Below are 53,338 nucleotides of genomic sequence, written 5' to 3' on the forward strand. Positions count from 1 at the left end.
GGGCGCAATCATCGACCCCTCATGCGGAGGTAACCCAATCCAACTCAACCAACAAAACATCACTGAGCTGTTTAAAGTGGCGATCTGACAGGCTTGCCGAACCCATCCCTCACCTCTCATACTGGTCGGAGGTGAGGGAGATTTTCATGACGAAAGAGATTGTTCTGATCCACGGTGCTTTTGCCGGACCGTGGTGTATGCAGGATTATGCGGGCTTCTTTCGTGCACGTGGCTGGACGGTGCATACGCCCGCGCTACGCTACCATGGTGGCGACCCCAAGGCAGATCCCGATCCCGGCCTCACCGACACGAGCGTCATGGATTATGCCGATGACATCGCAGACTTCGTGCAGGGGTTGGAGAGCAAACCTGTTCTTCTGGGCCATGCTATCGCCGGGGTAGTCGCGCAGAAGGTGGCGTCTCGCGGGCTGGCCAGCGCCGTTGTCCTGATCAACCCGAACGCGGCCTGGGGCACATTGCCCGAAACCGACGACGAACGCGCCGTGCCGCGGGCGCTGATGGAGGGTGGGGCGTTCTGGAAACAGCCCATGCGGGTCGATTTCGACCTGATGGCCCCCTTTGCGCTCAACAAGATGCCCGAGGCGCAGCAGCATGAGGTGTATGACCAGCTTGGCCCCGAAAGCGGGCGGGTTATGTTTGAGATGTTCTTTTGGATGTTCGATGACCACCACGCGATGAAGGTGGACATCGACAAGGTCGATTGCCCGGTGCTGATCGTTTCAGGCACCGAGGACCGGGCCGTGAACCCCAACACCTGCCGTGCTCTGGCGAAGCTTTACGGAGACCGTGCGACTTTCCTGCCTGTCGACAACCACGCGCATTTTCTGTTCATGGAGCCGGGATGGGAAAGGCCAGCCGAACAGATTGCCAACTGGTTGGATCGGAATGTTGGGTAGGATGGGGTTTCACCCCATCGCTCCCATTCCGCTTTGATGGGTTGGAAACCCATCCTACGTCAGTTGTTGGTTTGAAACGTGCTCTGCGGTTTCCAGACCAGAGAGCCATCGTCATTGCGATGACACCGCAGCAGCCGTTCCTCGCGCGTGCTGATGGTTGAGGTTACGGTGTTGTCACCGGTCAGCAGGATGAACGCGTCTGGCGAATAGGCCATCCCGCCATAGTAGCAAAACCGCGTCTCGGCCCCGTCTGGAATGGGCGATGCAGTGCTGAGCATCTGCTGCGCGGGGGCCGCCGAAGCCAGCAGGGTCAGGGCCAGCCCGAGGGTTAGTGTTTTCATGTCGTCCTCCCGTTCGAAAAATTGTTCGTGGTCTAATTGGGTCTTGGACGCTCGGAACCTCAAATGTCGTTCTTTGATGACGGATTGAGGGTAAGTGTGAACGGGATCAAAGAGTTAGGCAAGCGGTGTGTTTGGGGGGTGGCTGTTGCCACGCGTCAACTATGAATTTTGGCCAGCATAAACCACTCCATTTAAATGGGTCAATTCAGTTACATGAAACCTGGTGTCGTTAGCCAGTTTTGAGGCGGACGTATCTACTTCTTGATCGTATATTCAAATCGAATTGAGTTTATCAGCAGATTTACATCCGAAGAGTCCGTTTGCTTGTGGATCATTTGATGGCACGTTGGACAAAGAACCAAGAAATCATCTGGTATTCTATATCTACGGCTTTCACCTTCAGCCAAGCCGCTAATTGGCTTCGCGTGATGTACGTCTATCGGAGTGTTCTGTAGTGGACCGTCAAAGCCAAAGTGTATTTTAGGATCCATACCGCATGCTTCACAAACAGTACCCCTCGCTTGAAGGACGGTCTTCCTAATATTCGGCGCCCGTTCTATGCGACGTGAAAGAAAGTATTTGCGGGTTTCTGTTATGTCTGTTGTTCCCGCTTCTTCCATCATGGTGTCTGTGGGAGTAGTACCACCGCGATCTACAAGTGCATTATAGGCAGACAGCATTCTATCTAAGTCTTTGTAGAACTGATCGGAATCGATTTGAGTTGCTGAATAGGTGCGCCCAAACGAATGGCCAGATTCATACCCAAGCGGTAGGGACTCTGAGGAGCCTAAATCAATTGGTTCCACCGAGAACAGCTTGGCAAATTCTGGCACCCTTTCCGCCAAGCCAATTGCTCTTCGGCGCAGAACTTGACGACCTTTGCGCTCGCCAAACTCGTTGTATACTTCCGTTGTCCCTTGGTTCACCGACAGCACAATTTCTTCTGATTGTGCGTTAATCAGGTAAACTACGTAAAAACCTCTTGTGGCGCTCTCAGTAACTAGTGGGTCAAAAAAAGCCAACCAAGGTACAGCTGCCCAGTTGCCTGCACCAACGCTAGATTTGACCTTTAACGCGTAAGGTAGAAATATTAAGTGTTTCTTGGCTTCTATTGATACGTCGTGTCGAACAAAATTCCCAAAATCGCTGCCGGTAAAAGATTTGGCTCGTTCAAAAACGAACTCCCTCGCCATTCTGGCGAGCATTTGGTGAAGCATTATTTCTCCTAGACATCCAACTCCTCCACAAACCGCGCGTTCTCTTGAATGTATTGGAACCGCAGTTCGGGTTTTTTGCCCATCAGGCGCTCGACCAAGTCGCCGGTCTCGCCGGGTTCATCCTCGTCGATGGTGACCCGGATTAATTTCCGGGATTTCGGATCCATTGTGGTCTCTTTCAGGTCCTTGGCGTCCATTTCGCCCAGACCCTTGAAGCGCGAGACGTCGATCTTGCCCTTGCCGCCCAGACCTTTCTCAAGCCATTCGTCGCGCTCGGCCTCGTCCAGGCAGTAAACGCGCTTGGCGCCTTGGGTCAGGCGGTAGAGGGGCGGGCAGGCCAGATAGAGGTGGCCCGCGTCGATCATCGGGCGCATCTGCGTGAAGAAGAACGTCATCAGCAGCGATGCGATATGTGCCCCGTCCACATCCGCGTCGGTCATTATGATGATCTTGTCATAGCGCAGGTCGTCGACGTTGAACTTGGTGCCAAGGCCCACACCCAGCGCCTGCGTCAGGTCGTTGATCTCGGCATTGGTGCCCAGCTTGGAACTGGCCGCGCCCAGCACGTTCAGGATTTTACCGCGCAAGGGCAGCAGGGCCTGCGTTTTGCGGTCCCGGCCCATTTTGGCGGACCCGCCCGCCGAGTCGCCCTCGACAATGAATAATTCCGTGCCGTCGCGTGTTGAACTAGAACAGTCCACCAACTTGCCGGGGAGACGAAGTTTCTTAGTGGCGGACTTGCGTTGTGTTTCCTTCTCGGCCCGTCGGCGCAGGCGTTCTTCGGCCCTCAGGATGAGGAAGTCGAGGATCGCCCCGGCGGATTTCGTATCAGCCGCCAGCCAGTTGTCGAAATGGTCGCGGACGGAGTATTCGACCAGCCGCTGCGCCTCGACCGTGGCCAGACGGTCTTTGGTTTGGCCGACGAATTCCGGTTCCGAGATAAAGCAGGACACCAGCGCGCAGCCGCCGGTGATCAGGTCGTCACGGGTGATCTGACCTGCTTTCTTGTTATTGATCAGCTCGCCATAGGCCTTGATCCCCTTGAGGACCGCAGCCCAGAAACCGGCGACATGTGTGCCGCCTTCGGGGGTTGGGACGGTGTTACAGTAGGACTGGATGAACCCGTCGCGCGAAGGTGTCCAATTGATCGCCCATTCGACTTTGCCGGGGGTGCCGAACTTCTCGTTAAAGTCCACGGTGCCGGCAAAGGGCTGCTCGGCATAGGTCGACGAGCCGTTCATCGTCTCCTTCAGGTAATCCGACAGACCGCCGGGGAAGTGAAAGGTCGCCTCGGTCGGGGTTTCCCCGTCATCGATGGCGGATTTCCAGCGAATCTCAACGCCTGAGAACAGGTAAGCCTTGGAGCGTATGGATTTGAACAGGCGCGCGGGTTTGAACTTGTGATGGCCGAAGATGTCGGCGTCGGCGTGGAACGTGACGGTTGTACCGCGCCGGTTGGGCGCTGCGCCTACTTTTTCCACCGGACCTAGAGGGATACCGCGCGAGAAGCGTTGTTCGAATAGCTGTTTGTCGCGTGCCACCTGCACGACCATCGAATCCGACAGGGCATTCACCACCGATGCACCTACACCGTGCAGACCGCCCGAAGTCTGATACGCCTTGCCCGAGAATTTACCGCCTGCGTGCAGGGTACAGAGGATCACTTCAAGTGCCGACTTGTCGGGGAACTTGGGATGCGGGTCGATCGGAATGCCGCGCCCGTTGTCACGAACGGTCAGGGCGTAATCGGCGTGCAGTTCGACCTCGATCCGGTTAGCGTGGCCTGCGACTGCCTCATCCATCGAGTTGTCGAGGATTTCGGCCACCATGTGGTGCAATGCGCGCTCATCGGTGCCGCCAATATACATGCCGGGGCGTTTGCGCACCGGTTCCAGCCCTTCGAGCACCTCGATGGACGAGGCGTCATAGGTGGAGGTCGCTTCTGGCGTCAACAGATCGTCGGGCATGGGTGCTGCTCTTGTTTTTGAGTTTCCCCCATTATGGCAGGTGATGTGGTCCGGGGGAAGAGGGACGCGAGGTGTTGTATCCGGTTTGTCGGGGTCACCGGAACCGGAGCGAATTTCAGCGCTGTATTGCAACGCGTTTACAATGACAGACTACAATGACAGCCAGAGAGTTTTGTCTTTAAAGCCACCTCGAACAAGAGAACTTTTCTCAAGCACATCCGAATATTCGTCATCCCAATCACTGAACCGGTCATTTGTGACGATAGCAGCGCCGAGATCCCGCGCTACCTGAAGGACCAGCGGGTCGGCAGGAGTACCCTTCGGCGCAACCATCACGTGGCTGCATGGCAATCCAAGCAAAGCCGCAAGGGAACTGTCGTTCATATAGCGATCTGAGATTTTGTATCCTACATTGGCATCAAAGACGACGCCCGGTGTCCGCCCCTTTGTCTTCAACTCGTCGACAACCTCGCGCACTGTGGCGATATTAGGAACACCGCCTTTCCAGTGCAAAACATTTGATCCATCGACGACAGCCCAGTTTTTCGAAGTTTTGAGCCGGCGTAGCCTTTTTCCGAACAGCAGTAGCAAACTTGCCAATGCGCACGGTCCTGTCAGCAATAACCAATCTGAGAACGCTGGATAGAACATAGCTATAGCAGAGCCAAAACAAGACAGGGCAAAAATACAGATGAGTGGGCGCACAGTTGAAAAGTCTTTGGTCAGAAAGTTGTTTCAATAGGGACGTAGCAGACAGTAAGGGTAGCTGCCCAGCATATATCAGTTATGCAAAACAGATTGTTATTAAACCGCGAGCTTTCCAAGGTCTCGTCATGTTTCGAAATCCCGTTTAGGCTTTGTTCCGGAAGCAGAAATTAGGGGAGCAGAAGAATTGAGTTGGATCAGAACCATTCCATTCGAAGAGGCTACGGGAAAGCTGAGGAAGCTTTATGACCGGGTCACCGGGCCGGACAACAATGTAGACAACATCATGATGGCGCACAGCCTGCGGCCGCATTCGATGGAAGCCCATATGGCAGTCTACAAGAACGTGTTGCACCATTCGGCCAACAAGGTGCCAAAATGGTTTCTTGAAGTGTTGGGCGTGTGGGTCAGCTCTCTGAACCGGTGCGGGTATTGCGTAGAACATCACTTTTCCGGATTGCAGCGGTTGCTGCAGGATGAGGTGCGCGGCAATGCGATCCGTGCGGCGATTGAGGCGCGTGATCCGGCCTCGGCCCCGCTGGACGCGGCACAGGTCGAAGCGATGAGATATGCGCGCAAGCTGACCGAGGCACCCGGTGATCTGACCGAGGCGGACGTGATCGCTCTGCGAGAGGCGGGGTGGGAAGATGGCGAGATTCTTGAGATCAATCAGGTGTGTTCGTATTTCTCCTATGCGAACAGAACCGTTTTGGGTTTGGGGTGTTCGACTGACGGAGACGTTTTGGGCTTGTCGCCGAACAACTCGGACAATCCTGATGATTGGGGACATCGGTAAGTGCGGGGCTGGCCGCTCCCCCCTATGTATTTTGGGGTCATGTAAAGAACGGGCATAGGCCTGTTCTTTGACGCCCCGATAAAACCTATGTCAATTTGACACCAATCAAAGCGCGCCGTGTGACAATCGGCTAAGCATCTCCTCGACAGTGAAACCGAGGAGATCATGTATGGATGCGGCACCCCAGATCAAACAAAAATCATCGCAGATCAATGCTGTAACTGACCTGAAGGCGGATGCTTCGGCACCAACATCCGAGAAAATCCGGCAAGCTTTTGAGAGCGGCAAGTACCCCTATGGCCGCAAGATGGCACGCAAGGATTACGAGGCGCAAAAGGCCGAGCTGCAGGCAGAGTTGTTGAAGGTTCAATTGTGGGCGCAGGAGACCGGGCAGCGGTTTGTGCTGTTGTTCGAGGGCCGCGACGCCGCCGGCAAGGGTGGGACCATCAAGCGGTTCATGGAGCATCTGAACCCGCGTCAGGCGCGTGTGGTCGCATTGAACAAGCCGACGGATGAGGAGAAGGGGCAGTGGTATTACCAACGCTATGTGCAGCAGCTGCCCACCGTGGGCGAGATGGTGTTTTATGATCGGTCCTGGTACAACCGTGCGGGCGTCGAGCGGGTGATGGGCTTCTGCTCACCCAATGAGTATCTGGAATTCATGCGGCAGACGCCCGAGTTGGAGCGGATGCTGGTGCGCTCGGGCATTCAACTTTATAAGTACTGGTTCTCGGTCACGCAGGAAGAGCAGCAGCGGCGCTTTGGGAGTCGTGAAACTGATCCGTTGAAGCAATGGAAACTGTCACCGATTGACAAGGCTAGCCTGAGCAAATGGGATGATTATACCGAGGCGAAAGAGGCGATGTTCTTCTACACCGACACCGCTGATGCGCCCTGGACGATTGTCAAATCCAACGACAAGAAACGCGCGCGTCTGAACTGCATGCGGCATTTCCTGTCGACGCTGGACTACCCGGACAAAGACCTCAGGATCGTTGGTGAGCCTGATCCGTTGATAGTTGGGCAGGCGCATCACGTAATTCATAACTCGGACCATATTCTGGGGACAGCGCTGCATCCTGACGCGAAGATCGGCTGAAAATCGATAAACTGTAAAGCCGTTGCACCAAAGGTGATGGCTTGCGTCGCTTTGTTCTCGTTAGTCTCATTATGAAATAAGTTTGTTCCGCTCTTGTCTCGGGCAGCGCGCAAGCCTAAGGCTGGCGGAATGAACAAGGTGATGACATATCCCGGCCATTTGCGCGCAATCGCGGTGCTGGGCCTGCCATTGATTGGCGGGCATCTGGCACAGTATGCGATTGGTTTGACCGATACAGTCATGCTGGGCTGGTACGGGGTCGAGGCGTTGGCTGCCGTGACGCTGGCCAACAGCTATTACTTCGTCCTGTTCCTGTTTGGTGCCGGGTTTGGGTGGGCCGTAATGCCAATGGTGGCGACCGCTGCCGCCGAGGAGAATGAGACCAGCATTCGCCGCTCCACTCGCATGGGTCTGTGGCTATCACTGATCTATGCGACGGTGATGATGCCCCTTTTGTGGTGGTCCCATCCGATCCTGATTGCTTTGAAGCAAGAGCCGCAAGTCGCTGAAACTGCGTCAGTATACCTGCGAGTCGCGGGGTGGGGCTTGTTCCCGGCGCTGTTGGTGATGGTCCTGAAGTCCTATTTGGCCGCGCTTGAGCGGACGCAGATTGTGCTGTGGATCACGATTGTTGCAGCTGTGGTCAATGGCGTGACCAACTATGCGCTGATCTTCGGAAACTGGGGCGCGCCCGAACTTGGGGTGATTGGTGCGGCTATCGCGTCAGTGGTGACGCAGATCGTATCATTGGTGGCGGTCGTGATCTATGCGGTGCGTGCGTTGCCGGAACACAGCTTGTTTCAGCGGTTTTGGCGTCCGGATTGGGAGATGTTCATGAGCGTGCTGCGTTTGGGCGTTCCCATCGGTCTGACGACACTGGCGGAGGTGTCGTTGTTCGCGATCTCTGCTGTCATGATGGGCTGGTTGGGTCCAGTGCCGCTGGCAGCTCACGGGATTGCGTTAAACCTCGCCTCGGCGACGTTCATGGTTCATTTGGGCCTGTCTAATGTGGCGACTATTCGGGCGGGCAACGCGTTGGGTCGACGGGATCGGGCGCATCTTGAGAAAGGCGCGATTACGGTGACCGGGATGTCGTTGATCGTGTCGGTCTTGACGATTGTTCTATTCCTGACATGCGCTGAGCCCCTGATCTCGCTGTTTATGGAGGCCGATGATCCGCAGCGGCCACAGATTCTGCTAATCGGCACTGGCCTGCTGGCGATGGCTGCTTTGTTCCAGCTGGTCGATGGGGCGCAGGTCATCGCACTAGGCCTGTTGCGAGGTTTGCAGGATGCAAAAATACCGATGGTGATGGCCGCACTCAGCTATTGGGTGATCGGTATCCCCGCTTCGTACTATTTCGGCTTTGTTCAAGGTATGGAGGGGATCGGAGTCTGGCTCGGCCTCGTGATTGGCCTCGCTTGTGCTGCTGTATTGCTGATGGCGCGCTTCTGGCTAAGGTCGGTGCGCGATGTAGGAGAAGTTCCCGCCTAGGGGATCATTCTTTGCTCATCCGGTCGGATTTCTTTCGAACAAGTACCGACCGCAAGTCGTGCATTGCCATCAGCAATGGGTCGGTCACGTCCTCTAATTGCGCATCCGTTGCTTTAGACTGAGCCCATTGCGTGGTCAGATTCAGGTAGTCAACCGCACGGTGTATATCATCCACATCGCGGCGGGATAGCAGGGCTTTGCGCTCTTCCATCCAGCGCGCGATTTCATCGTTGTCGGCGTCGCTTAGTACACGCTGGCCCTGCGGTTTGACCTCGCCATTGCGGATGTTGATGACCGCGATCTGTTCCATCTCGATCCGGCGATGGCGATTTTCCGTGTCGATCCTGAACACCGCTGCCCCATTTTCGCGCACGCGGAAATAGTATTCAGGCAGGGCTTTGGACATAACAAACTCCGGTATCAGGTGAGCGCGGCGCAAAAACGTTGGATGCGTGTGCAGGCTTCAGTCAGGGCTTCATCAGAGGTCGCATAGCTGACGCGGAAATTGGGCGACAGACCAAAAGCTGCGCCAAACACAACCGCCACGTCGGCCTCTTCCAGCAGGGCGATTGCGAAGGTTTCGTCCGAATCTATCACAGTGCCCGCGGGTGTGGTTTTCCCGATCAAGCCTGCGATTGATGGATAGACGTAGAACGCGCCTTCGGGTGTCGGGCACGAGATACCGTCGATTTGGCTGAGCATGTCGACGACCAGATCGCGACGGCGTTTGAAGATCTCATTATTCGGCGCAAGGAATGCTTGAGTTCCATTCAGAGCCTCGACTGCTGCCCATTGGCTGACCGAACTGGGATTCGAAGTTGATTGAGATTGCACCTTGCGCATCGCGGCGATCAACTCGACCGGGCCTGCCGCATAGCCAATACGCCAACCGGTCATGGCATAGGCTTTGGAGACGCCATTGCAGGTCAGCGTCCGATCATAAAGTCTCGGTTCCACCTGTGCGGGCGTGCAGAACTCGAACCCGTCATAGGCCAGGTGCTCATACATATCATCGGTCATCACCCAAACATGCGGATGCCGCATCAGGACATCTGTCAGTTCTTTCAGTTCAGCCCGGCTATAGCCCGCTCCGGTGGGATTCGAGGGTGAGTTGAAGATGAACCATTTCGTTTTAGGTGTGATTGCGGCTTCCAGTTGATCCGCTGTCAGTTTGAAATTGGTCTGCAGCGAAGTTTCGACGATCACTGGTGTGCCACCGGCCAGTAACACCATGTCCGGGTAGCTGACCCAATAGGGCGCGGGGATGAGGACCTCATCGCCCTCGTTCAGCGTAGCCATCAGCGCGTTGTAAAGCGTCTGCTTACCCCCGGTCCCGACCGAGACCTGAGCGGGCGTATAGTCCAATCCGTGGTCACGCTTCATCTTGGCGCAAACCGCCTGTTTTAGCTCGGGGATGCCGTCCGGAGCAGTGTATTTGGTCTTGCCCGCAGCGATGGCGGCCACGGCGGCGTCCTTGATGTTCTGCGGCGTGTCGAAATCGGGCTCGCCTGCGCTCAGCCCGATCACATCGCGCCCGGCGGCCTTCAGCTCGGCTGCTTTGGACGTCATCGCGATGGTGGGCGAGGGTTTTACGCGTGACAGTGTCGCAGACAGGAAACTCATGGTCGGCCTCGGTTTGTATGTTCAGCCCGACTGTCATAGGGTGCGCCGAAATAACGATCAAGCCAATTGAGTTTTACCCTTTGGAGACCCCGATGAACGACGAAACAGACTGGTTCGGACCGGACACCGCAACCTTCGGGGATCGCGTTGCTGGCGCACGCGAAGCCGCAGGCATGACGCAGACCCAATTGGCCCGCAGGCTTGGTGTCAAAAAAGCCACGATCACTTCGTGGGAAGATGATTTGTCCGAACCCCGCGCGAACAAGCTGTCGATGATGGCGGGGCTACTGAATGTCTCGATCATGTGGCTTCTGACGGGCGAGGGCGACGGCATGGACGAAACAAGCCTGCATGGCGATACGGACTCGGAATTGCGCGATCTTGTTGCAGAGCTCCGCACGATCCGAGGTGAGATGCGAGCCAACTCCGAGCGTCTGGCTCGCGTCGAAAAAGCGCTGCGTCTGAAATTGGAACGCAATCAATGACAGAGCCGCGCGAGACCCGGATCAAGCGCATGAAAATGCGTTCGATGCGGCGGGGCATCAAAGAGATGGATTTGATCCTGACGGCATATGCCGATCGCAACCTGTCTTCGATGGACGAGGCGGGATTGGACACATACGATGCCTTGCTGCATGAAAATGATCAGGACCTTTATCAATGGGTCACTGGTCAGGCCAGCCCGCCGGAACCGCTGGCCGAATTGATCGCGGATATCGCGCAAACCTTTCAAAAATAAGCAATCATCAGGCTTAACCGATTTTTCGGGAATTCGCGTCATGTTTTCAGAAACAGCGCGATGAATCGGAGGATTGAATGAGTATGGAGTTACAGGTCACCGCGCCCGGGACCAAGGGGTTCATGACGAGCTATCTTGAGGCGTTGGCACTGGTCGAGCGTCTGCATCGCTTGCTTCTGGACGTCATCAAGGATGAATTCGAGCGTGTCGGCGTACTTGAGATCAACGCGGTGCAGGCCCTGCTGTTGTTCAACATAGGCGACCACGAAGTAACCGCCGGAGAGTTGAAGAGCCGTGGTTACTATCAAGGCAGCAATGTCAGCTACAATCTTAAGAAACTGGTCGAGATGGGTTATATGCACCATCAACGATGCGAGATTGACCGCCGCTCGGTACGGGTACGCCTGACGCCGCGCGGGCGTGAGATTCGCGATATCGTATCAGACCTGTTCGCCCGCCATGCCGAAGGGCTGCAAAACCGCGGCGTGATCGGGACCGATGGGATTGAAGAGATCACCGGTTCACTGCGTCGGGTCGAACGATATTGGACCGATCAGATTCGGTATATCTACTGAAAGCTTTGATGGCTGAGTTTGGGACAGCGACAGACCCTCAAGCTCACGGATCAGTTTACGCGTCATCGCATCTTCATAGGCTTCGAAGCCAAGGGCGACTTCGACGAAAGCATCGGGGCCTCGGATGACCCACGCGTGGTAATAAGCAGATAGCTCCCCAATCTCTACCTGGCGGGTGTCTCCTGGATTGGGGTCGTCGATACCGATTACAAGGGCATTGATTGTAATATCAGTGTTTTGCAGAGCGGCTTTTATATCCCGTGGGTGATGTCCGAGATTGTGTTTGCCATCACCGGACAGATCCAGTGTTCGCCGCCAGCAATCGCTTTGGCTCTCCAACATCTCAGCACCGTACAACATGGCCGACCCGACCGCCGTTCCCTGCGGCGCTGATGAGCGTGTTGTGCTTTCTAAATGTTGCTGAATTCGACGCAGATCAGTAGTCGAGCGAACATCTGTCCAACCAAGCAAGAGGCGTTGGTGGCCAGGTTCGCTCCATTCGTAGATAGCGATCCGTACAAAGGTAGACGGGTTTGAAAGGATCAGTTGAACCACCTCGGGATGGCGCAACGCGGCCGCAAGGCCACTAAGTTGCAACCTGTACTCACGACTGTCGACCGAACCAGAGACATCCATTCCCAACGCCAAAGCCTGTCGACATTGCGCTGAAAGCGGGTTGGCCAGCAGGCAAAGAAGTGTCGCACACAGGCGGATCATTTCGCATTATCCGGTTGCAACGCACTAAGTTCCAATCCTTTCAATTCCCGTTCCAGTTTGCGACGCATGGCACGCTCAAAATCTTCGAACCCGGCGGCGATCTCAAGAAAAGCACCGGGTCCGTGTAGTACATTTTTCTGAAAGAACGGGATCAAGTCGATTTCTCCTTCGAAATCAGCTGCATTGATCACCAGACCATTCACGGTCGTGTTGTCGAACGGAAAGTGCTTGTAGGCGATCTGTGGCCCGTAGCCATCGTTATTCTTGCCATCGCCCGAGATATCAATGGTTTGGAACAGACAATTCGGGGCGCTCGCCAGCAGGGTTGCCCCATACGCCAGCGCGTGACCCATTGCAGTTGGAAACTCGTCTTCCGATCGCTTCGATGTGCCGATCCGATGCGCGGCGGAGATCAAATTGGCCCGAGTATCAATTATCGTCCAATCCAAAAGCAATGTCTGGTTGAAACTGCCGGACCATTCATAGACGGCTAATGCAACCGGTTGAGGTGAAAGGAAGAAAGCCTCCTGCACCTCGGGCGCAATCAATGCGTTGGCCAGCCCCTGTCGTTGCAGCGCATCCTCAGTCGCGTCCACCGAGGTCGAGATATCCATGGCCAGCGCCAGCGCCAGGCGGCAGGTCTCGGCCCAAAGGGGGCTGCCCGCGACAGCCAGCCCCAATGCTCCCAGCCAGCGGATCACCAGTGGCCGGTGCTTTCCATGCTAGACCAAGGCTCTGCCGGGGCTAACGCTTCACCATTTTGCAGCAACTCGATCGAGACATTGTCGGGCGAGCGAACGAACGCCATACGCCCGTCGCGTGGCGGGCGGTTGATCACGACGCCATTGTCCTGAAGATGCTGGCAGGTCTCGTAAATGTTGTCGACGCCATAGGCGAGGTGCCCGAAATGGCGGCTGTCGCTTGGCAGTGCGTCGTCGCCATCCCAGTTGTATGTAAGTTCAATGGGCGCGTCCTCTTGTCCCGGTGGGGCGAGGAATACCAGTGTGAACCGCGCAGCCTCGCTTTCATAACGACGCGTTTCCTTCAGGCCCAATAGTTCATAAAACGCTATGGATTTCTCAAGATCCTTCACGCGGACCATGGTGTGGAGATATGTCAGCCCCATCGCGACTTTCCTTGCATTGGTTGTGATGCCAAGCACCTTAGCGCGCCTTCATCCCATGTCGAGGGGCTGGCCGGACACAATTCCGATTTAGCGCAATGCGCCGCACATATCGCGGTTCCGATGGCAAGCTTGCCGATATATAGTGGTCGGCGACTCATTGCTGGAAAGGATAATTTCATGCCTCTGTCTGCCGACCAACTGGCCGAGATCGAAGCTCAGCGCGCACAGTCGAGCCCGACCCGCCGCGTCGTTGCCGAAGGTATGGAAGATCATCTGTACACGGCGCATCAGGTTCTGGATCACGGGTTTGTCCGCGTTATCGACTATATGGGCGACGATGCTGCGATCTGTCAGGCCGCGCGTGTTTCCTACGGCAAAGGCACCAAGTCGGTGCAAAATGATGAAGGCCTGATCCGCTATCTGATGCGCCACTGGCATTCGACCCCGTTTGAAATGTGCGAGATCAAGTTGCACGTCAAACTGCCCGTATTCGTAGCCCGCCAGTGGATCCGCCACCGCACGGCGAATGTGAACGAATATTCGGCGCGGTATTCGATCCTGGATCGAGAGTTCTATATCCCGGCACCCGAACATGTCGCCGCGCAATCCGAGGTTAACAATCAGGGCCGTGGGGACACATTGCAAGGCGAAGAGGCCGCGCGTGTGTTGGAGATTCTGAAAGCGGACAGTGCGCGCTGCTATGACAACTACGAGGCGATGATCGGTCAGGACGGCCAGCAAGGGCTTGCGCGTGAACTGGCGAGGATGAACCTTCCAGCCAACATTTATACGCAATGGTATTGGAAGGTGGACTTGCACAACTTGTTCCACTTCTTGCGTCTGCGTGCCGACCCGCACGCGCAGTACGAAATCCGCGTTTACGCAGATACCATGTGCAAGATTGTCGCCGACTGGGTACCGTTTGCCTACCGCGCGTTTGAGGACTACCGCCTTGGTGCAGTCAACCTCTCGGCGCAGATGGTGACCTGCTTGCGTCGGATGCTCAGCGGTGAAGATGTCACTCAGGAAAACTCAGGCATGACCGCACGGGAATGGCGTGAGTTTGAGGCTGTTATCCGAGAGGGTTGATTCAACAGAAAACTGAGCACGTCCCAAGGTGGGCGCGTTCACTAGGGTTTGCGGTTAACGGCCTGAAATTGGCCGTCAACCTTCTTTTATCTTTCCCGCCGGGGCGGGCTGTGCCTTACAGCGGCTTCAAATCAGCAGCCATTTGGCGGCCGTCACGTCCGTCCTGCAACTCGTACGAGACTTTCTGATTGTCAGCGAGTCCGGTCAGACCGGATCGTTCTACGGCCGAGATATGAACAAACACATCTTTGCCCCCTTCGTCGGGCGCAATAAAACCATAGCCTTTGGTTGTATTAAACCATTTCACGGTGCCGGTTGGCATTTCCCGTGTCTCCTTCTACTTACAAGTTGTCCCACAAATTGGTGGGGGCCTTGGCTGGCAAAACCGCCACACGTCACTGTTCGCCCTCACGATACAGCCCGGGTCGCGTGTTTCGCCTTTTTCAACATTACACGGTGAAGTAAAAAATCAAGAATAACTGGGGCAGCCTGATGGGTTTGTCTAAATTTGCAGCGATTACAGGATTAGTTAGATAATGCAGCTATATGGGTTAAAAACTTGCGATACGTGCCGTAAGGCATTGAAACTGCTTCCAGATGCGGTTTTCGTTGATGTCCGCGCGCAAGGGGTTCCCGAAAATGTGCTGTCCGAGGCGTACGAGACTTTCGGCAAAGCCTTGCTCAATACGCGATCAACAACCTGGCGGGGATTGGATGATGACACACGCAATCGACCGGTGCTCGCGCTGTTGGCTGATCATCCGACCCTGATGAAACGCCCATTGATAGTATCCAATGGTCAGATGTATCTGGGCTGGACGCCTGAAACCCGTCAGGCCCTTGGTGTTGCCTGAAGAACTGCTTATGTGACACGGGCAACAAGCGGAGACCTGTGAATGCGAAACGCTGCCATGATTTTAGGCGTCATTGCCGGGCTGATCGGGATGATCGTCGGCTTTTTTGGCTACGGCTTTGTGGAACTGATCGACCAGTTTGGTGAGATCGAAGGCATTGCCGAGCAGGTAGAGAACCCCGAGTTGATCCAGACGGCTTCGATCGTGGCGCCTTTGTTGGCAATCGTTGGCGGGGCGATGGCCCATTCGCGGGCTCTGATTGCAGGCATTTTGCTGCTGATTTCTGCCGCTGGGATGTACTACGCCTTTGGCTTCGGTGTTTTCACCATGTTCCCGATTGCCTTTGCAGGCGCAGCAGGGTTGCTCGGGCTCGCCGCAGGAAAACCGGACGAGCCCAAGGCACATTTCTAGGTCACTTCAGGCGTAATAACCGATCCAGAGACAGCGGACCCGCGCCGTTGATCACAATCACCAGCAGCAGGAATGTCCACATCACGCGCTGATCCATCAACGTAATTGCGTTGTCGAATAAGCTACCGAGTTTGACGCCATGTCCGGTGACATCGGTCAGTGTTTGAACCCAGACAAATCCGATCATGCCAAGCGCGGCAAGGCGCGTCAGCAGGCCGACCAGCAAAAGCACAGGCAGGACAAATTCGGCCACTGTGCCAAAGAAGATGACGACCCGCTGGAAAAAGGTCATCTGAGTCACATCATACAGCACCGCCTCTGCAGCTTTGGGAAAGATCTGGCCGAAGGCTCCGGCCGATGGCGAAAAGATCGAGCCGTCGATTTTCAGCGTGGCCGAGTTCCAGTAGTAGACGAACAACACGGCGATAAAGACCACCCGAGCCAGGGTTGGTGTCAGCCAACCGGACGCGTGATCCGCTTTTTCCATCGCATTATTGTAAGTTGAGATCAGGGCAGTCATGTGTCCAGCCTTTCGATAGTCACAGAAGTTATTGCACCGCCCTGCAAAAGCAGTGCCAGAGTGGTTCCAATATCAAATTCGGGTGTTTCGGCCATGGTGGATTCAAATGCCTCACCGATGGATTTGCCATCCTGAATCAGCGCGATCCATGCCGCACCACCCGGTAGCAATGGGTGTGGGGCAGGGTCGTATTCGGGACGCATGATCAAAACATCCTGAGCGCCCGCCTCAGGTTTCGGCGCGCCTTCTTCGGTGTTAAATAGCCAGATCGAATGTACGGGCCAGCTTGAACGCAACACCTGCACCGACGGCGCGAGGGTCAGTTTGGCTTGCATCAAATCTTCCGGTGGCAAGCTGAGCGCTTCGGCATCTATGGGTTGTCGATCAGCGGCGTGGTAAGCCCTACGCAGCGCCAGTTCCAGACGGGCAACATCCGGCAGGTAGCCCAGATGCGACAACTGCTCCATTCCTTCCAGAAATTTTGGGAATTCCTCGCCATAAAACATCATCAGGGGTGAGGACGGCGGGTGCTGGCGCAAGAATATTCCAGCCAGCCCGTCCATATTCTGGGGGCCCAGCAGTTTTGTGATCACCGGGAAGGCCTGATGCATCGCCTCGGTCAGCGAGACGGCGACGTTGTTGCGATAGACGCTGAAGCGACGACCGGCGGGCTGCGCCTCGGCGTCCAGCAACCCATCGGGAATGGGCTTGTTGGCATCTAGCAGTGCCATGTGGAATGTCGTTTGCGACACGCTCATGCGGGCACGCGATCCAGCGCTTTTTGCGCGCGCTCGGCTTCGGCCCGTAACACTGGCCAGTCCGGCACATCGGTGTCCCATTCAATCAACAGGGGTTTGGGGCCGGATTTGTCCAGAACGTAGTCCAGCAGCGCCCAGACCGGGTCCACCACTTCGCGCCCGTGGCTGTCGATCAGCAAGGGATGCCCATGATCGTCTTCGTCTTCGTCATGCCCGCCCAGGTGAATCTCACCGACTTGGTCTAGCGGGTAGGCATCAATATAGCCCTGCGGTGAGAAATCCAGATTGGTGGCTGAAACAAAGACGTTGTTCACGTCCAGCAGCAACCCACATCCGGTGCGCCGGGTGATTTCTCGCAAGAAATCAGGTTCGGACCATGTGCTTTCCTCGAAAGCCAAATAGCTTGAGGGGTTCTCTAACAGCATTTGCCGCCCGACAATCTCTTGCACCTCATCAATATGGTCGCAAACACGGTCCAGAGTCGCATCAGTATAGGGCAGAGGAAGTAGATCGTTCAGGAAGTGGCTGTCATGGGTTGACCATGCCAAATGCTCCGAAAAGCTGGCCGGGTTCAACCAGCCGACAAGATGCTTCAGGCGGTCCAGGTGATCTGGGTCAAGTGGCGTTTCGCCGCCGATCGACAGCCCGACACCATGCACTGAAATGGGGAATTGTTCGGACAGGTGACGCAGTTGTGCCAGAGGTCTGCCACCATCGCCCATATAGTTTTCGGCATGAATCTCTAGCCACGCCACAGGCTTGGCCTGTTCAAGAATCTGCGAGAAATGCTGTGGTTTGTAACCAACGCCCGGTGCTGCAGGCAGCCGGTTCGATCTGCGCGCATTGTCCAACATTTGCAAATCCCCTGATCACGTGGAAAGGGCGGGCGATCCTGCCCGCCCTTTCTGGTTCATTCGGAAAAGCCTTATGCAGGCAGGTCACGCTCCAGCGGCTCAAGCGAACCTTTGCGATCTGCACCGTCTGCTGTTTTAGGCAGCTCGATGTCGGCGCAAGTGCCTGCGTCAACCAGGGTCCATGCGTTGCCCTGATAGTCGACGGTCGAAGTGCCCGCGCAAGTTGTGCCGGGGCCGGCTGCACAGTCGTTCTGACCCGCCAGAGAAACGCCATAGCACTTTTCTTTGGCTTGGGCTGTTGCGGTTGTGGCCGCGCCGGAAACGGCTGCAGCAACTGCGCTTGCGATAACCAGTGTTTTTGCAGTGTTCGACATCTTGGTAATCCTTGTTAATGACTGCGTATGTCTGCTTGTGACAACGACAAGATAATGGTTCAGGGGCAGCAGTTGAATTCACGAGCCCGTGTCTCACAACCCCGTCAAAGGTCGTCATGCACCCTTGAACGTTAACAAATTGTTTTTGAATTGAAAAATGATATTTGTTTCAATCCGGCCCAAAATAACGGGCCGGATTTCTAGCGGTTTGCTGCCGAATGTTACAGCAGATCGGGGGGCGTTGCAGCCACGCTCAACTCATTTGTTACAGCCTCAAGCGATTGGACCTGCGTCTGTTTTTCGCCAAGGCGACGGACACTGACCGTGCGATCTTCGACTTCACGGTGACCAACGGCCAGAATGATCGGCACTTTGCCGACCGAATGTTCGCGGACTTTATAGTTGATCTTCTCGTTGCGAATATCCGCCTCGGCGCGGATGCCTGCTGCGCGAAGGGTGCTGACCACTTCGGCCACATACTCATCGGCCTCGGAGGTGATCGAGGCCACAACGACCTGGCGCGGGGCCAGCCAGAACGGCAGCTTGCCCGCGTGTTCTTCGATCAGAATGCCGATGAAACGTTCAAACGAGCCCAAGGTCGCGCGGTGCAACATAACTGGGCGGTGTTTGCCACCATCAGCGCCGATATACGTGGCGTCCAGTCGCTCGGGCAGAACAAAGTCCACCTGATGCGTGCCGCATTGCCAATCCCGCCCGATCGCATCGGTCAGAACAAACTCGAGTTTCGGGCCGTAGAATGCCCCTTCACCCGGGTTGAGTTCCGGCTCGATCCCAGCCGCGCGGGTTGCGCTGAGCAGGGCGGCTTCAGCCTTGTCCCAAACTTCGTCCGATCCTGAGCGTTTTTCCGGCCGGTCCGAGAATTTGACCGAGAAGTTCTCAAACCCGAGGTCTTTGTAGATACCGGACAGGAACCGAATGAACTCAGCGGTTTCGGATTCGATCTGGTCTTCGGTGCAGAAGATATGGCCATCATCCTGGGTAAAGCCACGCACGCGCATGATGCCGTGCAGCGCGCCCGAAGGTTCGTACCGGTTACACGATCCGAACTCGGCCATGCGCAGAGGAAGGTCGCGATAGGATTTGAGACCCTGATTGAAAATCTGCACGTGGCAGGGGCAGTTCATCGGTTTCAGGGCGTTGACCGCCTTTTCCCGTGCATGTTCCTCGTCCACTTCGACGATGAACATGTTCTCTTGGTATTTGTCCCAATGACCCGAGGCTACCCACAGCTTGCGGTCGACGACCTGAGGGGTGTTGACCTCAACATAGCCACCTTTGCGCTGTTGCCGACGCATGTAATCTTGCAGAAGAGTGTAGATGGTCCAGCCATTAGGGTGCCAGAAAATCTGCCCTGGGGCCTCTTCCTGCATGTGGAACAAATCCATCTCGCGACCCAGCTTGCGGTGGTCGCGCTTGGCGGCTTCTTCCAACATGTGCAGATGAGCCTTAAGCTTTTCCTTGCCGGTGAAGGCTACGCCGTAGATGCGCTGTAGCATTGCGCGGTCGCTGTCGCCGCGCCAATAAGCCCCGGCGATTGACATCAGCTTGAACGCGTCGCCTGGCAGTTGACCGGTGTGCTGCAAGTGCGGGCCACGGCAGAGATCCTGCCAGTGACCGTGCCAATACATGCGCAGTGGTTCATCACCCGGGATGGATTCGATCAGCTCAACTTTATAGGGCTCATTATTGGCCTTGTAGAACTCGATCGCGCGATCGCGATCCCAGACCTCGGTGGTCACCGGGTCACGCTTGTTGATGATCTCTTTCATCTTTTTCTCGATGAGGCCGAGATCTTCGGGCGTAAACGGTTCCTCACGGTCAAAGTCATAGTACCAGCCGTTTTCGATGACGGGGCCAATGGTGACCTTGGTTGCGGGCCAAATCTCTTGCACGGCGCGGGCCATGACATGCGCCAGATCGTGTCGGATCAGCTCATTGGCTTGCGCCTCGTCCTTCATGGTGTGAATAGCGATTTGCGCGTCGGCTTCGATTGGCCATTGCAGGTCCCAATGCTGTCCATTCACCGTGGCAGAAATGGCTTTCTTCGCCAGCGAGGTCGAGATGTCGGCGGCGACCTGTGCGGGCGTAACACCTGCTTCATAGGATCGGGAATTGCCATCGGGAAAGGTAAGGGAGACTGACTGTGAGTCCAGGGCCATATCGGCTCTCCTCGTCGGTTTGGCGCCCACTGAACGCCCGGTTGCGGGTTATGTATGCTCGGCTCATGTGGCAGGTGGGGACACAGGTGTCAAGGGCAGGAGCGAGGGGCCAGCCCCTCGCACTCCCCGAGGTATTTTTAGCCAGATGAAGAAGGATCGGGCAATTGCAGAGAGGTGCGTGACATGCATGATGGGCGGACAAGCAAAGAGGGTAGCATGGCAGAGGCAGAATTTCTGGAAACCGCGCAGGGACGACGTCTGGCGTATCACAAGAGTGATGGGCGCGGGCCGACCATCGTTTTTCTAGGTGGCTTGAAATCAGATATGGAGGGCACCAAGGCGGTGCATCTGGAAGCGTGGGCGCGCGCGCGCGGGCAGGGGTTCCTTCGGTTTGACTATTCGGGGCACGGTGAAAGCTCGGGCGCCTTTACTGACGGGTGTATCGGGGACTGGCACGAGGATACGCTGGCTGCAGTTTCTCGGTTAACTGATGGTCCGCTGGTTGTTGTGGGATCGTCGATGGGCGGGTGGCAAGCGCTGTTGCTGGCGCGTGTCATGCCCGAGCGGATCGCAGGTATGGTGACAATTGCGGCGGCCCCAGATTTTACCGAGGACGGGTATTGGGCGTCGTTTTCGGACCAGCAAAAATCTGAACTAGAGACGGTTGGACATGTAGAACTGCCATCGGACTACATGGAGCCCTACGTCATCACCAAGCGGATGATTGAGGATGGGCGGCAGCGGTTGGTTTTGCGCGCTTCGCTTGATCTGCCTTTCCCTGTGCGTCTCCTGCAGGGGACAGCAGATACGGCCGTCTCGACCGATACGGCAGTGCGCCTGCTGGATCATGCCACTGGTCCGGACATGCAACTGCTGCTGGTCAAAGATGCGGATCACAGGTTCTCGGATGAGCGATGCCTCGGGCTGATTGAGCAGGCTCTGCGAGAAGTCCTGGAAGGCACCTGATGCATCGCCTGGGCTGGGTTTTGGGGCGGGTGCTGGTGGGTTTGACGCTGGTTGGTGTGTTGATCTACGCCTTTGGCCCGCGCGAGCCAGTGGACCTGCATCCGCGTTTCGATCCGCGCAAATTTGGCGAGGGCGTTCAGGTTTACTTTGAAAGCATCGAATCCGCCTATGATGACATCGTGCCAGGTGTTGAAAAGCGCGTGGTCTGGCAGGATGGTTTTGTCGAACAGCGGACAGCTTATGCAGTGCTCTACATTCATGGGTTTTCCGCCACGTCCGAGGAGATCAGGCCAGTACCTGATCGCGTTGCGGACGCGTTGGGTGCCAACCTTGTCTACACAAGGCTTCAGGGGCATGGCCGCGATGGGGACGCAATGGCCGAAGGTACAGCGTCGGGCTGGATGCAGGATACCGCCGAGGCGTTGGCTGCCGCCCGGGCCGTTGGTGAGCAAGTCATTGTGATCGCAACTTCGACGGGGGCGACATTGGCCGCCGCGGCTGCGATGGACACGGAACTGAGCACTGATGTGGCTGCATTGGTTTTGGTGTCGCCGAACTTTGGCGTAAACTCGGCTGGTTCCTGGGTGCCATCCTTGCCGTGGGCCCGGCATTGGCTGCCGCCATTGATGGGACAGGACCGGGATGTCTCAAGCACTGATCCCGAGAAGAACATCTTTTGGACAACTGTTTATCCATGGGAGGCGGTCGTGCCGATGTTTGCCCTTGTGGATGCGGTCAATGCGCTGGACTTCTCGGGCGCGCGGGTTCCGGCGCTGTTCTGGTTTTCTGATGATGATCAGGTGGTGCGTCCGGAAAAAATGCATGAGGCGGCCAAGGCCTGGGGTGGTCAGGCGATGGTTTCATTGGTGACAATGGGGCCCGGGGATGATCCGGCCTCACACGTGGTCGCGGGGCGTCTGATGTCACCGGGTCAGACCGACGCGGCGGTCGCGGGCATATTGGAGTGGCTGTCAGAGCAGGGGATTCAGAGGCAAGGCGGTGGCTGAATATGCGTAGACCGGGCAGTATGTGGAGCCTTGAGACCTTGGGTCGCGTGCGACTATCCCGGCATTTTTTCATGCGTGATTTCCTATATTCCGAGATCGGGAACTTTCACGCATTGCAAAATATTCCCGACAACCCTGATCTTGCGATCGAGACCGGGCGCGCGTTTTGCGAGACCCTGCTGGATCCGCTGGAAGAAACCTTTGGTCGTATCGCGGTGCGCTCGGGCTATCGCTCGCGATCTCTGAACCGGTTCGGGAACGAGAACAGGTTGAACTGTGCCCGCAATGACAACCCGTTGGAGTGCCACATTTGGGATTGGGGCGAAGGTGACGCACGTGTAGCAGGGGCGTCGGTGGTAATTCCGTGGTTTGCAGACCGTTATGCGCAGGGGCGCGATTGGCGCGATCTGGCTTGGTGGATGCACGACCATCTGGATTATTCCGAGATTTGGTTTTTTCCCAAATTATGCGCGTTTAATCTGGTTTGGCGGCCCAAGCCTGTACGGCGGATCGACAGCTATATCACCCCGCGCGGCTGCTTGTTGCGGGCCGGGGCGGAGCCAGATGAACCGCTGGGCCAAAGGCAGGAACGCTATGCGGATTTCCCACCGTTTCGGTCGATCAGCTATCCGTGAAGTTTTGCTTGCCCGCCGTTGGCAAACCTCTCATCCTGTAACAAAACAATAACAACGAGCGGAGGGCACCGAGGTGATCGAGCCGTTGGTTTTGCTACCCGGATTGATGTGCGATGCACGGTTGTTTCAGGCGCAGATCACCGCGCTGTCGCGTGAACGTGCAGTTATGGTCGCACCGATCACCGGCGGTGAACGGTTCGAAGAGATCGCGTCGGGCTTGCTGGATCAACTGCCGCACCGGTTTGCTTTGTGCGGGTTTGGTCTGGGTGGTGGCGCCGCGCTTGAGATCGTGCGGCGCGCACCTGAGAGGGTGACACGACTGGCCTTGCTGGCGACGGATGCGCAGGCCGACACACCTCATATCGCGGCGAGTCGCGAAGACCTGATCGTTGGCGCGCAGGCGGGGAGGTTGGACGAAGTGATGCGCAAGCTGATCGGCTCGGACATGTTGGCTCCCGGTCCGCAACGCATCCCGATTTTGAACGAAGTGTTGCGGATGGCCGAGGAATTGGGCTCGAATGTGTTTGTACGTCAGATAAGAACCCTGCAACGCCGTCCGGACCAACAAGGCACGCTGCGCCGGATCAGGATGCCCACGCTGATCATTTGCGGTGCCCATGATGCGGAGAATCCGGTCCGCAAGAATACCTTCATGGCTGATCTCATTCCGGATGCAGAGTTGCGCGTGATTGATGAGGCCGGGCACTATCCGACACTGGAAGCACCCGAATCCGTGATTGCGATGCTGCAGGATTGGCTCCGGAAACCACTGCGGCTGACCTAGTCGTAGAAAACCGCGCGCTGGTTCTTGGTCAGAACAGTTGGTTGCACCACCGGCCGACCGGTTTCAGAGTCAAAGAATGGCGTTTTCTTCCAGCTCCCGGACAGACGCGATTTTAGTATGCGTTTAAGCAGACCCATAGCGGCATAGCGGATTTTCTCATGAGACTGCTTGCCGTCAGCCCTTGGCACAAATCCACGCGTAGTAATGGGACCCAAACTGCTGGGGTGGGGAATACGTTTGACGATAAAACCCGCGAACGGAAATTTTGGAGTTGTCGGCGTCGTGGCCAGCGGCGCGTTGCAGCATCTGGCATACCACCGCAACATGCCCTTGGGGCTAAGTTGCATAGCTGCCAAGTGCTCGACCCCTGCATCGATCTTGATGTCTTCCGGTGACATCTGAAACACCTCGACTGGGTCGGGCGCAGGGTCGGGCTGTTCAAAATAAAGCTGAGCCGCGCGGCAGTCATGGCAAAAACACACGACATGAGTGCCGGATACGACGCCGTGTTCAGTAATGCGCCCCGAAAGAGCGCCGCAATTGCAACGGAAAGGAAGGTCTCCTGCCGCTGCGCGGCTCATGCAACTTTGTTGCTATTGGCGGCTCGTCGACGGGGTTTGCGGCTGTTTTCATTCATGAAATCAATCACTAGCGGACGGATGTTGTCGCGCCAGCTGCGGCCCGCAAAAATGCCATAGTGACCCGCGCCGGGTTCAACATGGCTGGCCTTTTTGCTGTCGGGCAGACCCGTGCATAAATCCAGCGCCGCGATGCATTGCCCGGGGGCTGAGATATCGTCATTCGTGCCTTCGACCGATTTCACAGCCACATCAGTGATCTTGCCGATATCTACCTTGTGGCCGGCTACAACGAACTCGTTGCGCGCGATCTCACGGTTTTTGAAGACACGTTCAACGGTCGAAAGATAGAACTCGGCAGTCATGTCCATCACCGCCAGATATTCGTCATAGAACCGGTTATGGGCATCGTGGTCGGATGCCTCGTCACGAATAACGCGCTGAATCTGATCCGAGAACGCCTTGCTGTGACGTTCGGCATTCATTGACATGAACGAAGCCAGTTGTAGCAAGCCGGGATACACCATCCGGCCTACGCCCTTGTATTTAAAGCCAACCCGCTGGATCATCGTTTCTTCCAACTGACCCATCGTAACACGGCGACCAAAATCCGTAACTTCGGTCGGAGTTGCGTCGGGGTCGACGGGACCGCCGATCAGCGTCAGGGTACTTGGCTGCGCCTTCGGCTCGACCTCGGCCAGATAGGCGGTTGCGGCCAGAGTCAGCGGTGCGGGCTGACAAACCGCAATAACATGCGTATCGGGGCCGAGCTCTTTCATAAAATCGACAAGGTAGAGCGTGTAATCCTCGACATCGAACTTGCCTTCGGACACGGGAATGTCGCGCGCGTTATGCCAATCGGTAATGTAGACCTCACAATTGACAAGCAGGCTTTTGACGGTCGAGCGGAGCAGGGTCGCGTAATGCCCCGACATCGGCGCAACCAGCAGAACCTTGCGCGGCTGTTCTTTGCGTCCATTAACGCGGAAATGGATCAGGTCGCCGAAAGGACGCTCAAGCACGGTTGTGATATCGACCAGATGGTCCTTGCCGTCTTCGCAGGTAAAGGTGCGGATGCCCCAATCAGGCTTGACGACCATACGCTGGAATGTGCGCTCGGTTACTTCGCCCCATGCAGCCATCCAGTTGAAGGCCGGGTTGGGTGTCATCGAGAACAGGGGGTAGGATGCCATCGCGCTTGCGGTTGCACCAAGCCATTGGTTGGTGTTACGCATGGTTTCCATCAGGTCATAGGTCATCATGTAGCGCATCGAATGTGCCTCCTGAGTATCAGCCTGAGAATTCGGACCATTCGCCGCTTTGCCCCCCGACGCCAACGACGTTATTCTGCACAGCAGCGAGACTAGGGGGGAATTGTTAAAATGACAACTACCGAAGACCAGACGCCAAAACTGACCGAAGAACATATTGAACGACTTAAAGAAAATATGGACAAAGTAGAAGAACTGTCCAAACGCCTGGTCGAGGTCATGGCCGGAAAAACGCCGCACACCCCCGCTCTGGATGGCCCGAATCAAGAGCTTTTTGCAAAAGCAGCAACTGCGTATTGGGCTGAAGCGTTTCAAAACCCCACAAAGCTGTTGGAGCAGCAAATTGAGTATTGGGGAAAATCGGTTCTCAACTTTGCGGAAGCGCAGAAAGCGATGACCCAAAGCGACAGGGATGTACCCCCAGCCGCTGCCAAAGATAAACGGTTTGCCAATCCAATGTGGGAAACCAACCCCTACTTTCGCCTCATTCGCCAGCAGTACCAAACCAATGCCGAAGCGATCGCGCAGGCCGTCGCATCGGTTGACGATCTGGAAACCAAGGATAAACAGCGTCTGCAGTACTTCTCGCAACAGATCATAGATATGATGGCGCCAACGAATTTTCTGGCCACCAACCCCGATGCGCTGGAAAAGGCCATCGAGACCGAAGGGCAGTCCCTGATACAGGGGCTGGAGAACCTCGTGTCGGACCTTGAGGCCAATGACGGCGAAATGGTTGTCAGGCTGGCTGACGAAAGTGCCTTTGAGATTGGCGGGAATATCGCAACTACACCCGGCGACGTCGTCTATCGCAACCGAATGATGGAACTGATCCAGTATAAACCGGTGACCGAGACGGTGCACGAAACGCCGATCGTTCTGTTCCCGCCATGGATCAACAAGTTCTATATCTTGGACCTGAAGGCTCAGAACAGCCTGATTAAATGGGTGACCGAGCAGGGCTATACCCTGTTTGTGGTCAGCTGGGTGAATGCCGATAGTTCACACGCCGATATTGGGATGGAGGACTATATTCAGGAAGGGTTCCTGACCGCCATCGAAGAGGCGAAGAAAATCTGCAAGGTCAAGCAGGTCAACGCAGTGGGTTACTGCATCGCCGGTACGACGCTGAGCCTGACGCTTTCGCTGATGAAGCAGCGCGGCGACAAGTCGATCAAATCTGCCACTTTCTTCACCACCCTGACAGACTTTGGTGAGCAGGGGGAGTTCACGCCGTTCCTGCAAAATGACTTTGTAGATGGCATCGAAGAACAGGTCTCGAAGGATGGTATTCTAAAGGCATGGATCATCGGGCGAACGATGTCTTTCCTGCGATCCAGAGATCTCATCTATACGCCGGCGATCCGCAGCTACATGATGGGTGAAACACCGCCAGCGTTTGACCTGTTGTACTGGAACGGCGACGGGGCCAACCTGCCAGGTCGGATGGCGATCCAGTATCTGCGCGGTTTGTGTCAGAGCAACGATTTCGTCAACGACGGGTTCGAATTGCTTGGCCATAAGCTGCATACCAAGGATGTCGATGTGCCTTTGATGGCGATCACCTGCGAGACGGATCATATTGCCGCATGGAAGGATTGCTATCGCGGGGTGCAGCAGATGGGCGCGAAGTCGAAGACCTTTGTGGTGTCCGAGTCCGGCCACATCGCGGGCATCGTAAATCCGCCCAGTAAGAAAAAATATGGCCATTACACCAATCCTGAGCTGAAGTGTGATGCCGATACATGGCTGAAAGAGGCTGACTTCCACGAAGGTTCGTGGTGGCCGATGTGGGAAGCGTGGTTAAAGAAGCGATCAGGCAAGCAGGTTCCCGCGCGCGATACCGGCGATTCGGATCATCCACGCCTTTGCCCGGCTCCGGGTACCTATGTTTTGGTCAAGGCAAACCGCTGATATCATTTTGAAACTCAAAAATTTCTGCATTGCAGCAAGAAAAAACTTGCAATGCTGCGATGCAGCAATCATATTGCCTTCAAGCTGATGAGAACCGGGGTGGGCCCGGAACGGCTAGAAGGATTTAGGACAATGGCAAAGACCCAAGACTTTACCGCGACCCTGAAAGACATGATGGGCGCGTTCCCGGTTGACACAACCGCTCTGGAAGACGCATTCAAATCGACCGCTTCTCTGAACGAAAAGCTGTCGGGTGTTGCTCTGGACGCAGCTGAGAAATCGGCTGAAATCTCGAACAAATGGACCAAAGAAACCCTGGCCAAACTGACCGAGATGTCGAAAGCAAAAACCGAGCCTGCGGATTACGCAAAAGCTGCAACCGACTTCGCAAGCGCGTCGGCTGAAGTTGCCGCTGAAAACCTGGCTGCTTTCGCTGAAATCGCGAAAAAAGTTCAGACCGAAACCGTTGAGCTGCTGATGGCGGCTGGCAAAGACGCTGCAGAAGATGCAACCGCAGCCGTCAAAAAAGCCACCAACGAGGTGACCGCTGCCGCAAAGAAAGCAGCAACCGCCAAGTAAGTAAGGCTGCGATATAGCACCCATTCCTCCCAAATGGTGTAATCGCTTCGGGCAGGTCGCTTGACCTGCCCTTTCTTTTTGTTCTGCAGTCGCATAACCTCTGCTGCAACGCATCATCCTTGGGGAGGGTACAGGGTGTCGGAACAAGACAAACCGCTGCTGATCAAGCGCTATGCCAGCCGTCGGCTGTATAACACCGAGACCAGCGATTACGTGACGCTTGAAGATATAGCCGGTTTCATACGCGATGGCCGCGAGGTTCAGATCATCGACCTGAAAACCGGTGATGACCTGACCCGTCAGTATCTGCTTCAAATCATTGCCGAACACGAAAGCCGCGGCGAAAATGTTTTGCCGATTAATGTGCTGAACGATCTGGTGCGCAGCTACATGGTGCCGGGCGGGGGCATGATGCCGCAATTCCTGCAAAGCTCATTCGACATGCTGCGCGAAAGCCAGTCGAAGATGATGGAGAACATGAGCGCCATGAACCCGATGTCCCAGATGCCGGGATTCGAGGCGATGCAAGCGCAGCAAAAGGCCTTCCTAAAAGCCATGACCGGTGGTCTGTCGGGGAACTGGTCGGGGCCGGATGATGAACAAGAAACATCGCCCGAACCCAAAGAGGATTTGGACGACATCAAAAAGCAACTTGCCGAGCTGCAACAAAAACTATCGAAGCTGAGCTAGCCTGACCGATGCGCTGGCTGTCTGTTCTGGGCGCGTTGATCTGGGCCCAGACTGCACAGGCCCAAGGCCAGTTTACATCCGTGTGGGAACCTATCTGCACAATGGGTCGGGATACGGCTGCGGGCTGCGACGAGATTCGCGCGCGCGAAATTCTGGATGCAACGACCCCGCCCTGGCGCGCCATTGGCCGGGTCAATTTTGCCAGCCGCAGTCAGCGGTCCCATTGTACAGGCGTGCTGGTGTCTGAGCGGCTGGTTTTGACCGCGGCACATTGCTTGTACAACAGCGCGCGCAACCGCTGGATTCCTCCGGCCAGTATCCGGTTTGCCGCAGGGTATCAGCGCGGCGAGGCTGCCGCCGTGTCCAATGTATTGGCCTATCGGCTGGATTCGGAACAGGGGCGCGACGGTGTATTCAACAATCGCGCCGATCTGGATTGGGCCGTGTTGGAGTTGGCCGAGCCAATTGGAGAGCAGGTTGGTTTTTTCGATATTTCCCGGACTGTCCCGCAGATGGGCACGTTCGCGGGCTATCCCGGATTGCGGCCCCACGTGCTCAGTCGCACCGAGAGCTGTAATGCCGCACAGGCCGGCCAGGGGCTGATGCGCGCGATCTGCCCCGTCATGATGGGGGATTCCGGTGCACCGTTTCTGACGCAAACAGAAACCGGGCTTGCCGTTGCCGGGATTTTGTCACGCGTCGCGCCAACCCCTGACGGGATCGACGCATTGTTAATTTCAGTTCATGACCTTGATCTGCAATAGAACTGACGATCAGGTCCCGTAGACTGGCACCGGGCCAACAACCTCGCCAACAGAAGCCAGCAGGATGTCCGAGATTACGTCCAGTTCATCGCGCGTCAAACGCACGGGCAGACGTACATCGCAGGCCTTCATCAGCATCGCACGGGTCTGTGGCAGTTCGAACTGTTCGGGTAGGAACTGCCAGTTCCAGAAGGCACGAGCGTTATCCTGACTCAGTCCAAAGACCTGCACCTTGACACCGCGTGCCTCGGCTGCGGCGGCAAAGGCGCGGATTTCATCGTCGCTGAGGTCAACCAGATTGAATTGGATCGAATCCGGTGCACGCTGCTCGGGTGTCAGAGGGGCAGGGACATCGATGTAGGGCGATGTGTTCAGACGATCAGCCACATAGTCATGGTTTGCCAGCCCGTCGCGGACACGGCGTGCCAATTCGGGAATTTGCGGACGAATGACTGCAGCGCTGAGGTTGCTCATGCGCAGGTTATACAGTGGCAACTGGTTCTGCCATTTGGCAAAGGCCTGCTCCAGCTCTGGTGAGCCAGAGTGCTTTTTCCAGTTGTGCTCGTATGCGCCCGACATGATGACAGCCCGCGCCACAAGATCCGCATCGTCGCTGACCAGAATGCCACCTTCGCCTGCGTTGATCATTTTATAGGACTGGAACGAGAAGCAGCCGACCTTACCGATGGTGCCAATATTGCGCCCATGCCAGGTTGTGCCCAATGAGTGGGCGGCGTCTTCGATCACCGGGATATCGCGCGCTTCGCACAGCTCCATGATCGCGTCCATGTCCGAGGTATGGCCGCGCATATGGCTGATGATCACTGCCTGCACGCTGTCCAGCTTGGCCGTGAAATCGGCCATATCGACGCGATAATTGTCCCCGACCTCGCACAGAACCGGAATGCAATCCGCGTGAACAATCGATGACGGCACGGCGGCAAAGGTAAATCCGGGGATCAGAACCCGCGCATCGCGGGGCAGCCCAAGCGCCTTGAGCGACAAAAACAGCGCGGCAGAACAGGAAGAGACCGCCAGCGCGTATTTTGTGCCGAGCAGTTCGGCAAACTCTGCCTCCAGCAGGGCAACGGGCGCATCCTGAGGTGCGGTATAGCGAAACAGATCGCCTGACTTCATCAGAGCGTCGATTGCGTCTCGGGCGGCTGCGGGGATGGCTTCGGCTTCATGAACGTTGGGTACAAGCGTCATATTTGGATTTCCCGAATTTTATCTTTGGGAAATATAAATTCGATGTGCAGGCAAGCCAAGTCCCAATTCGCATCGTCAGCGAGATTTCACCAATTCGTCGTAAAGAATGTGTTCAGATACCCAGCCTGTCACGCAGCGCATACCAAGTCATGGCCAGTATCAGCAACGGCGTCCGCAAAGCAGGACCACCCGGGAAGGGCACTGCAGGAACGCGGGCCATGGTATCGAACCCCTCAGCCTGCCCCTGGATCGCCAACGCCATGAGTTGCCCTGCATGGGTCGCGGTGCCGACGCCGTGGCCAGAATAACCCGAGGCGGACAGGATATTTGGCGCAACCCGGGTCAAATAGGGCATGCGCCGCATGGTGATGCCCAGCGTTCCGCCCCATGCGTAGTCGATTTTGACGTCACGCAGATGCGGGAAAATCTCGGTCATCGGCTTGCGGACTTTTGCGGCGATGTCCTCGGGGAAACGATAACCATAGCTTTCGCCACCCCCAAACAGCAGCCTGCCATCGGCGCTTAGCCGGAAATAGTTTATCACGAACTTGGTGTCAGCAACGGCGATATCTTTGGCCAAAACTTTTTGCACTTCAGCGCCCAAAGGTTCGGTTGCCGCGATGAAATTGTTGATTGGCATCACGCGCGATGCAACTTGCCGGTTCAGATCTCCGAGGTATCCGTTGCAGGCCAGAATAACGTGATCGGCAGTGATCGTGCCCTTTTCAGTGCGTACAGTAACACGAGCGCCCTGATCGATGCCAAGAACTTCGGTGTCTTCATGCAGTCTTAACCCGGCTCTGACAGCGGCACGCGCAAGGCCGAGGGCGTAGTTCAACGGGTGTAGGTGCGCGGCACCATTGTCCAGATACCCACCCGCATAGGCTGGTGAGGGGCAAAGCCCGCGCGCGGCATCGGCATCTAAAGTTTCGATTTGGTCGTATTTGTATTTACCCGACAGATGCGCTGCGTGATCATGTAGCTCTGCGCGCTCCGAGTTGTTAAAGCCCAGAACCGCAATGCCGGGCTTCAGGTCGCAATCGATCTGATGTTTTGAGATCAGAGATTTGACCAGATCCTTGGCTTCTTCGGCCAGATCCCAAAGCTTTAACGCGTCTTCATCGCCGACAAGCCGTTCAAGATCCTCTTGATCCAAACGCTGCGCGCTGCCCAGTTGGCCTCCGTTGCGACCCGAAGCCCCAAAACCCGCGCGATGAGCTTCCAGCAGGACAACATCGAACCCAGCCTCAGCCAGGTGCAATGCTGCCGAAAGGCCCGTATATCCGCCCCCGACAATACAGACGTCTGCGGAATGGTCGCCTTCAAGCGCCGGGTGGCGGTCGAAGGCGTGCGCCGTCGCGGCATACCAGCTTGGCGGGTACTCCGCCTTGCGGTCATTAGAATACAGCAGGTTCATCGCGTCTTTGCCCTAGACGTTCATCAGCAGATGCTCGCGTTCCCACGGGGAAATGACCTGCAGGAACTCTTCGTACTCAGCACGTTTGACGATGCCGTAGACACGGGCGAACTCGGGACCCAGAACTTCGTGCAGGGCAGTGGCTTCATCAAACAGATCCAGAGCTTCACCCATGATCTGAGGGATATCGCCGTCGCCTTCATAGGCGTCGCCATAGAATTGGCGGCGTGGGCGTTCTTGCTGAGTCAGGCCCAAATAGCCACAGGCCAACGACAATGCGATACCAAGATAAGGGTTGCAGTCCATGCCTGCGATGCGGTTCTCGACCCGGCGCGCCTCGGGGCCGGACAGAGGTACGCGAATGCCAGTTGTGCGATTGTCGCGTGCCCACTCCAGATTAATCGGGGCCGCATGGTCTTTGACGTAGCGGCGATAAGAATTCACATACGGTGCCATCACCGCCAGCCCTGCAGGCAGGTGGTTCTGCAAGCCGGCGATGAAGTGATAAAACGCATCCGTCTCGCCACCTTGTGGACCGGAGAAGATGTTCTGTCCCGTTTCTTTTTCGATGATCGAGTGATGGATGTGCATGGCCGACCCCGGCTCATCTTCGATCGGTTTTGCCATGAACGTAGCAAAGCAGTTGTGACGCAACGCGGCTTCGCGGATCAGGCGTTTGAAATAGAATACCTCGTCCGCCAGCTTCACCGGATCGCCATGACGCAGGTTGATCTCTAGTTGTCCGGCACCGCCTTCTTGCGTGATCCCGTCGATCTCAAACCCCTGAAACTCGGCAAAGTCGTAGATGTCGTCGATCACCGGCCCGAATTCATCGACCGCTGTCATCGAGTAAGCCTGCCGCGCCGCCGCAGGTCGGCCCGAGCGGCCCATCATCGGCTTGATCCCTTGCGCGGGATCTACATTCGGCGCGACAAGAAAAAATTCCATCTCGGGGGCGACAACCGGCTTCCAACCTTTGTCGTGATACATCTTCACAACGCGTTTGAGCACATTGCGGGGGCTGAAAGGGATCGGCTCGCCATCTCGGTCGAACGCGTCGTGAATCACCTGCAAGGTCCAGTCGCCCGTCCAAGGAGCGGCCGACGCAGTTGAGAAGTCGGGTTTCAGGATCATGTCCCGCTCAATGAAACCGTCCTCACCTGCAGCTTCGCCCCAATCCCCTGTGATGGTCTGGTAGAAAATGCTGTCGGGTAGGTGAAAATAGGATTGCTTGGCAAACTTTGACGCCGGGACCGCCTTGCCGCGGGCGATGCCGGGCAGGTCAGAGATGATGCATTCAACCTCATCCAGCCGTTTGCCTTCAAAGTAGGTGCGCGCCGCCTCAGGCAGCTGATCTGTCCAGTCGGCCATCAGGCCCTCACTTTCTTTAGGAACTCTGCCATGTGGTGCCCGATTTTGGCATTATCATCCGGGGCATCTTTCCGGTTCGCTGCCGCCTGCATCAACGCATCGGGAACCACGCCTTTGCCTCGGGTCTCCATCAAGCCCTGTATGAACTCATTTCCATATTCAGGATGGGCCTGCACGGTCCAGATCGTATCGCCATAGTTGACCATGGCGTTTTGGCAAAAGTCATTCGTACCGGAGACCACCGCACCTGCGGGCAGTTTGGTCACTTGATCCTGATGCCAAGCATTCAAGGTGACGGTCTGATCGCCAAAGCTGTATTCCGTGCGTCCTACAGCCCAGCCACCATCAAACTTTTCCACTTTTCCACCAAGCGCTTGTGCGATGATCTGATGGCCAAAGCAAACACCAATCAAAGGGTTCCCTGTCTTCTGAATATCCCGGATCAACTGTTCAAGCGGGGGAATCCAAGCGTGATCTTCGTATGCGCCATGACGAGATCCGGTGATGATCCACCCGTCGGCCTGATGCGCGTCTTCCGGAAACTCACCATCGACCACTGCGTATGTTTGGAATTCAAAGCCGTTCCCACCCAGTAATGCGCGAAACATGCCATCATATTCCCCGAATTGTTCATGCAATTCATCGGGTGGGTGGCCGGTTACAAGGATGCCGATTTTCATAGTTCACCAAATTTGATCAAATTTATTCTAGCGGAGCGAAGCGAGCTGGGCAAGAGGTTCAAACGCTCTCAAGATAGCTGAGCCAGTGCTCGTCAGGGGGGTGGGACGCGAATCGTGCAATTTCCTGCCGTTTGGTCATTACCAGGTTGCGGATCAGATCGTCCGGGAAAATGCGCGCAACTACCGGGTCAGTTTCGAAAGCAGAGATGGCCGACGGCCAGTCGGCTGCCAGCTGCGGCAGATCCGTCAACTCATAGGCATTGCCCGAAATCGGGCTGGGCGGTCGCAGGCCATCCTCGATCCCAACCATTGCCGCGCCCAGAACTGCGGCCAGCATGAGATAGGGGTTGATGTCACCGCCAGCAACGCGATGTTCGATCCGTCGGGCGGCAGGGGCACCACCCGGAATGCGCAGGGCCGCTGTGCGGTTTTCATAGGCCCAGCTTGCTCCGGTGGGTGCGTGGGCACCAGGCACCAGGCGCGTGTAAGAATTGCCATGAGGAGCGAAGATCAGCGTAGAGCCGGGCATCGCGGTCAGACATCCAGCAACCGCCGAGCGCAGTTCATCGGTTCCCTCGGCCCCTCCGTCATCGAAGACATTGCGTCCATCGACATCGACGACCGAGAAATGCACATGCATCCCGTTGCCCGCATCCTCGGCATAGGGCTTGGACATGAAGGTCGCTGTGTAGCCATGCTTGCGTGCCACGCCACGCGCCAAGGTCTTGAAAAGCCACGTATCATCGGCGCAGCGCATGGCGTCCTGATGGTTCAGATTGATCTCGAACTGGCCGATCCCGCTTTCAGATATTGCAGTCTGAGCGGGAATACCCATAGCGGCGCAACCATCGTAGAGATCGGTGAAGAACGCATCAAACGCGTCCATTTCGGCCATCGACAGAACGGCTTCGTCCCGCAGCCTGCGGCGCGTGACCGGGTTGATCGGAGGCTGCGGTTGGTCGCCTGAGGCGTCAAGCAGAGTGAACTCGAGTTCGGTGGCGGCGATGACCGACCAGCCCCGTTCGGAAAATCGATCTAGAACCGCAGAAAGCGCGTGTCTCGGATCGCCCGCAAAAGGCGTGCCGTCATCGTGGTACAGGCACATGAGCACCAGCGCGGTGGGTGTATCAAGCCAGGGCATGGGAACCGGATCACGCCCGGTGGGGCGCAACACACCATCTGCATCACCGCTTTCGAAGACAAGCGGGCTGCCTTCGATATCAGCGCCCCAGAGATCGACATTGAGCGCAGAGAACGGCATGCGTACGGCGCCTTTGTCCAACTTGGCACCGTATGAGGGCGGCACGCGTTTGCCACGCATCTGACCGTTGAGGTCACAGGCGGCGACGCGGAATGTATGCAGGGCGCTCAGGTCCATTGGGGGCTCCGTGGTCTAGTCACGAGAGGTTTAAATCAGGATTAGCGTCTTGTCACGAAATTTGATCAAATTACGAACAGGCGTCGCTTGCGGTGGGGCGCGATGTTGAAAATCAACCGACTTGTACAGTGGTCGAGACCGCTGTCTTCCGAGTTGTACAACATTCAGGTGCCCGATTGTGCCGGGCGTAGCGATGCCTATAGTCTCATATATGTTCATCTTTCTTACCATAGTGTTACTGATCGCAGGCGGGGTCGGCTATTACGTCTGGTCCAAGAGACAGGCCCGCGCGGCGCTGTTGGCGACGCGTCTGACCTCGGATCAACGGGACATCATTGATCAGCAAGTTCCCATCATCCGGCGGCTGCCCGCCGGGCTGCGCAGCCACTTGGATGGCAAGGTGAACCTGTTTCTGGATCAAGTGAGCTTCTACGGCTGCGACGGGTTGGAAGTGACTGAGGAGATGGAGCTGTCGATTGCGGCGCAGGCCTGTTTGCTCGTGATCAATAGCGACATTTGGTATGACAATCTGACGACCATTCTGATCTATCCCAATGCGTTCAAGTCAAAGCAGCAGCGGCGCTCGGGCTATGTCGTGTCCGAGAAAGAGATCGTGCGGACCGGGGAAAGCTGGGATCGCGGACCGGTCATTTTATCATGGGCACACAGCCAGCAGGGCGCTCTTGATGATCGCGACGGGCAGAACGTAGTGCTGCATGAATTTGCGCATCAGATCGATGATCTGTCCGGGGGTACAAATGGCGTACCGATCCTGAGTGAAGGGCAGAGCTTTGCCGAATGGGAAAAGGTATTCCTGACCGCCTATGACGCGCATGTTCACGCGGTTGAATGCGGGCGGCGGACAGTCATCGATCCGTATGGCGCGACCGGGCATGAAGAGTTCTTTGCCGTTTCGGTTGAAGTGTTCTTTGAGCGCCCGAAGGCGCTGAAGCACGAGGTGCCCGAGGTCTATGAGCAGCTTTCGAAACTGTTCCGGCTGAACCCGGTGGAGTGGGCTTAGCGCGCCAAATTTAGTCGGAAGCGCATCTTGGCTTTCCGCTCGGCAGGTAGGTGGCGGTTCAGGCGTTTGTTGACCCTTCCGAAGCCCCAAACGATGACCAGCGTCAGCAGGATGAAATAGAACGCCAGAATCGGGTAGGGGATGAACGGGTTGAACGTCTTGTCCGCGAAGTAGCTGGCGTAATAGAGCGCGTCGCCCCGTTGTTGCCAGGCCGGGAAGGCCGAGAAGAAGACCAGTGTGGTGGACTGGAAGACAAAGATCGCTTCGTTCGTATAGGCGGGCCACGCCAGCCGCAGCATTGTGGGCCAAACGATACGTCGGAAGCGCGACCAACCGGACATGCCATAGGCGTCGGCGGCTTCGATATCGCCCTTGGGGATCGAACGCAGGGCGCCATAGAAGATCTCGCCCGAATAGGCGGAAGTATTCAGGAACAGCACGATCAGCGCCCCCAGCCAGGCCGAGGTGAAGGCGTCGAACATCGGATAGGGCTTCTTCAGCGAAAGGAAGAAGAAATAGGCAAAGAAGAACTGGATGAACAGCGGCGAGCCGCGGAACAAAAAGATGAACCACTCGGACGGTTTACGCAGCCATTTATTCGACGAGGCTTTGCCGACGGCCAACGCGGTGGCGAGGAAGAACCCCGTGACCATCGCCATGATCCCGAAATAGATATTCCAGATCATGCCCGAGCCGATCAGCGTGAAGTGCTCGCACAGGGTGAAATCGGTTTTGGGCAGCAGGCGCTCGCCAAAGCCCAGCGAACGGAGGCCGTAGTCCTGAATGGTCTGGATGCAGCTCATGCGGTGGTCTCCTTGCGCAGAAGCTCTCCGCCCGATGTGGCCTGACCATGGGACAGGCGGCGCATCAGTTTCTCAAGCCCGATTTCCGATACACGGGTCATGCCGAGGTAGAAGATCAGCAGGGCGAGGAAGTACCACATGCGCCAGTCGCCATGAGGGTAATCGGTAAAGCGGGATGTTTTTGTGCCGCCCAACTCGCGAGCCCAATAGACGATATCTTCGATGCCCAGCAAGAAAAGCAGTGGTGTGGCCTTGATCAGCACCATCCACAGGTTCGATAGGCCAGGTAGGGCGTAGACCCACATTTGCGGCACCAGGATACGCCAAAAGGTCTGGCGGCGTGTCATGCCGTAGGCTGCGGCCGTCTCAAGCTGGGCGTGTGGTACAGCCCGCATGCCGCCGAACAGGACGTTGGCGGCAAACGCGCCGAACACGATAGAGAATGTGACGACGGCAAGGAAGAAGCCGTAGGTTTCATGCACCCATTCGGGTGCAGTGCCCAGCGGCAGCTTGGCGGCCTGACAGACGATGAAGTCGTTGCCCTGCCGCACCGGATCGGTCCATTCGGGGCAGAGCACTTTATGGCGCAGCCATTCAAAGCCCTGATCCAGAGCGATCACGAAGAACAGAAAGAAAGCGATATCAGGCACGCCACGCACGATGGCGATATAGGCCTTACCCAGCCAGCTAAGCGGCGGGAAATGCGATCGCGCTGCCATAGCGCCGGCAAAACCGAAGCTCAGGGCGACCGGGGCGGTGACGGCCAGCAGACCCAGCACCTTGAAGAACGACAAGTAGAACGACCAGTGGACGCCATTGGTCAGATAGCACGAGAACCAGCGGAACGTGCCCAGCGTGTCAGGATCAGCGCAGTAGGAGAACATAAGGCGTCTTTCGAACGTCGTTACCGGCAAAGCCAGCGTCTCGGCCCGGCGCTGAGACACCGGACCGGGATATGTTAGGAATTAGTTGGTGACGACTGAACCGTCAGCACCGTATGTGGCGGTTCCTTCACCGAACCACTTGGTTAGCATTTCGTTCAGTGTGCCATCGGCTTTCATCGAGGTGATGGCTTCGTCGAACTTGCCGCGCAGCTCACCGTCGCTTTCACGCAGGCCCATGCCGACGCCACCGCCCAGTGGAACCGGATCCCCGACAAACACCAGCTCACCGCCCGATTCCTCGACCAGCGGGACCAGATAATCGCGGTCTGCTAGAACTGCATCGGCTTCGCCGTTGCGGACGGCGGCGATGGTTTCTTCGGGGGTTGCAAACTCGACAAGGGTTGCGCCGGATTCGGCAACGTGGCCAGCCTGGATTGTGGCAGTTTGCGCCGCAACAATCCCGCCTGTCACATCTGCTGCGTCAGAGGTCGCAACGTATGCTGAAGCGGTAGGAGGGTAGTAGTCTTGAGTGAAGTCAATGACCTCATCACGCTCGTCCGTGATCGACATGCCCGCGATGATGGTGTCATAGTTGCCCGAAACCAGGTTCGGAATAATCGAATCCCAGTCATTCTTGACCCATTCGCACTCCAGACCGGCGCGCTTGCACAGCTCGTCACCGACTTCACGCTCGAAGCCGTCGATCTCACCAGCATCATTGATGAAGTTGTACGGAGGGTAGGCGCCCTCGGTGCCCATGCGCACAGTTTCGGCCATTGCGATACCGGCGGTCAACGCCAGTGCTGCGGTGGTCAGAATCAGGTTTTTCATGAGTTACTCCCCTTTATTGGTTCTGTCCGTTGGTTAAGCCGCCTGAGTGGCGGAGAGAAAGCCCTGAAGCCGTTCGGATTCAGGGGCAGTGAAAATGTCTTCGGCTGAACCCTCTTCTTCGATCAGGCCCTGATGCAGGAACACAACGTGGCTGGAGATATCCGCAGCCATCTTCATGTCATGGGTCACGATGATCATGGTGCGGCCTTCTGCGGCCAGATCCTTGATCACTTTGATCACTTCCTGTTCCAGTTCGGGATCGAGCGCTGAGGTCGGTTCGTCAAACAGCAGCGCCTGAGGTTCCATGCACAGCCCACGTGCGATTGCGGCGCGTTGTTGCTGTCCGCCCGATAGTTGCGCCGGATAGACGTCGCATTTGTCGCCGATGCCGACCTTTTCCAGATATTTGCGCGCGCTGTCTTCGACCTCGGCCTTGTCGCGGCCCATGACAGTGACCGGAGCCTCCATCACATTCTGCAGGATGGTCATATGGGCCCACAGATTGAACTGCTGGAACACCATCGACAGATTTGTGCGGATGCGCAACACCTGCTTGGGATCGGCGGGACGGCGATGATTGTGGCTGCCAGTCCAACGGACGGGCTCGCCTTTGAACAGAATCTCGCCCTCTTGGCTGTCTTCCAACAGATTGCAGCAGCGCAGCAGGGTAGACTTCCCCGAGCCGGATGATCCGATCAGCGACACGACGTCGCCGCGATGCGCGGTGATGTCCACGCCCTTGAGCACCTCGAGTTGGCCAAAGCTTTTGTGCAGGTTCTTGATCTCAATGACGGGAGCGGCGTCTGTCACGGGCAGTCCAGATATGATTGGTGTTGGTGCGGTAATAGGGCTGAAAAATCGGGCTAATGCAATGCGCAATTGACAAGTTCACGCAGCGAAATTGCCAAATCGGGCGGTCGCGCTGTCTAAACTGTCAGTTTGTTGGGCGCATTCTGTGACTCGATGCACCATTATCGACAGGTCAGCCAGATCAATCTCTTGATTGCGGCCCAGAGATTCAGGTCACAGGATTCCGGATCAACCGAGGTGATCCTCAGCGAAACCAAATTTATTGAACTGGCTTGATCCAATCACCAAAACTGTTTGAATTTGGGAATAATTCGTTTTGAGTTAAAGATTGAAATATACGAATTCAATTCACGTAAGGGGCTTCTTGTGATCGCGCTATTATTTGCATTGTTCGCCGGCACGATGGTGCTAGCATACTTTAAGCTGGTCAGAATTTCATACGCATTGTTCGTGCTGACGCTTTTGGCGAGTGCCTACTGGCTGAAGTTTCACGCCACGACCCCCTTAACGATTCAACTGTGAGGTCGTCCAATGTCACCTGAATTTGCTCGTAACATGAATGCGATTGGTGCACTGGCGGTTTGCCTTGTTCTGGTGCTTGCCTTCTACTTTCAGCTTGTCCTTTACGAACTGCCCTGTCCGTTATGTTTGCTCCAACGCGTGGGATTCGTGGCCGTTGGGTTCGGGCTTGCTCTGAACCTGTTGTGGGGTACGCGCGCCAGAAACTATGGCATCGTGCTGGTGGCGGCGATCTTTGGGATCAGTGTTTCGATCCGGCAGATTCTGCTGCATATCGTGCCCGGAACAGGGCACTACGGCTCCCCGGTTCTGGGCCTACACTTCTATACCTGGGCGGGAGTTGCCTTTGGTTTGATCATCCTTGGCACCGCAATCATGCTGGTATTCGAGAAGCAGTATGATCTTGCGTCGGACGTTCGGGCAACCGAACGCTTCGGAGCAAGTACATTGGCCAAAACAGCGTTTTTCCTGATTTTGGCATTGGCCGTCGCGAACGCTGGTTCGGCGCTTTTGGAGTGTGGGCCCGGCATCTGTGACGATCCGCCGACAGACTACAAGTTTCTGAATGAGCTTGAAGGCATCGATTCATAGCGCTGACAACGCCCAAAGGCTTGCCGGTTGATCAGACCTTCGCCGCCTTTTGTCTTGCAAGCGCCGAATCCACATCGCTCACGCCGAGCAGGCTGACGACAAGGCGTAGCAGAGAATCCTCTTCACCGCTGCGGTGCCCATCCGCCAGTGCGACCGACCACATGGCCTGCACTACGGCCAGGCGGTCGTCATAGGCGATGGCCTCTTTGATGGCGCGAGTAAAGCGGACGGTGTCGGGCGCCTCGGCTTCAAGGTCTTCGGCGCGGGCGCGCAGGGCTGCGGCCTCGAATGGCGACAGGCCGTAGCGTTCGGCCGAGATGCGGTCGATTCGGGCCATTTCGGTATCGGCATAGTCGTTGTCGGACCGAGCGATACGCACCAACAGGGCGGTGAGGGCCAGACGGGCATCATCTTCGACAAGCGGGTCGGGCTGCGGCTGCGTGAGCCGGGACAGGAAATCACTGAACATAAGCGTTTATATAGAGATAGCCTAGGTCGCTTCCAAGCGGCTTTGTATCCGCTCGCGTGCCGCTTTGCTGTCGTTGAAGCTGAGGCCCATGGCAATGCGGGCTTCTTCGACGATCTTGACCTCGCCCTCGTCCGAGTTGCCATCGGCCAGCACGACCTCCCACAGGGCGTCAAGCGCGGCCAAGCGTTCCTGAAGATCGGTGGTTTCGCGGATCAGTTTGCCGAATGTATCTGTTTCCGGAGCAGCTGCGTGCAATTTTTCGCAGGTGGCGCGGACCTTGGCGGCCTCGATCGCATTGTGCTGGTAAAGTCGCGCAAGAATGCGGTCGATCAGGCTGATCTCTTCCAGCTTGTAGTCGCGGTCGGCCTGCGCGACACGTACCAGCAAAGCCCCCAGGGCCAGTTCGGCATCAGGATCGGGCAGTTTGTCATGTTGCGGCGGCCGAAAGGCCTGGAAGAATTTTTTCAACATATCGGCAGGATATTCCGTAATTCGAGGCGCGCCAAGCGGTGCTAGCCCTCATAGCCCTGAATAATCACAAGATCGCCGGTCGAAACCGGATCGCGCAAGGCCTTGGCGGCTTGATAGGCATCGCTTTCATAGCAGGCCAGCGCCTGTTCATAGCTGGGAAATTCGATGACAACTGTGCGGGCACGAGCCTTGCCTTCGGGCTCGCTCCTCTCGCCGCCACGTACAAGAAACTTGGCCCCGTAATCGGCGAATGGGGCCGCATTGGCAGCAATGTAAGATTTGTAGGTTTCAATGTCGTCTACATCGACATGGGCAACCCAGTATCCTTTGGCCACAAGGTGTCCTCCGCTGGTATCGGATGCAAGGTGCGGAGGAACAGGTTGAAATGCAATCCCCTAAAAGTGGATCATCCACCGGATTGCAACGCGGCGCGTGCTGAATCCTGTAACCAAGCGGTCATTTGCCGATAGGGAACCGGGCCATAGCTGATCCGGGCCACGCCGAGTTTCGCCAGCGTCGGCGTGTCAGGCGTGCCGGGCAGGGCAATGATGTTGACCGGCAAGTCGGTGGCCGCGCAAAGCTGGCCGATCATGGATTCGTCTTTCAGGCCCGGCGCGAAGAACCCGCTGGCTCCGGCATCGGCGTAGGCTGCCGCGCGGGCCATGGCGTCATCCAGCATCGCTTGATCATGCGTGTCCGGAGCGGCTTTGAGGAAGATGTCAGTGCGGGCGTTGATGAAGGCGGGAACACCGGCCACGTCACAGCTTTCGCGCATCGCAGCGACACGCGCTGCCTGTGTTTCGATGTCATAAAGATATTTAGTTCCAACGACCTGATCTTCGAAGTTAAAGCCGATTACTCCGGTTTCCAGCGCGCGTTTGACATTGGCCGATATGCCAAAAGTATCCTCGGCATAAGCGCCTTCGAGGTCCATGGTGACCGGTATATCAACCGCCTCGACAATGCGGCGAGCGTTGTCTAACGCCAACTCAAACGGGATGTTCTGGCCGTCCGAAAACCCCTGCGCCATCGCGACCGGAGCACTGCCAGTCGCCAGCGCTTTGGCCCCTGCATCGCGTACAGCGACGGCGCTGCCGGGGTCCCAAATGTTATAGAGGATGACCGGATCACCCTTCTTGTGCAGGGCGGCAAATGTTTCTGCTTGGGTAATCTGATCGGTCATGGCCGGTCTCCTGTCGCTGCTATGGCGGCAGTTAACCGTGCAAACCGCCGGCGCGTAAAGATAATTCGCGCCGACTGGTACAAATCTGTTATCGGCCCGTGATCAGACCAGACGCGAGGTGTCTTTCGCGGCGCGCACGAATTCGCGGAACAGGGGGTGCGGGTCGAAGGGTTTGGATTTCAGTTCCGGGTGATACTGAACACCAATAAACCATGGGTGATCCGACCATTCGACGATTTCCGGCAGGCGACCATCCGGCGACATGCCCGAGAAATTCAGGCCTGCCTTTTCCAGTTTGTCGCGGTACTTGATGTCGACCTCGTAGCGGTGACGGTGGCGTTCCTCAATCTGGGTGCCGCCATAGACTTCCGCGACCTTCGAGCCTTCGGCCAGAACCGCATTATAGGCGCCCAAACGCATGGTGCCGCCCTTGTCGTCTCCGACTTTGCGTTCGACCTTGTGGTTGCCCTGTACCCATTCTTTCAGGTGGTAAACAACGGGTTCAAAACGCTTTTTGCCAGCCTCGTGGTCGAATTCCTCGGACCCGGCTTCGGTGATTCCCGCCGCGTTGCGTGCGGCTTCGATCACGGCCATCTGCATGCCCAGACAGATGCCCAGATAGGGCACTTTGTGTTCACGCGCATATTGAGCGGCCTTGATCTTGCCTTCTGTCCCACGCTCGCCAAAGCCGCCGGGGACGAGGATGGCGTGGAAGCCTTCCAGATGAGGTGCGGCGTCTTCGTTGTCAAACACCTCGGCATCGACCCACTCGATCTTGACGCGGACGCGGTTGGCCATACCGCCATGGGTCAGGGCCTCGGCAATTGACTTGTAGGCATCTTCAAGCTGGGTGTATTTGCCGACGATGGCTACTTTCACTTCGCCTTCGGCGTTGTGGATGCGGTCGCTGACGTCTTCCCATTTGGCCAGATCGGGCTTGGGGGCCGGGCTGATCTGGAATGCGTCCAGAACCGCCTGATCCAGACCTTCACGGTGATAGGCCAGCGGGGCGTCGTAGATGGTGCTGAGGTCTTGTGCGGCAATCACGCTGTCAGGGCGGACATTGCAGAAAAGGGCCAGCTTTTCGCGTTCTTTGGTTGGAATCGGTCCCTCGGACCGGCAGACCAGAATGTCGGGGGCTAGACCGATCGAGCGCAACTCTTTCACCGAGTGCTGGGTTGGCTTGGTTTTCAACTCGCCCGAGGCTTTGATATAGGGCAGCAACGTCAGGTGCATGAAGATACACTGACCGCGCGGCTTGTCCTGACTGAACTGGCGGATCGCTTCAAAGAAGGGCAGGCCCTCAATATCACCTACGGTGCCGCCGATTTCACAGAGCATGAAATCAACTTCATCCTCGCCAATCGCGATGAAATCCCTGATCTCATTCGTGACGTGCGGGATCACCTGAATGGTTTTGCCGAGGTAATCTCCACGGCGTTCTTTCTCCAGCACGTTGGAATAAATCCGCCCCGAGCTGACCGAGTCGGTCTTGCGTGCCGCCACACCGGTGAAGCGTTCGTAATGGCCAAGGTCCAGATCGGTTTCAGCGCCGTCATCGGTAACGAATACTTCGCCATGTTCGAAGGGCGACATGGTGCCCGGATCGACGTTTAGATAGGGGTCCAGCTTGCGCAGACGCACCGAATATCCCCGGGCCTGCAACAGCGATCCCAACGCCGCCGAAGCCAGTCCTTTGCCCAAGGACGAAACCACACCACCAGTGATGAAAATAAAACGCGCCATGTTTTTCGGCTGCTCCCGTGAGACGTCATTATTAGCTGCCCGGCGGTTCGAAAAAACCGCTGCATCACGGGACTTCACGTATAAAGGATTCGCGCACATAGCGCAAGAGAACCGCAAGATGCTGTTGCAGTTCCCTTATGAATTTCTAGGTTTTGTGGCTTAGTCGCCAGCCTGCGGGATCAGCGGAGCATTGTCGCCTTGCGCCGGCGGCAACAATTCATCTGCCGATGGGACTGCCGGAGCGCTTTCCTCAGCCGGGGCCGGGGCAGGCACGCCCAAACGGTCAATCACTGAGCTGCCAGAAGATTTCTGGGCCGCCAGAATCGTCAGCGTGATCGAGGTGACGATAAAGCACGCGGCCAGGATCCATGTCAGCTTGCCCAACGCCGTTGCTGCCGCGCGGCCCGTCATGGCCCCGCCGCCACCGCCACCCATACCAAGGCCGCCGCCTTCGGAACGTTGCATCAGCACAACGACAATCAGGCCCAAGGCCAGAAGAAGGTGGATGATGAGAACGACGTTTTCCATGGTGGTCCTGTACAGCGTGGCGTGTATCGCGTGGTACTTATGCAAGTTTGCCAGCGGGGGCAAGTCACGAGTTGGCATCACGTGCGGTGATGTTTCATATCACACCAAAGAGACTGGACAGAGCGCTGTTCTGTCGCGCAGGCTGCGCCTCATGCCACATGATGATAACGACCACCCGCACGCCCTGTTGCCTCCCGAACCCGCGCTGCGCGTCAAAGCGCTTGAGACGATTCTGACCCGCAAGGGTCTGATTGATCCTGCAGCGCTGGATGAAATCATCGATACTTATCAGAACAAGATAGGTCCACAGAACGGCGCGCATGTTGTTGCAAAGGCTTGGAGTGATCCCGATTTCAAAGCCTCACTGCTGGCAGACGCCACTTCAGTCGTGGCGGATCTGGGCTATTACGGTCGTCAGGGCGAGCATATGGTGGTCGTCGAGAACACGCCTGAACAGCATAATATGGTCGTCTGCACCTTGTGCAGTTGTTACCCGTGGCCGCTGCTAGGAATTCCACCCGGCTGGTACAAATCTGACGCTTACCGCGCCCGTGCCGTGCGTGAGCCACGCAAGGTCCTGTCTGAGTTTGGTGTTACCTTGCCCGAAGGTACATCGGTTCGCGTCTGGGACTCGACGGCCGAAATTCGTTACCTCGTCCTGCCGTTGCGCCCAGAGGGCACAGAAGGATTGAACGCGGATGAACTTGCCGCGCTGGTCACCCGCGACAGCATGATCGGCACTGGGCTACCCAAGGTGCCGTCATGACGCGAGTACATGATATGGGAGGGCGCTTTGGTGATGGTCCGGTGAACCCTGAACCCCAAGACGCACCGGTGTTTGCCGAAGACTGGCACGGTCGGGCGCTGGCGGTAACGCTCGCTGCGGGGTTTCTGGGGCAATGGAATATCGATGTTTCACGCCACGCGCGGGAAAGGTTGTCTCCTACGGACTACGCGCGGTTTTCTTACTATGAGAAATGGATGTCCGGTCTGGCTGATCTTCTGGTCGAAAAGGGGGTACTGACGCTTGATGATTTGCGCGGTGTCGACGGGGATGGTGTTCATCCTCTGACTGAGCGTACCCTGAAGGCTGACGCCGTCGCAGGCGCCTTGGCCAAGGGCGGACCCGCAGATCGCCCGTCGAACGTCGCAGTTCGGTTTCAAACCGGGCAAGCCGTTCGAACCCTGGGCCACAGCGCCAATCGACTGGTTGATGGCGGCCACACCCGGTTGCCGATCTATGCCGCGGGTGCAACGGGTCGCATCCTCAGGCTGCATGGCACTCATGTCCTGCCGGATTCCAACGCCCATGGGTTGGGTGAAGCCCCTGAGCCGCTCTACGCGGTCGTGTTTCCCGCCTCAGAACTTTGGGCAAACCCTGAGCACCCGGCGGATGAAGTCGTGCTGGACCTCTGGCAGTCTTATTTGGAGCCCGCATGAGCGATTGTATCACTCACTCAGCCCCCGAGCCGATTTTTGCCGAGCCCTGGCACGCGCAGGTTTTTGCGGTCACAGTGGCCTTGAACGAAGCGGGCCGGTTTGATTGGCCGGACTGGGCGGAACGGTTTTCCAATACTTTGAAACGGAACGGCCTCAAAAAAGAACTGGATGGTGGGGACGATTACTTTCACGCTTGGTTAGAGACCTTGGAGGCGCTGCTGGCTGAGCAGGGGGAAGCGCCCACTGATGATGTCCAGGATCTTCGCAATGCATGGGAAGAGGCTTACCTGACAACACCCCACGGTCATCCCGTACAATTGCGCTAAAAGCAGAGGGGGCGCTGCCCCCGCCGCCCGTCCGGGCGACTCCCCCGAGGTACTTTTGGCCAGATGAAGCAGGGGACCCGATCTTCATCAGGCCAAAAACACCTCCGCCGGAGGCATCGCGCGCAGCACGATTTGTATCTGCGGCGAAATATCGGTTTCCCTGCCGTCTGTGCCCGGCTATATGAGCCGGGTTTGAATATTCAGCGCAAAAGGACCGGATATGGCCAACGTGGTTGTTGTCGGCGCCCAGTGGGGCGACGAAGGAAAAGGCAAGATCGTCGACTGGCTCAGTGAGCGAGCGGATGTGATCGCGCGTTTTCAGGGTGGACATAATGCCGGGCACACGCTGGTCATTGAGGGTGAGGTTTACAAACTGCATGCGCTACCTTCGGGCGTCGTACGCGGTGGAAAGCTGAGCGTGATCGGCAATGGGGTCGTTTTGGACCCTTGGCACCTGATCAAAGAGATCGGTACGATCCGCGCGCAGGGTGTCGATATCACGCCCGAGACGCTGATGATTGCCGAGAACACCCCGCTGATCCTGCCGTTCCATGGCGAGCTGGATCGTGCGCGCGAAAGCCAGAACTCGGTGGCCAAGATCGGCACGACCGGTCGCGGGATCGGTCCGTGTTATGAGGACAAGGTCGGGCGGCGTGTAATCCGGGTGGCTGATCTGGCTGATGAAGCGACGCTGGCGCTGCGGGTCGATCGGGCCTTGGTCCATCACAATGCGCTGCGCAATGGTTTGGGGTTGGAACCTATTGATCGTGACGCGTTGATTGCGCAGCTGAAAGAGATCGCACCACAGATTCTGCCGTTTGCCGCGCCCGTATGGAAGGTGCTGAACGAGAAGCGCAAGGCAGGCAAGCGAATCCTGTTCGAAGGCGCACAGGGTGCGCTGCTGGATATCGATTTCGGGACCTATCCGTTTGTGACATCGTCGAATGTGATTGCGGGCCAGGCCTCGACAGGCGTTGGGATTGGGCCGGGTTCGATCGACTTCGTTTTGGGCATCGTCAAGGCGTACACGACCCGCGTGGGTGAGGGGCCTTTCCCAACCGAATTAGACGACGAAGATGGCCAGCGCTTGGGCGAACGGGGGCATGAGTTTGGCACCACGACGGGGCGCAAACGCCGTTGTGGTTGGTTCGATGCCTGTCTGGTACGCCAAACCTGCGCTACCAGCGGCGTGAACGGCATCTCCCTGACCAAGCTGGATGTGCTGGACGGGTTCGAGACGCTGAAAATCTGCGTTGGATATGAGCTGGATGGCGATCGCCTGGACTATCTGCCGACCGCCGCCGACCAGCAAGCACGTTGCACGCCGATTTACGAAGAGATGCCGGGCTGGAGCGAATCCACCGAAGGCGCGCGCAGTTGGGCAGACTTGCCTGCGAACGCGATCAAATACGTGCGCCGCGTCGAGGAATTGATCGAATGTCCGGTCGCCCTGTTGTCCACCAGCCCGGAGCGGGAGGACACCATTCTGGTGACCGACCCGTTTGCAGATTGATGAGCAGCAACGACAAACCCGGCCTCAGCTATAAGGCACGTCGGCGGTGGTCATTGGTGCTGCTGCTGATCGGGCTCCCCGTCTATATCGTTGCGGTTGTGACAATCGTGAACTGGCTGGATCGCCCGCCGATCTGGCTGGAACTTCTGGTATATGTCGCGCTTGGCATTGTCTGGGCGTTGCCGTTCAAATTTGTGTTCCGCGGAGTGGGCAAAGAGGACCCGGATCAAGATCAAAGCTAAGCCGCCCGATTGTCTTGGTGTCTCCTGCGTGGCACGATGTTTGCGACTTTCTTTCGCGGCAACCAGAGGCAGATAGGACATGAAAAACCGGGTATTAGCGGCGGTTACCACAACATGTATCGCGAGCAGCGCTCAGGCCGGTGATTGGCGCTATACCATTGCGCCTTATTTCTGGGGGCCGGAATTCAGAACCTCACTGGACGTGGGACCAAACCCGCCGGTGAACGGGGATACCTCGATCTTCGACATTCTGAAGGGCGCGTTCCTGATCGCTGGCCAGGCCCGAAATGGGCGTTGGACCATTGGTGGTGAGTTCAATTATCTCAATTTGGGTGACGATGTCTCGGTCGGTCGGTTTGACGATGCAGCCAGTTGGGATCTTGAGGGCACGATGGTCTCACTGGCGGCCAGCTATGCGGTCTATCAGGATGATCGGTCACGGTTGGAAGCGTTGGCCGGGCTGCGCCATTGGGACCTGGATGTTTCGACCACCGTGCTGGATCGCACCTTCAGCACAGATCAAAGCTGGACCGACCCGTTGATCGGCGCACGCTATAACTACGCGCTGAATGACCGCTGGAGCCTCACAGCGATGGGCAATATCGGCGGCTTCGGTTATGGCTCGGAATTCCAGTGTGAGGCGCTGGTGCAGGCTAGTTGGAAGTGGCGTGAGAATATCAACGTTGCGGGCGGGTATCGCCATCTGGATGTTGAGTTTGAAGACGGGCGCGATGTGATTGATCTGATCCTGACCGGCCCTTACGTGGCGCTGGCGTTCGACTTCTGAACTTGACTGGCTTTTTGGCTGCGAGCCACGGAACGAAAAAGGGCCAGAGTTTCCTCTGGCCCAATTTTGTCTTGAGGGGGTGTTGGGGGATCTTGGAGTCAGCCAGCGGCACGCTCGTCGTCGTTCGGGCGGAACCCGATTTGGGTTGAGGCGGCAAAACGGCCACCTCCGGCCTTTTCGATTTTGCCGTCCCGCAGCAACTGACCGAATGAGCGCAAGCTTTCTTCGCGGTTGAACGAGTCCTGCTTGAGCGAGCGAACTTTATTCATCAGCTGTGGACGTGAGAACTGCTCCTGACCTTCGATGAAGGACAGATAAGCCGCGGCAGCTTCCAGCAGGTCGAGTAGTGATTGGGCACCCTGTTCTTGCGCAAAGGCTGCAAAACCACCTTCTTCATCTGCAGATTCCTCGTCCGCCGAGGTGACACGGCGCGGTGTCACCGGGCCGGTGTCAGCCGTTGCGGTATCCACCCGCTGTTCAGCCACCAGTTTCAATGGTGCGGCAGCATCCGGGGTGGGGCGTTCACTGGTGACCTCAATCTCGGGTCGGCGTGGATTGACGACCGAGGCCAGATCACCGCGATAATCATCCTCGGGGGTCTGAGATTTGTCTGCGCCATCTTCGCGGTCTGCTTCGGTTGCAGCAACGGCAGTGCGCAGGTGAGAATATGTTTCGCGCTGGCCGCTAGTGGCAGGATCATCCATATGGGCGCCCGCTTCGTCCATCAGGCGCGATACGTCCTGATCCAAACCCGTCATATCGGGCAGCTCAGCCGTCGTGTTTGCCGCCAGCTCGGATTCTACCAGCGCCATTTCGTCAAGCAGCAGCGCCTCATCCTCGGCCGAGATGACGCCATGGGCGAGGCCGGTAAGATCCGGTGTTGTTTCATCTTCGTCGGTGTTGTCCTGGTCATTCAGGATGTTTAAGGGGCCTTCGTCTTCAGTTTCAGCTTCGTCGTCGAGGTCCGAGAACAACACGTCCTTGTCCGTGACATCGGCTGACGGCTGTTCGGGCGCTTCGTCCTCGTCTTCAAGTTCGGCAGTGATCGCCGGTGAGATGATCGGGGCTGCTTCGACTTCGTCCTGCTCGATGGCGGCAGGCGCGAGTGGTTCTTCGTCCTCAACCGGCAGCTCGGCGATCGTTGCCATTTGCTCGGGTTCGGCAGGCTGTTCGACCTGCGGGGCCGTTGCCGGAGCGTCGTCCGTAGCAGTGTCTTCCAGATCGGTCGGGCTCAGCGCGCCGGACTCAAAAGCGGCAGAAATTGCATCGACCTTTGGCTTCACGGGCTGCAGATAGCTGACGTCTTCGTCTTCAGAGTATCCGGCAGGGGCAGCATCGGAATGCGAAACAACAGCCCGGATTCGCTGCAGCTTGGCTGCGATACTGTCAGCGGCGGGGGCATCGTCGGATTGCGGAGCAGACGGAGCAGGGGGAACAACATCCGCGACAGGCTGAACAGGTTCAGGTGTTGTGGCTGGCGCAATTGCAGCGGGGGTCGGTGCTGCAACCGGGGCGGCTTCCGTTGCGCGCAGCAACAGGCCGGTCTCGTTCTGGCTGGCTTCAACCTTCTGGGCGGCGTCCCGTTGTGCGATCCGGGTCAGCATCTCGGCGTCAGGCTGAGGGGGTTCCGATCCGAAGTATCGGTCATCCGCTGCAAGGTCCCGGAAATACTCGGCGATCGCCTTCATTGTTTCAAATGAATCGTCAAAGCCTTCGAGGGTGCACGAGAAGGTGCCGTATGAAACGGTGAGTACCTTGTTGTTCTGTACCATCAGACGCATGTCCTTTACAAACTACCAGGTCGATTACCAGACACAGCAGGGGCAACCGACTCGAAACTCTAGCCATGAAGCTATCATTTTGTGGTTTCATTATGTCCAAAACTGGAAATTATGGTCAATCTTGTGGAAAATGGGGCAATTGTTCGCTCTGGCGGGCCAATCGGGCTGTTTGGTGGGGGCGAATTCAGTTCAGAGGACGTGAATCTGGTGCTAAATCGCGTCAATTCTGCCGTTGCGGCGGATGGCGGTGCGGCTGCGTTGATTGATTCGGGACGGATGCCGGACGCAGTGATCGGCGATTTGGACTCGATTACGGCAGAATATCTGGCCCGGATTCCCAAGGATCGGTTGTTCCAGATATCCGAGCAGAACAGCACCGATTTTGACAAGGCGCTGCGCAATATGGATGCGCCTGTGGTGCTGGCAGCAGGATTTCTGGGCGCGCGGGTGGATCATCAGTTGGTGGCGTTCAATACTCTGGTTCGGTTGCAGGATCGGCCTTGTGTCCTGTTGGGCGCACGAGAAATTGTCTTTCATGCGCCACCCAGGATCAGTCTGGAGCTCACAGCAGGAGACACGGTTTCATTGTTTCCGCTGCGGCGGGTGACCGGGCGCAGCGAGGGGCTGGAATGGCCGATTGATGATCTGGTGCTAGAACCGGACGGGCAGGTCGGAACCTCTAACCGAGCGCTAGGAGCGCTAACGCTTGAGGTCAATGGACCCGGGTTGCTGACGATCCTGCCGCGCGCGGCGTTGGATCAGGTCATGCAGGCGTTTCAGTCGGGCCGGACCGAGCGTTGGCCCGCTCGTGCAGGATAACGTAGAGCCCGGCCGCGATGGTGATGCCGATGCCTAGCGCGGCCAGCCCGTTTGGCAGATCGTGGAAGATCAGCCAGCCGATCAGGGTGGCGACCGGAATCTCTAGATATTGCATCGGGGCCAGAGTCGCAGACGGCGCATAGCGCAGAGACCATGTCATAAGTAGATGCGCCACGGTGCCCAGCACACCGATCCCCAGCAGCAGCCAGAGCGTCTCGGCCGTGGGCATCGTCAGGGACATTGCTGGCAGGCCGATCTGGGAACCCAGCAGGACAATCGGAAGCAAAAAGACGGTAGCCATGGCCCCCGATACCGCCTGCAGCGCAACCGGGTCTGTTTCCTTGGCGATCTGCCGCGTAACCAACATGAACAGGGCGAAGACCACCGCAACGATCAGGGGCAGCAAGGCGGGCGCGCCGACCTCAGCAAAGCTGGGCTGGATCACCAGCAAGGTGCCAATGAATCCGACGACACAGGCGATCAAACGACGGGGGCCGACCTGTTCGCCCAAAACATATTTGCCCAACAGCAGCATGATGAAAGGCATTACAAAGGCGATGGCCACGGTATCGGCCAGCGGCATATATTGCAGCGCTGTGAACATCGCTGCGATCCCAATGATGTGCAGAAGGGTGCGGATCATCGTCAGGCGCAAAACGCGCGGCGTCATCTTCCATGGCTTGCCGGTCATCGCGATCAGTGGGATCAAGATCATCGCCTGAACAGCAAACCGCACCAGAACCAGCAGTCCCAAAGCTGTGGTTTCACCCAACAGCTTTGCCATCCCGTCACCCAGCGGTGCGAGCACGCAAAAACCGAGCATCAATATGATGCCGAGAACGGGGCGATCCTGAGTCATGTGCGCGACGCTAGCGGTTTCGCGGCAGAGGGGGAAGCTCTGATCTCAGGTGTCGGGCAGGGGTTGGATTTTGGTGTAATCCGGGCCGATGCAGGTGGGCAGGCCGTCACCAAGCT

63 protein-coding genes (1 of these 63 cut by a window edge) are annotated in these 53,338 nt (G+C 57.0%); 28 read left to right on the plus strand and 35 right to left on the minus strand.

What is annotated here, in order from left to right; genetic code table 11:
* Positions 1 to 146 precede the first annotated feature (146 nt).
* On the plus strand, positions 147 to 917 hold the full coding sequence (locus ACR0JG_RS08510; protein WP_480569046.1) for an alpha/beta hydrolase: 771 nt from the start codon (positions 147 to 149) through the stop codon (positions 915 to 917).
* A 59-nt stretch (positions 918 to 976) separates the two neighbouring features.
* Here the strand turns inward: ACR0JG_RS08510 and ACR0JG_RS08515 are convergent, their stop codons facing one another.
* The 4 genes from ACR0JG_RS08515 to ACR0JG_RS08530 form a co-directional block, all read right to left on the minus strand.
* The gene (locus ACR0JG_RS08515; protein WP_170511160.1) at positions 977 to 1,258 is read right to left on the minus strand and encodes a hypothetical protein; all 282 of its coding nucleotides are present in this window, start codon (positions 1,256 to 1,258) and stop codon (positions 977 to 979) included.
* Positions 1,259 to 1,512: 254 nt separating this feature from the next.
* Positions 1,513 to 2,475, minus strand: a complete 963-nt coding sequence (locus ACR0JG_RS08520; protein ID WP_480569049.1) for an MrcB family domain-containing protein — start codon at positions 2,473 to 2,475, stop codon at positions 1,513 to 1,515.
* Positions 2,476 to 2,483: 8 nt separating this feature from the next.
* The gene (gene parE / locus ACR0JG_RS08525) at positions 2,484 to 4,442 is read right to left on the minus strand and encodes a DNA topoisomerase IV subunit B (protein ID WP_480569052.1); all 1,959 of its coding nucleotides are present in this window, start codon (positions 4,440 to 4,442) and stop codon (positions 2,484 to 2,486) included.
* Positions 4,443 to 4,592: 150 nt separating this feature from the next.
* Positions 4,593 to 5,093: an NYN domain-containing protein gene (locus tag ACR0JG_RS08530; protein ID WP_480569055.1), complete on the minus strand. Its 501-nt coding sequence runs from the start codon at positions 5,091 to 5,093 to the stop codon at positions 4,593 to 4,595.
* Positions 5,094 to 5,334: 241 nt separating this feature from the next.
* Between ACR0JG_RS08530 and ACR0JG_RS08535 the strand changes: the two genes are divergently transcribed.
* The 3 genes from ACR0JG_RS08535 to ACR0JG_RS08545 all read left to right on the plus strand — a co-directional run bounded on the left by ACR0JG_RS08535 (position 5,335) and on the right by ACR0JG_RS08545 (position 8,536).
* A complete protein-coding gene (locus ACR0JG_RS08535) occupies positions 5,335 to 5,943 on the plus strand; it encodes a peroxidase-related enzyme (protein WP_170510752.1) in 609 nt (202 codons plus the stop codon).
* Between the two features lie 169 nt (positions 5,944 to 6,112).
* Positions 6,113 to 7,042, plus strand: a complete 930-nt coding sequence (gene ppk2, locus ACR0JG_RS08540; protein WP_480569058.1) for a polyphosphate kinase 2 — start codon at positions 6,113 to 6,115, stop codon at positions 7,040 to 7,042.
* Between the two features lie 129 nt (positions 7,043 to 7,171).
* Positions 7,172 to 8,536, plus strand: a complete 1,365-nt coding sequence (locus ACR0JG_RS08545) for an MATE family efflux transporter (RefSeq protein ID WP_170404822.1) — start codon at positions 7,172 to 7,174, stop codon at positions 8,534 to 8,536.
* Between the two features lie 4 nt (positions 8,537 to 8,540).
* Here ACR0JG_RS08545 and ACR0JG_RS08550 read toward each other — a convergent pair whose 3' ends face one another.
* Together ACR0JG_RS08550 and ACR0JG_RS08555 are read right to left on the minus strand one after the other, a co-directional pair.
* A complete protein-coding gene (locus ACR0JG_RS08550) occupies positions 8,541 to 8,942 on the minus strand; it encodes a hypothetical protein (protein ID WP_480569062.1) in 402 nt (133 codons plus the stop codon).
* Between the two features lie 14 nt (positions 8,943 to 8,956).
* On the minus strand, positions 8,957 to 10,159 hold the full coding sequence (locus ACR0JG_RS08555; RefSeq protein ID WP_170420989.1) for a pyridoxal phosphate-dependent aminotransferase: 1,203 nt from the start codon (positions 10,157 to 10,159) through the stop codon (positions 8,957 to 8,959).
* A 92-nt stretch (positions 10,160 to 10,251) separates the two neighbouring features.
* On the opposite strand from ACR0JG_RS08555, the gene ACR0JG_RS08560 reads away from it, so the two are divergent.
* From ACR0JG_RS08560 to ACR0JG_RS08570, 3 genes are all read left to right on the plus strand, one after another.
* Entirely contained in the window at positions 10,252 to 10,644 is a 393-nt protein-coding gene (locus ACR0JG_RS08560; RefSeq protein ID WP_170393655.1) for a helix-turn-helix domain-containing protein, read from the plus strand.
* Positions 10,641 to 10,898 (plus strand): succinate dehydrogenase assembly factor 2, encoded by a 258-nt coding sequence (locus ACR0JG_RS08565; RefSeq protein ID WP_170393653.1) that lies wholly within the window; start codon positions 10,641 to 10,643, stop codon positions 10,896 to 10,898. The genes ACR0JG_RS08560 and ACR0JG_RS08565 overlap by 4 nt, the downstream gene beginning before the upstream one ends.
* 77 nt (positions 10,899 to 10,975) lie before the next feature.
* A complete protein-coding gene (locus ACR0JG_RS08570) occupies positions 10,976 to 11,473 on the plus strand; it encodes a MarR family winged helix-turn-helix transcriptional regulator (RefSeq protein ID WP_170393651.1) in 498 nt (165 codons plus the stop codon).
* On the opposite strand, the gene ACR0JG_RS08575 is transcribed toward ACR0JG_RS08570, so the two are convergent.
* Genes ACR0JG_RS08575 through ACR0JG_RS08585 form a run of 3 tightly spaced genes read right to left on the minus strand, consistent with a single transcriptional unit; the run spans position 11,420 to position 13,316 of the window.
* A complete protein-coding gene (locus tag ACR0JG_RS08575; protein WP_170596074.1) occupies positions 11,420 to 12,190 on the minus strand; it encodes a DUF1194 domain-containing protein in 771 nt (256 codons plus the stop codon). The two genes, ACR0JG_RS08570 and ACR0JG_RS08575, sit on opposite strands and share 54 nt — an antisense overlap.
* Entirely contained in the window at positions 12,187 to 12,891 is a 705-nt protein-coding gene (locus tag ACR0JG_RS08580) for a DUF1194 domain-containing protein (protein WP_480569067.1), read from the minus strand. The genes ACR0JG_RS08575 and ACR0JG_RS08580 overlap by 4 nt, the downstream gene beginning before the upstream one ends.
* Positions 12,888 to 13,316, minus strand: coding sequence for a VOC family protein (locus ACR0JG_RS08585; protein ID WP_170393645.1), 429 nt, complete (start codon positions 13,314 to 13,316; stop codon positions 12,888 to 12,890). Before ACR0JG_RS08585 ends, ACR0JG_RS08580 begins: the two co-directional genes overlap by 4 nt.
* A 177-nt stretch (positions 13,317 to 13,493) precedes the next feature.
* On the opposite strand from ACR0JG_RS08585, the gene thyX reads away from it, so the two are divergent.
* Positions 13,494 to 14,405 carry an FAD-dependent thymidylate synthase gene (gene thyX / locus ACR0JG_RS08590; RefSeq protein ID WP_170393643.1) on the plus strand — a complete coding sequence of 304 codons (912 nt, stop codon included), beginning with the start codon at positions 13,494 to 13,496 and terminating at the stop codon, positions 14,403 to 14,405.
* A 115-nt stretch (positions 14,406 to 14,520) separates the two neighbouring features.
* Here thyX and ACR0JG_RS08595 read toward each other — a convergent pair whose 3' ends face one another.
* Positions 14,521 to 14,727, minus strand: coding sequence for a cold-shock protein (locus ACR0JG_RS08595; RefSeq protein WP_008758035.1), 207 nt, complete (start codon positions 14,725 to 14,727; stop codon positions 14,521 to 14,523).
* A 214-nt stretch (positions 14,728 to 14,941) separates the two neighbouring features.
* On the opposite strand from ACR0JG_RS08595, the gene ACR0JG_RS08600 reads away from it, so the two are divergent.
* A complete protein-coding gene (locus ACR0JG_RS08600; RefSeq protein WP_170422413.1) occupies positions 14,942 to 15,259 on the plus strand; it encodes an arsenate reductase family protein in 318 nt (105 codons plus the stop codon).
* Positions 15,260 to 15,301: 42 nt separating this feature from the next.
* Positions 15,302 to 15,670: a hypothetical protein gene (locus tag ACR0JG_RS08605; protein WP_170596068.1), complete on the plus strand. Its 369-nt coding sequence runs from the start codon at positions 15,302 to 15,304 to the stop codon at positions 15,668 to 15,670.
* A gap of 1 nt (position 15,671) precedes the next feature.
* Here ACR0JG_RS08605 and ACR0JG_RS08610 read toward each other — a convergent pair whose 3' ends face one another.
* From ACR0JG_RS08610 to thrS, 5 genes are all read right to left on the minus strand, one after another.
* A complete protein-coding gene (locus ACR0JG_RS08610; protein ID WP_170404850.1) occupies positions 15,672 to 16,190 on the minus strand; it encodes a DoxX family membrane protein in 519 nt (172 codons plus the stop codon).
* Positions 16,187 to 16,948, minus strand: a complete 762-nt coding sequence (locus tag ACR0JG_RS08615) for an HvfC/BufC family peptide modification chaperone (RefSeq protein ID WP_480569072.1) — start codon at positions 16,946 to 16,948, stop codon at positions 16,187 to 16,189. The genes ACR0JG_RS08610 and ACR0JG_RS08615 overlap by 4 nt, the downstream gene beginning before the upstream one ends.
* Positions 16,945 to 17,802, minus strand: coding sequence for an MNIO family bufferin maturase (bufB, locus tag ACR0JG_RS08620; protein WP_480569075.1), 858 nt, complete (start codon positions 17,800 to 17,802; stop codon positions 16,945 to 16,947). The genes ACR0JG_RS08615 and bufB overlap by 4 nt, the downstream gene beginning before the upstream one ends.
* A 71-nt stretch (positions 17,803 to 17,873) precedes the next feature.
* Entirely contained in the window at positions 17,874 to 18,176 is a 303-nt protein-coding gene (locus ACR0JG_RS08625; protein WP_010439128.1) for a BufA1 family periplasmic bufferin-type metallophore, read from the minus strand.
* 221 nt (positions 18,177 to 18,397) lie between these two features.
* Positions 18,398 to 20,356 (minus strand): threonine--tRNA ligase, encoded by a 1,959-nt coding sequence (gene thrS, locus ACR0JG_RS08630; RefSeq protein ID WP_170421002.1) that lies wholly within the window; start codon positions 20,354 to 20,356, stop codon positions 18,398 to 18,400.
* Positions 20,357 to 20,572: 216 nt separating this feature from the next.
* On the opposite strand from thrS, the gene ACR0JG_RS08635 reads away from it, so the two are divergent.
* The 4 genes from ACR0JG_RS08635 (at position 20,573) to ACR0JG_RS08650 (ending at position 23,748) form a co-directional block, all read left to right on the plus strand.
* Positions 20,573 to 21,322 (plus strand): alpha/beta fold hydrolase, encoded by a 750-nt coding sequence (locus ACR0JG_RS08635; RefSeq protein WP_170393631.1) that lies wholly within the window; start codon positions 20,573 to 20,575, stop codon positions 21,320 to 21,322.
* A complete protein-coding gene (locus ACR0JG_RS08640; protein WP_480569080.1) occupies positions 21,322 to 22,329 on the plus strand; it encodes an alpha/beta hydrolase in 1,008 nt (335 codons plus the stop codon). Before ACR0JG_RS08635 ends, ACR0JG_RS08640 begins: the two co-directional genes overlap by 1 nt.
* Positions 22,330 to 22,349: 20 nt before the next feature.
* Positions 22,350 to 22,964, plus strand: a complete 615-nt coding sequence (locus ACR0JG_RS08645; protein ID WP_480571068.1) for a hypothetical protein — start codon at positions 22,350 to 22,352, stop codon at positions 22,962 to 22,964.
* 73 nt (positions 22,965 to 23,037) lie between these two features.
* Entirely contained in the window at positions 23,038 to 23,748 is a 711-nt protein-coding gene (locus ACR0JG_RS08650; protein WP_480569083.1) for an alpha/beta fold hydrolase, read from the plus strand.
* On the opposite strand, the gene ACR0JG_RS08655 is transcribed toward ACR0JG_RS08650, so the two are convergent.
* Positions 23,745 to 24,329: a DUF6151 family protein gene (locus tag ACR0JG_RS08655; RefSeq protein ID WP_480569086.1), complete on the minus strand. Its 585-nt coding sequence runs from the start codon at positions 24,327 to 24,329 to the stop codon at positions 23,745 to 23,747. The two genes, ACR0JG_RS08650 and ACR0JG_RS08655, sit on opposite strands and share 4 nt — an antisense overlap.
* On the minus strand, positions 24,326 to 25,597 hold the full coding sequence (gene phaZ, locus ACR0JG_RS08660) for a polyhydroxyalkanoate depolymerase (protein WP_170626086.1): 1,272 nt from the start codon (positions 25,595 to 25,597) through the stop codon (positions 24,326 to 24,328). The genes ACR0JG_RS08655 and phaZ overlap by 4 nt, the downstream gene beginning before the upstream one ends.
* A 111-nt stretch (positions 25,598 to 25,708) precedes the next feature.
* Between phaZ and ACR0JG_RS08665 the strand changes: the two genes are divergently transcribed.
* The 4 genes from ACR0JG_RS08665 to ACR0JG_RS08680 all read left to right on the plus strand — a co-directional run bounded on the left by ACR0JG_RS08665 (position 25,709) and on the right by ACR0JG_RS08680 (position 29,544).
* The gene (locus ACR0JG_RS08665) at positions 25,709 to 27,511 is read left to right on the plus strand and encodes a PHA/PHB synthase family protein (protein WP_480569089.1); all 1,803 of its coding nucleotides are present in this window, start codon (positions 25,709 to 25,711) and stop codon (positions 27,509 to 27,511) included.
* A 132-nt stretch (positions 27,512 to 27,643) separates the two neighbouring features.
* Positions 27,644 to 28,090, plus strand: coding sequence for a phasin family protein (locus ACR0JG_RS08670; RefSeq protein ID WP_029621740.1), 447 nt, complete (start codon positions 27,644 to 27,646; stop codon positions 28,088 to 28,090).
* 135 nt (positions 28,091 to 28,225) lie between these two features.
* Positions 28,226 to 28,780, plus strand: coding sequence for a polyhydroxyalkanoate synthesis repressor PhaR (phaR, locus tag ACR0JG_RS08675; RefSeq protein ID WP_480569092.1), 555 nt, complete (start codon positions 28,226 to 28,228; stop codon positions 28,778 to 28,780).
* An 8-nt stretch (positions 28,781 to 28,788) separates the two neighbouring features.
* Positions 28,789 to 29,544, plus strand: coding sequence for a trypsin-like serine peptidase (locus ACR0JG_RS08680; RefSeq protein WP_480569095.1), 756 nt, complete (start codon positions 28,789 to 28,791; stop codon positions 29,542 to 29,544).
* Between the two features lie 9 nt (positions 29,545 to 29,553).
* Here the strand turns inward: ACR0JG_RS08680 and ACR0JG_RS08685 are convergent, their stop codons facing one another.
* The 5 genes from ACR0JG_RS08685 to ACR0JG_RS08705 form a co-directional block, all read right to left on the minus strand.
* Positions 29,554 to 30,753: a DegT/DnrJ/EryC1/StrS family aminotransferase gene (locus ACR0JG_RS08685; RefSeq protein ID WP_480569098.1), complete on the minus strand. Its 1,200-nt coding sequence runs from the start codon at positions 30,751 to 30,753 to the stop codon at positions 29,554 to 29,556.
* Between the two features lie 112 nt (positions 30,754 to 30,865).
* The gene (locus tag ACR0JG_RS08690) at positions 30,866 to 32,170 is read right to left on the minus strand and encodes an NAD(P)/FAD-dependent oxidoreductase (RefSeq protein WP_170817600.1); all 1,305 of its coding nucleotides are present in this window, start codon (positions 32,168 to 32,170) and stop codon (positions 30,866 to 30,868) included.
* Between the two features lie 12 nt (positions 32,171 to 32,182).
* Positions 32,183 to 33,541, minus strand: coding sequence for a glutamine synthetase family protein (locus tag ACR0JG_RS08695; protein ID WP_170393610.1), 1,359 nt, complete (start codon positions 33,539 to 33,541; stop codon positions 32,183 to 32,185).
* Complete coding sequence (locus ACR0JG_RS08700) at positions 33,541 to 34,221, minus strand: type 1 glutamine amidotransferase (RefSeq protein ID WP_480561797.1); 681 nt, start codon at positions 34,219 to 34,221, stop codon at positions 33,541 to 33,543. Before ACR0JG_RS08700 ends, ACR0JG_RS08695 begins: the two co-directional genes overlap by 1 nt.
* A gap of 58 nt (positions 34,222 to 34,279) precedes the next feature.
* Positions 34,280 to 35,599, minus strand: a complete 1,320-nt coding sequence (locus ACR0JG_RS08705) for a glutamine synthetase family protein (RefSeq protein ID WP_480569101.1) — start codon at positions 35,597 to 35,599, stop codon at positions 34,280 to 34,282.
* A gap of 211 nt (positions 35,600 to 35,810) precedes the next feature.
* Between ACR0JG_RS08705 and ACR0JG_RS08710 the strand changes: the two genes are divergently transcribed.
* On the plus strand, positions 35,811 to 36,620 hold the full coding sequence (locus ACR0JG_RS08710; protein ID WP_480569104.1) for a M90 family metallopeptidase: 810 nt from the start codon (positions 35,811 to 35,813) through the stop codon (positions 36,618 to 36,620).
* Here ACR0JG_RS08710 and ACR0JG_RS08715 read toward each other — a convergent pair.
* From ACR0JG_RS08715 to ACR0JG_RS08730, 4 genes are all read right to left on the minus strand, one after another.
* A complete protein-coding gene (locus ACR0JG_RS08715) occupies positions 36,617 to 37,423 on the minus strand; it encodes an ABC transporter permease (protein ID WP_170393602.1) in 807 nt (268 codons plus the stop codon). The genes ACR0JG_RS08710 and ACR0JG_RS08715 overlap by 4 nt on opposite strands.
* Positions 37,420 to 38,307 (minus strand): ABC transporter permease, encoded by an 888-nt coding sequence (locus ACR0JG_RS08720; protein ID WP_170393600.1) that lies wholly within the window; start codon positions 38,305 to 38,307, stop codon positions 37,420 to 37,422. Before ACR0JG_RS08720 ends, ACR0JG_RS08715 begins: the two co-directional genes overlap by 4 nt.
* An 81-nt stretch (positions 38,308 to 38,388) precedes the next feature.
* Positions 38,389 to 39,138 carry a transporter substrate-binding domain-containing protein gene (locus ACR0JG_RS08725; RefSeq protein ID WP_170510687.1) on the minus strand — a complete coding sequence of 250 codons (750 nt, stop codon included), beginning with the start codon at positions 39,136 to 39,138 and terminating at the stop codon, positions 38,389 to 38,391.
* Positions 39,139 to 39,171: 33 nt separating this feature from the next.
* Entirely contained in the window at positions 39,172 to 39,948 is a 777-nt protein-coding gene (locus ACR0JG_RS08730; RefSeq protein ID WP_170393596.1) for an ABC transporter ATP-binding protein, read from the minus strand.
* A 366-nt stretch (positions 39,949 to 40,314) separates the two neighbouring features.
* On the opposite strand from ACR0JG_RS08730, the gene ACR0JG_RS08735 reads away from it, so the two are divergent.
* Together ACR0JG_RS08735 and ACR0JG_RS08740 are read left to right on the plus strand one after the other, a co-directional pair.
* The gene (locus ACR0JG_RS08735; protein ID WP_223118239.1) at positions 40,315 to 40,470 is read left to right on the plus strand and encodes a DUF5993 family protein; all 156 of its coding nucleotides are present in this window, start codon (positions 40,315 to 40,317) and stop codon (positions 40,468 to 40,470) included.
* A 9-nt stretch (positions 40,471 to 40,479) separates the two neighbouring features.
* Positions 40,480 to 41,058 carry a disulfide bond formation protein B gene (locus ACR0JG_RS08740; protein ID WP_480569107.1) on the plus strand — a complete coding sequence of 193 codons (579 nt, stop codon included), beginning with the start codon at positions 40,480 to 40,482 and terminating at the stop codon, positions 41,056 to 41,058.
* 31 nt (positions 41,059 to 41,089) lie between these two features.
* Here the strand turns inward: ACR0JG_RS08740 and ACR0JG_RS08745 are convergent, their stop codons facing one another.
* From ACR0JG_RS08745 to secG, 6 genes are all read right to left on the minus strand, one after another.
* Positions 41,090 to 41,527, minus strand: a complete 438-nt coding sequence (locus ACR0JG_RS08745) for a tellurite resistance TerB family protein (RefSeq protein WP_170393592.1) — start codon at positions 41,525 to 41,527, stop codon at positions 41,090 to 41,092.
* Positions 41,528 to 41,548: 21 nt separating this feature from the next.
* On the minus strand, positions 41,549 to 41,998 hold the full coding sequence (locus tag ACR0JG_RS08750; protein WP_170393590.1) for a tellurite resistance TerB family protein: 450 nt from the start codon (positions 41,996 to 41,998) through the stop codon (positions 41,549 to 41,551).
* Between the two features lie 41 nt (positions 41,999 to 42,039).
* On the minus strand, positions 42,040 to 42,333 hold the full coding sequence (locus ACR0JG_RS08755) for a DUF1330 domain-containing protein (RefSeq protein WP_170393588.1): 294 nt from the start codon (positions 42,331 to 42,333) through the stop codon (positions 42,040 to 42,042).
* Between the two features lie 71 nt (positions 42,334 to 42,404).
* The gene (locus tag ACR0JG_RS08760) at positions 42,405 to 43,181 is read right to left on the minus strand and encodes an isocitrate lyase/PEP mutase family protein (protein WP_480569110.1); all 777 of its coding nucleotides are present in this window, start codon (positions 43,179 to 43,181) and stop codon (positions 42,405 to 42,407) included.
* Between the two features lie 102 nt (positions 43,182 to 43,283).
* Positions 43,284 to 44,927 (minus strand): CTP synthase, encoded by a 1,644-nt coding sequence (locus ACR0JG_RS08765; RefSeq protein WP_480569113.1) that lies wholly within the window; start codon positions 44,925 to 44,927, stop codon positions 43,284 to 43,286.
* 159 nt (positions 44,928 to 45,086) lie between these two features.
* A complete protein-coding gene (secG, locus tag ACR0JG_RS08770; RefSeq protein ID WP_170422417.1) occupies positions 45,087 to 45,455 on the minus strand; it encodes a preprotein translocase subunit SecG in 369 nt (122 codons plus the stop codon).
* 151 nt (positions 45,456 to 45,606) lie between these two features.
* Between secG and nthA the strand changes: the two genes are divergently transcribed.
* From nthA to ACR0JG_RS08800, 6 genes are all read left to right on the plus strand, one after another.
* Positions 45,607 to 46,221 (plus strand): nitrile hydratase subunit alpha, encoded by a 615-nt coding sequence (nthA, locus tag ACR0JG_RS08775; protein WP_480569116.1) that lies wholly within the window; start codon positions 45,607 to 45,609, stop codon positions 46,219 to 46,221.
* Positions 46,218 to 46,895 carry a nitrile hydratase subunit beta gene (gene nthB, locus ACR0JG_RS08780; protein WP_480569120.1) on the plus strand — a complete coding sequence of 226 codons (678 nt, stop codon included), beginning with the start codon at positions 46,218 to 46,220 and terminating at the stop codon, positions 46,893 to 46,895. Before nthA ends, nthB begins: the two co-directional genes overlap by 4 nt.
* Positions 46,892 to 47,221, plus strand: a complete 330-nt coding sequence (locus ACR0JG_RS08785; protein WP_480569123.1) for a nitrile hydratase accessory protein — start codon at positions 46,892 to 46,894, stop codon at positions 47,219 to 47,221. The genes nthB and ACR0JG_RS08785 overlap by 4 nt, the downstream gene beginning before the upstream one ends.
* A 220-nt stretch (positions 47,222 to 47,441) precedes the next feature.
* A complete protein-coding gene (locus ACR0JG_RS08790) occupies positions 47,442 to 48,734 on the plus strand; it encodes an adenylosuccinate synthase (protein ID WP_480569126.1) in 1,293 nt (430 codons plus the stop codon).
* On the plus strand, positions 48,734 to 48,976 hold the full coding sequence (locus tag ACR0JG_RS08795; RefSeq protein ID WP_170510671.1) for a DUF2842 domain-containing protein: 243 nt from the start codon (positions 48,734 to 48,736) through the stop codon (positions 48,974 to 48,976). The genes ACR0JG_RS08790 and ACR0JG_RS08795 overlap by 1 nt, the downstream gene beginning before the upstream one ends.
* Positions 48,977 to 49,055: 79 nt before the next feature.
* Positions 49,056 to 49,763 carry a porin family protein gene (locus ACR0JG_RS08800; RefSeq protein ID WP_480569129.1) on the plus strand — a complete coding sequence of 236 codons (708 nt, stop codon included), beginning with the start codon at positions 49,056 to 49,058 and terminating at the stop codon, positions 49,761 to 49,763.
* Between the two features lie 98 nt (positions 49,764 to 49,861).
* Here the strand turns inward: ACR0JG_RS08800 and ACR0JG_RS08805 are convergent, their stop codons facing one another.
* Positions 49,862 to 51,535 (minus strand): hypothetical protein, encoded by a 1,674-nt coding sequence (locus ACR0JG_RS08805; protein ID WP_480569132.1) that lies wholly within the window; start codon positions 51,533 to 51,535, stop codon positions 49,862 to 49,864.
* 120 nt (positions 51,536 to 51,655) lie between these two features.
* Between ACR0JG_RS08805 and ACR0JG_RS08810 the strand changes: the two genes are divergently transcribed.
* Positions 51,656 to 52,363: a thiamine diphosphokinase gene (locus tag ACR0JG_RS08810; protein WP_480569135.1), complete on the plus strand. Its 708-nt coding sequence runs from the start codon at positions 51,656 to 51,658 to the stop codon at positions 52,361 to 52,363.
* On the opposite strand, the gene ACR0JG_RS08815 is transcribed toward ACR0JG_RS08810, so the two are convergent.
* Positions 52,308 to 53,222: a DMT family transporter gene (locus ACR0JG_RS08815; RefSeq protein ID WP_170645838.1), complete on the minus strand. Its 915-nt coding sequence runs from the start codon at positions 53,220 to 53,222 to the stop codon at positions 52,308 to 52,310. The genes ACR0JG_RS08810 and ACR0JG_RS08815 overlap by 56 nt on opposite strands.
* 45 nt (positions 53,223 to 53,267) lie before the next feature.
* Positions 53,268 to 53,338, minus strand: partial view of a GFA family protein gene (locus ACR0JG_RS08820; RefSeq protein ID WP_480569138.1) — the 3' end only. 346 nt of this gene lie beyond the right edge of the window; the window shows 71 of its 417 coding nt (coding positions 347-417); its start codon lies beyond the right edge, outside the window; the stop codon is at positions 53,268 to 53,270.

Source organism: Ruegeria sp. AD5 (assembly GCF_056542345.1).

What these genes read in the sequence shown, in the direction of transcription:
- thrS (WP_170421002.1), bottom strand. Translation starts at nt 20,356, where the DNA reads ATGGCCCTGGACTCACAGTCAGTCTCCCTTACCTTTCCCGATGGCAAT.
- ACR0JG_RS08810 (WP_480569135.1), top strand. Translation starts at nt 51,656, where the DNA reads ATGGTCAATCTTGTGGAAAATGGGGCAATTGTTCGCTCTGGCGGGCCA.
- bufB (WP_480569075.1), bottom strand. Translation starts at nt 17,802, where the DNA reads ATGTTGGACAATGCGCGCAGATCGAACCGGCTGCCTGCAGCACCGGGC.
- ACR0JG_RS08530 (WP_480569055.1), bottom strand. Translation starts at nt 5,093, where the DNA reads ATGTTCTATCCAGCGTTCTCAGATTGGTTATTGCTGACAGGACCGTGC.
- ACR0JG_RS08740 (WP_480569107.1), top strand. Translation starts at nt 40,480, where the DNA reads ATGTCACCTGAATTTGCTCGTAACATGAATGCGATTGGTGCACTGGCG.
- ACR0JG_RS08750 (WP_170393590.1), bottom strand. Translation starts at nt 41,998, where the DNA reads ATGTTGAAAAAATTCTTCCAGGCCTTTCGGCCGCCGCAACATGACAAA.
- ACR0JG_RS08690 (WP_170817600.1), bottom strand. Translation starts at nt 32,170, where the DNA reads ATGAACCTGCTGTATTCTAATGACCGCAAGGCGGAGTACCCGCCAAGC.
- ACR0JG_RS08670 (WP_029621740.1), top strand. Translation starts at nt 27,644, where the DNA reads ATGGCAAAGACCCAAGACTTTACCGCGACCCTGAAAGACATGATGGGC.
- ACR0JG_RS08685 (WP_480569098.1), bottom strand. Translation starts at nt 30,753, where the DNA reads ATGACGCTTGTACCCAACGTTCATGAAGCCGAAGCCATCCCCGCAGCC.
- ACR0JG_RS08585 (WP_170393645.1), bottom strand. Translation starts at nt 13,316, where the DNA reads ATGGGGCTGACATATCTCCACACCATGGTCCGCGTGAAGGATCTTGAG.
- ACR0JG_RS08795 (WP_170510671.1), top strand. Translation starts at nt 48,734, where the DNA reads ATGAGCAGCAACGACAAACCCGGCCTCAGCTATAAGGCACGTCGGCGG.
- secG (WP_170422417.1), bottom strand. Translation starts at nt 45,455, where the DNA reads ATGGAAAACGTCGTTCTCATCATCCACCTTCTTCTGGCCTTGGGCCTG.
- ACR0JG_RS08645 (WP_480571068.1), top strand. Translation starts at nt 22,350, where the DNA reads ATGTGGAGCCTTGAGACCTTGGGTCGCGTGCGACTATCCCGGCATTTT.
- thyX (WP_170393643.1), top strand. Translation starts at nt 13,494, where the DNA reads ATGCCTCTGTCTGCCGACCAACTGGCCGAGATCGAAGCTCAGCGCGCA.
- ACR0JG_RS08655 (WP_480569086.1), bottom strand. Translation starts at nt 24,329, where the DNA reads ATGAGCCGCGCAGCGGCAGGAGACCTTCCTTTCCGTTGCAATTGCGGC.
- ACR0JG_RS08720 (WP_170393600.1), bottom strand. Translation starts at nt 38,307, where the DNA reads ATGTTCTCCTACTGCGCTGATCCTGACACGCTGGGCACGTTCCGCTGG.
- ACR0JG_RS08515 (WP_170511160.1), bottom strand. Translation starts at nt 1,258, where the DNA reads ATGAAAACACTAACCCTCGGGCTGGCCCTGACCCTGCTGGCTTCGGCG.
- ACR0JG_RS08695 (WP_170393610.1), bottom strand. Translation starts at nt 33,541, where the DNA reads ATGGCCGACTGGACAGATCAGCTGCCTGAGGCGGCGCGCACCTACTTT.
- ACR0JG_RS08550 (WP_480569062.1), bottom strand. Translation starts at nt 8,942, where the DNA reads ATGTCCAAAGCCCTGCCTGAATACTATTTCCGCGTGCGCGAAAATGGG.
- ACR0JG_RS08665 (WP_480569089.1), top strand. Translation starts at nt 25,709, where the DNA reads ATGACAACTACCGAAGACCAGACGCCAAAACTGACCGAAGAACATATT.
- ACR0JG_RS08800 (WP_480569129.1), top strand. Translation starts at nt 49,056, where the DNA reads ATGAAAAACCGGGTATTAGCGGCGGTTACCACAACATGTATCGCGAGC.
- ACR0JG_RS08745 (WP_170393592.1), bottom strand. Translation starts at nt 41,527, where the DNA reads ATGTTCAGTGATTTCCTGTCCCGGCTCACGCAGCCGCAGCCCGACCCG.
- ACR0JG_RS08605 (WP_170596068.1), top strand. Translation starts at nt 15,302, where the DNA reads ATGCGAAACGCTGCCATGATTTTAGGCGTCATTGCCGGGCTGATCGGG.
- ACR0JG_RS08705 (WP_480569101.1), bottom strand. Translation starts at nt 35,599, where the DNA reads ATGGACCTGAGCGCCCTGCATACATTCCGCGTCGCCGCCTGTGACCTC.
- ACR0JG_RS08635 (WP_170393631.1), top strand. Translation starts at nt 20,573, where the DNA reads ATGGCAGAGGCAGAATTTCTGGAAACCGCGCAGGGACGACGTCTGGCG.
- ACR0JG_RS08790 (WP_480569126.1), top strand. Translation starts at nt 47,442, where the DNA reads ATGGCCAACGTGGTTGTTGTCGGCGCCCAGTGGGGCGACGAAGGAAAA.
- ACR0JG_RS08615 (WP_480569072.1), bottom strand. Translation starts at nt 16,948, where the DNA reads ATGAGCGTGTCGCAAACGACATTCCACATGGCACTGCTAGATGCCAAC.
- ppk2 (WP_480569058.1), top strand. Translation starts at nt 6,113, where the DNA reads ATGGATGCGGCACCCCAGATCAAACAAAAATCATCGCAGATCAATGCT.
- ACR0JG_RS08710 (WP_480569104.1), top strand. Translation starts at nt 35,811, where the DNA reads ATGTTCATCTTTCTTACCATAGTGTTACTGATCGCAGGCGGGGTCGGC.
- ACR0JG_RS08520 (WP_480569049.1), bottom strand. Translation starts at nt 2,475, where the DNA reads ATGCTTCACCAAATGCTCGCCAGAATGGCGAGGGAGTTCGTTTTTGAA.
- ACR0JG_RS08640 (WP_480569080.1), top strand. Translation starts at nt 21,322, where the DNA reads ATGCATCGCCTGGGCTGGGTTTTGGGGCGGGTGCTGGTGGGTTTGACG.
- ACR0JG_RS08595 (WP_008758035.1), bottom strand. Translation starts at nt 14,727, where the DNA reads ATGCCAACCGGCACCGTGAAATGGTTTAATACAACCAAAGGCTATGGT.
- ACR0JG_RS08680 (WP_480569095.1), top strand. Translation starts at nt 28,789, where the DNA reads ATGCGCTGGCTGTCTGTTCTGGGCGCGTTGATCTGGGCCCAGACTGCA.
- parE (WP_480569052.1), bottom strand. Translation starts at nt 4,442, where the DNA reads ATGCCCGACGATCTGTTGACGCCAGAAGCGACCTCCACCTATGACGCC.
- ACR0JG_RS08765 (WP_480569113.1), bottom strand. Translation starts at nt 44,927, where the DNA reads ATGGCGCGTTTTATTTTCATCACTGGTGGTGTGGTTTCGTCCTTGGGC.
- ACR0JG_RS08560 (WP_170393655.1), top strand. Translation starts at nt 10,252, where the DNA reads ATGAACGACGAAACAGACTGGTTCGGACCGGACACCGCAACCTTCGGG.
- ACR0JG_RS08600 (WP_170422413.1), top strand. Translation starts at nt 14,942, where the DNA reads ATGCAGCTATATGGGTTAAAAACTTGCGATACGTGCCGTAAGGCATTG.
- ACR0JG_RS08545 (WP_170404822.1), top strand. Translation starts at nt 7,172, where the DNA reads ATGAACAAGGTGATGACATATCCCGGCCATTTGCGCGCAATCGCGGTG.
- ACR0JG_RS08760 (WP_480569110.1), bottom strand. Translation starts at nt 43,181, where the DNA reads ATGACCGATCAGATTACCCAAGCAGAAACATTTGCCGCCCTGCACAAG.
- ACR0JG_RS08625 (WP_010439128.1), bottom strand. Translation starts at nt 18,176, where the DNA reads ATGTCGAACACTGCAAAAACACTGGTTATCGCAAGCGCAGTTGCTGCA.
- ACR0JG_RS08575 (WP_170596074.1), bottom strand. Translation starts at nt 12,190, where the DNA reads ATGATCCGCCTGTGTGCGACACTTCTTTGCCTGCTGGCCAACCCGCTT.
- ACR0JG_RS08565 (WP_170393653.1), top strand. Translation starts at nt 10,641, where the DNA reads ATGACAGAGCCGCGCGAGACCCGGATCAAGCGCATGAAAATGCGTTCG.
- ACR0JG_RS08510 (WP_480569046.1), top strand. Translation starts at nt 147, where the DNA reads ATGACGAAAGAGATTGTTCTGATCCACGGTGCTTTTGCCGGACCGTGG.
- ACR0JG_RS08700 (WP_480561797.1), bottom strand. Translation starts at nt 34,221, where the DNA reads ATGAAAATCGGCATCCTTGTAACCGGCCACCCACCCGATGAATTGCAT.
- phaZ (WP_170626086.1), bottom strand. Translation starts at nt 25,597, where the DNA reads ATGCGCTACATGATGACCTATGACCTGATGGAAACCATGCGTAACACC.
- nthA (WP_480569116.1), top strand. Translation starts at nt 45,607, where the DNA reads ATGCCACATGATGATAACGACCACCCGCACGCCCTGTTGCCTCCCGAA.
- ACR0JG_RS08715 (WP_170393602.1), bottom strand. Translation starts at nt 37,423, where the DNA reads ATGAGCTGCATCCAGACCATTCAGGACTACGGCCTCCGTTCGCTGGGC.
- ACR0JG_RS08785 (WP_480569123.1), top strand. Translation starts at nt 46,892, where the DNA reads ATGAGCGATTGTATCACTCACTCAGCCCCCGAGCCGATTTTTGCCGAG.
- nthB (WP_480569120.1), top strand. Translation starts at nt 46,218, where the DNA reads ATGACGCGAGTACATGATATGGGAGGGCGCTTTGGTGATGGTCCGGTG.
- ACR0JG_RS08610 (WP_170404850.1), bottom strand. Translation starts at nt 16,190, where the DNA reads ATGACTGCCCTGATCTCAACTTACAATAATGCGATGGAAAAAGCGGAT.
- ACR0JG_RS08815 (WP_170645838.1), bottom strand. Translation starts at nt 53,222, where the DNA reads ATGACTCAGGATCGCCCCGTTCTCGGCATCATATTGATGCTCGGTTTT.
- ACR0JG_RS08805 (WP_480569132.1), bottom strand. Translation starts at nt 51,535, where the DNA reads ATGGTACAGAACAACAAGGTACTCACCGTTTCATACGGCACCTTCTCG.
- ACR0JG_RS08725 (WP_170510687.1), bottom strand. Translation starts at nt 39,138, where the DNA reads ATGAAAAACCTGATTCTGACCACCGCAGCACTGGCGTTGACCGCCGGT.
- ACR0JG_RS08570 (WP_170393651.1), top strand. Translation starts at nt 10,976, where the DNA reads ATGAGTATGGAGTTACAGGTCACCGCGCCCGGGACCAAGGGGTTCATG.
- ACR0JG_RS08555 (WP_170420989.1), bottom strand. Translation starts at nt 10,159, where the DNA reads ATGAGTTTCCTGTCTGCGACACTGTCACGCGTAAAACCCTCGCCCACC.